We start from the raw sequence: 57671 nt of genomic DNA on the forward strand, positions 1-57671 counted from the left end.
GGATGCGGTTATGCAGGCCGAAGCCGTGCACCAGAATCGCCAGCAGCGCCGACAGCACAAAGCCCAGGGCGGTAGCAACGTGGGTGTTGGCAATGTATTTGTCGCGGGCGACCACGTGGTGCAGGTCGACCATGTAGCGCTTGGGCATGGCCAGCAGGCCGCCGAGCAAGTCGACTTTGGACGCGCGGCCACGGCGCCACATGTTCACCCGGCGCAGGGCGCCGAGGACAGCGAGGCCCAGGGCGGCGAACAAAAGAACAGGAAGCAAGGTGTTCAACATGGTGAAGCTCCCACATTTTTGACCGAGTCCACATTGGTTCGGTGTTGGATCAGAAATCCTTGCACAGGCGCAGGGCGTCATAGATGGCAGCGTGAGTATTACGCTGGGCCACACAGTCACCGATGCGGAACAGCAAGTACCCGTCGCCCGGCTCGCTCAGGCACGGCTGCGGCTTGATCGCGAACAACGCTTCAATGTCCATCTGGCCCTTGTTGCGCGAACCGGCTTTCAACCCGTAATAGAGCTCTTCGTCCGGGCGCACGCCGTTCTCGACCACCACTTGATCGACAACGCGTTCTTCCTTGGCGCCGGTGTATTCGTTCTCCAGCACCGCCACCAGCTTGTCGCCTTCGCGGTAGACCTTTTCCAGCATCATGTCGCCGGTCATGATCACTTCTTTCGGGTACATGCTGCGGTAGTAGGTGGGGAACGACGTGCCGCCCACAGCTACACCCGGCTTGATATCGTCGGTGACGATCTCGACCTGGCTGCCTTTGTCCGCCAAAAAGTCCGCCACCGACATGCCGGTGAACTCGCAGATGGTGTCGTACACCAGCACGTTTTTGCCCGGCGCAACTTTGCCGTCGAGCACGTCCCAACTGCTCACCACCAACCCCTCAGCCGCGCCCCAGTGCTCGTTCTGCTCCAGGAACGGATGCCCGCCGACGGCCAGCACCACCACATCCGGGCGCAGGTCGAGGATCGCTTCGGCATTCGCCGCCACGCCCAGGCGCAGGTCGACGTTCAAGCGTGCCAGTTCCAGCTGGAACCAGCGGGTAATGCCGGCGATCTGGTCGCGTTGCGGGGCTTTTGATGCGGTGGTGATTTGCCCGCCGATAGAGTCTTTCTTCTCGAACAGGGTCACGTCGTGGCCGCGCTCTGCGGCAACCCGCGCGGCTTCCATCCCGGCAGGGCCGGCACCGACCACCACGACTTTGCGTTTGGGCCCGGTAGACTTTTCGATGATGTGCGGCACGCCCATGTATTCACGCGAGGTCGCGGCGTTCTGGATGCACAGCACATCCAGCCCTTGGTACTGGCGGTCGATGCAATAGTTGGCGCCCACGCACTGCTTGATCTGGTCGATCTGGCCCATCTTGATCTTGGCGATCAGGTGCGGGTCGGCGATGTGGGCACGGGTCATGCCGACCATGTCCACATAGCCGCCTTCGAGAATACGAGTCGCCTGGTTCGGGTCCTTGATATTCTGCGCGTGCAGCACCGGGGCCTTGACCACTTCTTTGATACCGGCGGCCAAGTGCAAAAATGGCTCCGGTGGATAGCTCATGTTCGGGATAACGTTGGCCAAGGTGTTGTGGGTGTCACAGCCCGAGCCGACCACACCGATAAAGTCCAACATGCCGGTGTCGTCGTAATACTTGGCGATCTGTTTCATGTCCTCATGGGACAAACCGTCCGGATGGAATTCATCACCGCACAAACGGATGCCGACGCAGAAATCCGGCCCGACTTCCTTGCGCACGGCCTTCAACACTTCCAGGCCGAAACGCATGCGGTTCTCAAAGCTGCCGCCCCATTCGTCGGTGCGCTTGTTAACCCGTGGGCTCCAGAACTGGTCGATCATGTGCTGGTGCACTGCCGACAATTCCACGCCGTCCAGGCCACCGGCTTTGGCCCGCGCGGCGGCGCTGGCGTAGTTGCCGATCACGCGCCAGATTTCTTCCGGCTCGATGGTTTTGCAGGTCGCACGGTGCACCGGCTCACGGATGCCCGACGGCGACAGCAGGGTCGGCCAATGTTCGCCGTCCCAACGCGAGCGGCGGCCCATGTGGGTAATCTGGATCATGATCTTGGCGCCATGCTTGTGCATGGCATCGGCCAGGTTCTGGAAGTGCGGGATAATCCGGTCGTCGGCCAGGTTCACCGATTTCCACCAGCCTTGCGGGCTGTCGATGGCCACACTGGAAGACCCGCCGCAGATCGCCAGGCCGATCCCGCCCTTGGCTTTCTCTTCGTAGTACTTCACATAGCGGTCGGTGGTCATCCCGCCGTCGGTGGCGTACACCTCGGCGTGGGCGGTACTGAGCACGCGGTTGCGGATGGTCAGTTTGCCGATCTGGATCGGCGCAAACATTGCTTCGAAAGCCATGGCAGGGTCCTCGACTTACAACGGCTTGACGGTGAACAGGCCATCGTCGTGGCCTTCTTCGGAGCCGCCGTAGACTTGCTCGGCCACCGTGCGGATCTTGCTGCCACGCGCCTGCAGAATCTGGTCCATGGCGCCGGCAAACCAGCCGGTGAACATGTAGTCGACCTTGCGCCCGACCTTGCCGTACACATAGACAAACGCCGAGTGCTCGAGCTTGACGCTGGCGGTGCCTTTGTCGAGGTCGATGTCCTGGATCTTGAACAGGCCCCAGCCGCGCTGCGACAGGCGCTTCATGTAGTGTTCGAATACCGCAACGCCTTCCAGGCCGTGGCATTCAGCTTCTTTTTCACACCAGTGCCAGGCGGATTTGTAGCCGGCCTTGTAGAGGATTTCGGCATAGGCGTCCGCGCCCAAAACCTCTTCGATACCCATGTGGTTGTTGACGAAGAAATGGCGCGGCACGTACAGCATCGGCAGGGCGTCGGAGGTCCAGACACCGGTTTCGCTGTCGACTTCGATTGGCAATTGCGGGGCGATCTTGGCCATGGAAACTTAACTCCAGAAAATTCGTTTTGATGCCCCCGGCACGGATGGCCGGAGGAAAAGAGAGGTTGGCTTATTCGCCCCAAACGTCCTTGAGGACATTGACCCAGTTTTCACCCATGATCTTGCGTACCACGCGCTCGCTGTGGCCGCGCTTGAGCAAGGTCTCGGTGAGGTTGGGGAACTCGCCCACGGTGCGGATGCCCAGCGGGTTGATGATCTTGCCGAAGCTGGTCAGGCGGCGGGCGTAGCCCTTGTCATGGGTCAGCATTTCAAAGAAATCCTGGCCATGGCCCTGGGTGAAGTCGGTGCCGATGCCGATGGCGTCTTCGCCGACGATGTTCATGGTGTATTCGATGGCTTCGGCGTAGTCGTCGATGGTCGAATCGATGCCCTTGGCCAGGAACGGCGCAAACATGGTCACGCCGACAAAACCGCCGTGATCGGCGATGAACTTCAGTTCTTCATCAGACTTGTTGCGCGGGTGCTCTTTAAGGCCGGACGGCAGGCAGTGGGAATAGCACACCGGCTTTTTCGATTCGAGGATGACTTCTTCGCTGGTTTTGGAGCCGACGTGGGACAGGTCGCACATGATGCCGACGCGGTTCATCTCACCGACAACCTCACGACCAAAGCCCGACAGGCCGCCGTCACGCTCGTAGCAACCGGTGCCGACCAGGTTCTGGGTGTTGTAACACATCTGCACCACGCCCACGCCGAGCTGCTTGAAGATCTCGACATAGCCGAGCTGGTCTTCAAACGCGTGAGCATTCTGGAAGCCGAAGATGATGCCGGTCTTGCCCTGCTCCTTGGCCTTGCGGATGTCGGCGGTGGTTTTCACCGGGATCACCAGGTCGCTGTTCTCACGGATCAGGGTCTGGCTGGCCACGATGTTATTGATAGTGGCCTGGAACCCTTCCCACACCGACACGGTGCAGTTGGCGGCGGTCAGCCCGCCTTTGCGCATGTCCTCGAACAGCTCACGGTTCCACTTGGCAATGATCAGCCCGTCGATAACGATGCTGTCGGCATGCAATTGCGCTGGGCTCATCAGGCGTCCCCTTATTGGCGATTCGTGCGCCGAATCGTCTGCCGGCGCTTTGGGGCCAGCATATGCCCAGGGGCTGAACGAACCGGGTGCAAAAACGACAGGGGAATTGCCGAAAGCGTCAATCCGCGACAAAGGCCTACAGGACACGTCTGACTGACGACTGTTCTTTGTCTTACGCTTGAGCCAGAATTCCACATCACCTGATATGAGACGGCGCAATGAAATCGATTTTCCTGGCTTTGGCACTCATCGCAACCGGCGTTCACGCGGCCGAAGACACTGATAACACGCCGTGCGATGGCATCGAAAACGACAAGCAAACCCTGGAATGCGCCACTTACAACAAAACCACCGCCGAGCAATTGCTCAAGGATAACTACCAAAGCCTGCTGGAACGCATGGGTTCGACCTATGGCAGCAACAAGTCACAACTGGCCGACATTACCGCTCGTCTGAAGGATGCCCAGCAGAAGTGGGAAAAGCTGCGCGATGCCGATTGCGCAGTGGACACCTTCCCGGCGGTGAACGGCAGCAAGGACTATGCGATTCAACAGAATGATTGCTTGGCACGGATGAGTGATGAGCGGTCGGAGTTTTTGGAGTCGATTGGGCAGGAATAAGCCAGCTTCAAGCGTCGAGGTTTATTGAAAAGGAATTCACATGTATTACCCACGCGAGGCGCAGAGGGATTTCCTCTATACGCGCGCCGCTCTGCTGTTCTTGGCCATGCTGATACTGTCGCTGATGCTGAGCTTGTCGGTAAGCCGGGGTGCACCTTTTGCACTGATAAAGGCGGCGCCCATCGAAACCATCGGGCACATCACTCAACTGGAAAGCCTCAGCGCCTGGGTCTCAAGCACCAACGTGCATTACGCTTTTGACCATGAAGGCCAACGCATCGAAGGCATGGTGAACAACAGCAGCTACGTCGACGACCCTGGCTACGAAGTGGGCAGCCCGGTCCCGGTGGTGTACTCAAAATGGTTTCCAACGGTGCATAACATCAAGGCGAACCTTAAATCGAGTTCGCCTAACTTCTACATCATGAGCGTAAGCGTCGGCTTGATGATGGTGTTCTCGATACTGATGTTCTGGACGGCGCATCAGATCTTTCAACATCAAGAAGAAGACCGGCATTACTGATACTCGCCACTCAGCCCCCACTTTAATAGGCTATTGAATGACTATCTGCGGCATCGAAATCAAAGGCAGCGAAGCCATCATCGCCATCGCCTCCCTGGACAACCAGGCGCTGAGCCACGTCGCCCTGGCCACCAAGAAAATCGCCCTGGAAGACGACGATGAGGCGGCCAATGTCAAAGCCTTCGCAGCCCAAGTGAAAGCGTTTGTGCAGGCAAACGCCATTACCCGCATCGCGATCAAGAAGCGCAGCAAGAAAGGCGAGTTCGCCGGCGGCCCGACTACGTTCAAGATTGAAGGTGTGTTTCAGTTGCTGGAGGGGGTTGAGGTGACGTTGTTGTCGCCGCAAACCATCAATGCGCAGAACAAGAAGCACAACTTTGATCTGCCGGCCTCGCTGAACAAGTATCAGCATGAGGCTTTCAAAGCGGCGTGTTCGGCACTGGTAAAGAAATAAGCCACACTGAAGATCAGTGTGGGAGCCGGCTTGCCTGCATCGCAGGCAAGCCAGCTCCCACCTTTGAACCTTGTTGCCTTTAAACCCTTGTACGGCCTTTGTGCTGCAGCCAGTCGCCAAACGTTTTGTCTTCCAGGGCATAGCCGCCCCGGCTCGACTTCCACACCAACTCCTTGTCGCGCAGGGCATCGATGCAGGCCTGAATGGTCTGGGTGCCTGGCACCACGTCGCTGCCCATGTCCTCCAGCGCTTTGCTGACGGCCGTGAGGGTGCTGTCGGTGAACGGCGCGAACGGTTGGTTGTGTTGCGAACGCTCCACCATCACTTCCAACACGGCGCGCTGGGGGATGGTGAGGTTGTTCCAGGCGCTTTCAAATTCGGTCCACACGCCCGCGCGCAGCAGTTCGGCACGGCTGTGCAGCAGTTGGCCCAAATTGCTTGCCTCGCCCAGCTCCAGCGCCACTTCACCGATGATGGTGCGCAGCATCTCGGGACGACGGCCTACCAGCTCGAAGGCTTCGTCGATATCCGCAGCGTTGAACTGATTGGTTTTGGCCAAATGCGCATTGAGGTGCACGGTGTAAGCCTGGGTGAACTCTTTGCCAAGCAAAGGGAACGGCGTGATGCTGGAGCCGAAGAATGGCTGGCTTTTGCCCAGCACCAAGTGAGCCAGCTTGTCGCGGTTGGAGCCGGTAAACACCAGGCGCAAGCCACTGCCTTCCTCGTCACGGCCTTGGTTGAGCTGATCCCGGGCGGCCTTCAACGCGAACATCGCATTGATACCTGACTCGGTGGTTAAGGCGTGCTGCGCTTCGTCAATCACCAGCACGACGGTTTTTTCCGCAGCGCTGTGGAGCAATTCCAAGGCTTGGGTCAGCGTGGCGCCGACGGGCAACTGTGGCTTGGTGAAGTCCCAGGAGAGGGTACGCAGAAAGCTAAGTTTCTCGACTCCAATGTTCTTGGCCAGTTTGCGAATGCCCTTTTCATAAGGCACCAAAGCCGCGGCAATAGCGCTGGCGATCAACTCAGCCGGATCTTTCTCCTTGTCGGCCCAGAGATCCACGTACACCGCCAACCACCCCCGCAGCTGACACTCCGGGATCAGGTCTTCGCGCAAAAAGGTGCTTTTGCCGGTACGACGCGGCGCCGCGAGAAACAGGCCAGAGGTAAAGTCCTGAATACCGGCCCCCACCAAACCATCAGCAATGCTGCTTGCCAGGGCGGGGCGGCGGAATACGAAGCCGCTGTTCTTCGACATGCTTTTATACTCAATTATGGAAAGGACTATAAATTATAGTGTCGAGTATAATTAACTATAATTGCCCGTCACACCACCTCTCGTCGCCGATCCTCCCTCGGACATTTCGCAAACCGCGCCCGATAGCTGCGCGTGAAATACGACGGCGACTCAAACCCGCACGCAATACTGACTTCCAGCACGCTCATGTCGCTCTGGCGCAATAACTGCCGGGCTTTTTCCAGGCGTAAGCCCAAATAGAAGTTGCTCGGCGTTTCGTTCAAGTGCAGGCGAAACAGCCGTTCCAGTTGGCGCCGTGTCACCTTGATCGCATCAGCCAATGCCAAGGTGCTCAGCGGCGGCTCAGTGTGTTGCTCCATTTCGCCGATCACCTGCACCAACTTCTTGTTGTTGATGCCGTAGCGCGTGGCGATCTGCATACGCTGGTGGTCTTTGCGCGGCCGGATGCGGCCGAGCACGAATTGTTCGGAAACCTGAATCGCCAGGTCCGGGCCATGGGCCTGGGCGATCAGGTCGAGCATCAGGTCGATGGACGCCGTGCCGCCAGCGCAGGTGATGCGCCGGCGGTCGATCTCGAACAGCTCCTGGGTCACGCTTAGGTGTGGATAAGATTCCTTAAACGCGTCGATGGCTTCCCAGTGCAAGGTCAGGCGGTGGCCGTCGAGCAGGCCTGCTTCAGCGAGCACGCAGGCGCCAGTGTCGATGGCACCCAACGTCACGCCGTCATGATCGAGACGGCGCAACCAGTGTTCCAGCGCAGGCGTGGCGAACTGCAAGGGTTCGAAACCGGCGACCACCATCAGCGTCGCGCCTTTTTTCAGCGGCTCCAATGCGGCGTCAGCGTTGACCGACATCCCGTTGCTCGCCAGCACCGCACCACCATCGGCGCTGAGTACATGCCAGCGGTACAGCTCGCCGCGAAAGCGGTTGGCCACGCGCAGCGGTTCCAACGCGGAGATAAAGCCGATGGCCGAGAAGCCCGGCATTAGCAGAAAGTAGAAATCCTGGGACATGGTGGCGCTCTCGTAGGACGGGCAGCGTGGTCACTGTGATACGCCAGTTCAACCGGCCATTCAAGAGCACAGGTCGCTGCAGTGCAAGAGCGGGTCGCCGCCGTGCGCTTTGCCGCCGTTCAAGCTGCGTACCTTGATCCCACGGCGCACAAAGACGCCGGCCCCCACAATAACGACCTGCCGAGGGATCCACCATGAACCGACTGATTAGCCGCTGCGTGCTTGCACTCAGCGCCAGCGCCATTTTGAGCACCCACGTGATGGCAGCCGATGCGGCTTCTTGCCAAAACGTGCGCATGGGCGTGGTGAACTGGACCGACGTGATCGCCACCAGCGCCATGACCCAAGTGTTGCTCGATGGCCTCGGCTACAAAACCAAACAAACCAGCGCCTCCCAGCAAATCATCTTCGCCGGCATCCGTGACCACCGCCTGGACCTGTTCCTGGGGTACTGGAACCCGCTGATGACCCAGACCATTACCCCCTTTGTTGACGCAAAACAGGTGAAGGTCCTTGAAAAACCGAGCCTGGAAGACGCGCGCGCGACCCTCGCCGTGCCGACTTACCTGGCGGACAAGGGCCTGAAAACCTTTGCTGACATCGCCAAGTTCGAGAAAGAGCTGGGCGGCAAGATCTACGGCATCGAGCCAGGTTCAGGCGCCAACACCCAGATCAAGGCGATGATCGCCAAGAACCAGTTCGGCCTGGGCAAATTCCAACTGGTGGAATCCAGCGAAGCTGGCATGCTCGCCGCCGTGGACCGCGCGGTACGCCGCAAGGAAGCCGTGGTGTTCTTTGGCTGGGCGCCGCACCCGATGAACGTCAACGTGGCGATGACTTACCTGACCGGCAGCGACGACGCCTTGGGCCCGAACGAAGGCATGGCCACGGTGTGGAGCGTCACTGCGCCGACCTACGCCGAGCAGTGCCCGAACGTGTACAAGCTGCTGACCAACCTGACCTTCACCGCCGCTGACGAGAGCCGAATGATGCAGCCGTTGCTGGATCACAAAGACGCGCTCGAATCCGCCAAGCAGTGGCTCAAGGACCACCCGCAAGACCAGCAGCGCTGGCTTGAAGGCGTGACCACCTTCGACGGCAAACCGGCCGCGGCCAACCTGCAACTGACCCGCAAGTAACCTGACTCGAATCACCGTGTCGCAGCCGTTTTTGGCTGCGAGCGGCATCACTACGTCCGCCTGTAAGGAACCGACTCATGAATCACGACGTCATCATCACCTGCGCACTCACCGGTGCTGGCGACACGACCGCCAGAAGCCCACACGTGCCGGTCACTCCCAAACAAATCGCCGCTGCCGCCGTGGAAGCCGCCAAGGCTGGCGCGACCGTGGTGCACTGCCACGTGCGTGACCCCGAAACCGGCAAGTTCAGCCGCGATGTTGCGTTGTACCGCGAAGTGATGGAGCGCATCCGCGAGGCCGATATCGACATCATCGTCAACCTCACCGCCGGCATGGGCGGCGACCTGGAAATCGGCGGCGGCGAGAATCCGATGGAGTTCGGCCCCAACACCGACCTGGTCGGCCCACTGACGCGCCTGGCTCACGTCGAGGAGCTGCTGCCGGAAATCTGTACCCTGGACTGCGGCACGCTGAACTTCGGTGACGGCGACACCATTTACGTGTCCACCCCGGCGCAACTACGTGCTGGCGCCAAGCGTATTCAAGAGCTGGGCGTTAAGGCCGAGCTGGAAATTTTCGACACCGGCCACCTGTGGTTCGCCAAGCAGATGATCAAAGAGGGCCTGCTCGACAACCCGCTGTTCCAACTGTGCCTGGGCATTCCGTGGGGCGCACCGGCCGACACCACCACCATGAAAGCCATGGTCGACAACCTGCCCGCCGATGCGGTGTGGGCCGGCTTCGGTATTGGTCGCATGCAAATGCCGATGGCAGCCCAAGCGGTGCTGCTGGGCGGCAACGTGCGGGTCGGCCTGGAAGACAACCTGTGGCTGGACAAAGGCGTGCTCGCCACCAACGGCCAACTGGTGGAACGGGCGGGTGAAATCCTCAGCCGCCTCGGCGCGCGGGTCATGACCCCGGCGGAAGGCCGAATCAAGATGGGCCTGACCAAGCGCGGCTAACTCCCTGCCGAAACCGAATTAAAAATGTGGGAGCGGGCTTGCTCGCTCCCACATTTTGCACCGGTTGCCAACACAGAATTTGCGAATACTTTAGGAACTTGCCATGAGTTTTATCACTGAAATCAAAACCTTCGCCGCCCTCGGCAGCGGCGTCATCGGCAGCGGCTGGGTGTCTCGCGCGCTGGCCCACGGCCTGGATGTCATCGCCTGGGACCCGGCGCCCGGCGCCGAAGCGGCCCTGCGCAAGCGCGTCGCCAACGCCTGGGGCGCCCTGGAAAAACAAGGCTTGGCACCGGGAGCCTCCCAGGACCGCCTGCGCTTTGTCGCCACGATCGAAGAGTGCGTAAAAGACGCCGACTTCATCCAGGAAAGCGCTCCGGAACGCCTGGAGCTGAAACTGGAATTGCACAGTAAGATCAGCGCGGCGGCCAAGCCGAATGCGCTGATTGGTTCGAGTACCTCGGGCCTGTTGCCAAGCGAGTTCTACGAGGGTTCCACCCACCCGGAACGCTGCGTGGTCGGCCACCCGTTTAACCCGGTTTACCTGTTGCCGCTGGTGGAAGTGGTGGGCGGCAAACATACCGCGCCGGAGGCTGTTCAGGCGGCGATCAAGGTGTATGAATCACTCGGCATGCGCCCGTTGCATGTGCGTAAGGAAGTGCCGGGGTTTATCGCTGACCGCCTGCTTGAAGCGCTGTGGCGTGAGGCGCTGCACTTGGTTAACGACGGCGTGGCGACCACCGGTGAGATCGACGATGCCATCCGTTTTGGCGCCGGCTTGCGTTGGTCGTTCATGGGCACCTTTCTGACTTACACCCTGGCCGGCGGTGATGCCGGGATGCGGCATTTCATGGCGCAGTTCGGCCCGGCATTGCAGTTGCCGTGGACGTACCTGCCGGCACCGGAGCTGACCGACAAGTTGATTGATGATGTGGTCGAGGGCACCAGCGATCAGTTGGGTAAACACAGCATTTCGGCGCTGGAGCGCTATCGTGATGATTGCCTGCTGGCGGTGCTGGAAGCGGTGAAGACCACCAAAGCCAAGCACGGGATGAGCTTCGCTGAGTGACCGTTGTTGATCTCTGTGGGAGCTGGCTTGCCTGCTCCTACATTTAAGCAAGTACATAGCCGGAATTTATGTGATGCCTGCACTGACCACCTACACCACCAGCATCCTCCCCGAGTGGGTGGACTACAACGGCCACCTGCGCGATGCGTTCTACCTGCTGATCTTCAGCTACGCCACCGACGCACTGATGGACACCCTTGGCCTGGACAGCGAAAACCGCGAAGCCAGCGGCCACTCGTTGTTCACCCTGGAGCTGCACCTCAACTACCTGCACGAAGTGAAACTCGGTGCCGAGGTGCAAGTGCACACGCAACTGATCGGCCATGACGCCAAGCGCCTGCACCTCTATCACAGCCTGCATTTAGTCGGCGACGAGAAGGAACTGGCCGGCAACGAACAAATGCTGCTGCACGTCGATCTCGCGGGGCCGCATTCAGCGCCGTTTACCGAGGCCACACTCGCAAAACTCGCGGCCATCGGTGCGCACCAAGCCGACCTGCCCCGCCCCCCGCTCCTCGGCCGGGTCATTGGCCTGCCACCCAAAAAGCCATAAGGAATCACCATGCAAACCGCCGCCGCTGTTGCCGATTTCCGTACCTACCCAACGATCAGCGACCTCGCCGATGCGCAGGTGCTGAAGGATCTGATTCGCGTGCGGTGGGCCGATGGCCGAGTCAGCCCGTTCCATCATCAGTGGTTGCGCGATAACTGCCCATGCACCGAATGCGTGTACAGCGTGACTCGCGAGCAAGTGCTGGAAATTGTCGACGTGGATGAAAACCTCAGCGCCGTCAGTGTACGTATCGACCACGGGTTTCTAAGCGTGGAGTGGCGTGGCGGCCATCGCAGCCAATACGACCCTGGCTGGCTGCGAGCACATGCCTACGACGATGAATCACGCGCCGAGCGTCGGGCGGCCAAACCAAAATCGCGGCTGTGGGACCACACGTTTGAACTGCCCGTATTCGACTACGCCGCCGTGATGGAAGACCCGAATATTCTGCTGCAATGGTTGCTGGCCTTGCGTGACGGCGGCCTCACGCAAATCCGTGGCGTACCCACTGAACCTGGCTCGCTGGCACTGATCGCCAAGCGCATTTCGTTTATCCGCGAGAGCAACTTCGGTGTGCTGTTCAACGTGCAATCCAAGGCCGATGCCGACAGCAATGCCTACACCGCTTTCAACCTGCCGCTGCACAGCGATTTGCCGACGCGTGAGTTGCAGCCGGGGCTGCAATTTCTGCACTGCCTGGTGAACGATGCCACCGGCGGCGAGAGTATTTTTGTCGATGGGTTTGCCATCGCCCATGCGCTGCGCAGCGAAGACCCCGAGGCATTTCACGCGCTGTGTGAAATCCCCGTGGAATTTCGCAATAAGGACCGTCACAGCGACTACCGCCGCCTCGCGCCGATCATTGCGCTGGATGCGTTAGGTGAAGTGGCGGAGATCCGCATGGCCAACTTTCTGCGCGGGCCATTCGAGGCAAGCGTGGAGCAAATGCCATTGCTGTATCGGGCTTATCGGCGCTTGATCACGATGACGCGCGAAGATCGTTTCCGTTGGGTCAAACGCCTGAATCCGGGCGAGCTGTGGTGCTTTGATAACCGCCGCACCTTACATGCGCGCAATGCGTTTGACCCCGCCTCCGGGGCGCGGCATTTCCAGGGTTGTTATATCGACCGGGATGAGTTGCTCTCTAGAATTCTGGTGTTGCAGCGGTAGACCGAGTCGCGGCCATCGCAGTCACTGCAAAACCCCAGGCAAAAAAAGCCCCGATCCAGCCGTGACCGGATCGGGGCAGAGTGCTTGGTGTGAGCGTGACATCCCGAGGGTGACCAAACCTTCAAGGTGCGTGCCTGGGAATCAGTGTGCCTATTACTTGTTTGGGCAAATGACCCGAAAACGACCTGCTCATAGCCATCTGAGCCATTCGTCAATTCTGCCCTTGCCGACGGGCCGGGGGCCTACCAGAATCCAAGTCAGTCCCCGCTCCCTACACCAGGATGAACGTCATGATGCACGCGGATTTGATTGACCAGGATGACCTGCTGGGCCAGCTGCGCTCGCTGGGTTTTGAAGTGTCCAGCGGTGCTACCGCCGAGCAGGCTTGCGAGTGTGCGGTGCGCGGTTTGAGTGCCGCGCGGGCCAAGGCGCTCAAGGGCATGGTGGAACAGATGTACACCGGCAGCGCGACGATCTTGCCGGCAGTGCGCCAGGCGATCGACAAGCAGTTGTTGCCGGCTTTGGGGCAGTTCAAGCAGAACTCTGGCGCCTGATAGATCGCTATCGCAGGCAAGCCAGCTTTCACATTTGAATTGTGAACACAGTCAAATGTGAAAGCTGGCTTGCCTGCGATGAAGTCCCTTCGGTCTAGAGCCTTACACTCGCGAAAGTCGACTCATTCCTGGCCTGACTCAACGCCGACATCGGCCCCGCCAACGGTGACAACACCAGCGCCTGCGGAATCGGCATCATCGCCACTTGCTGGGTGGTGTTGGAGCCTACACGCTCATCGCGAGGCGGAATGCCGAAGTATTCGCGGTAGCACTTGGAGAAGTGCGGCGTGGACACAAACCCGCACACCGAGGCCACTTCGATGATCGACATCGGCGTTTGCTTGAGCAATTGCCGCGCACGAATCAGGCGCAGCTTCAGGTAATAACGCGATGGCGAGCAGTGCAGGTATTTCTGGAATAGCCGCTCCAACTGGCGGCGCGACACGGCGACGTACACCGCCAGTTCGTCCAGGTCGATGGGCTCTTCGAGGTTGGCTTCCATCAGCGCGACGATTTCCTGCAGCTTCGGCTGGTTGGTGCCGAGCATGTGCTTGAGCGGCACGCGCTGGTGATCCTGTTCGTTACGGATACGTTCGTAGACAAACATTTCGGAGATGGCGGCTGACAACTCGCGCCCGTGGTCACGGCTGATCAGGTGCAACATCATGTCCAGCGGCGCAGTGCCGCCCGAACTGGTGAAGCGGTTGCGGTCGAGGGTGAACAGGCGTGTGCTCATGGCCACGCGCGGGAACGCTTCCTGCATCGACGCCAGGCACTCCCAGTGCACACTGCAGTCAAAACCGTCGAGCAAACCAGCGCAGGCCAGGGCCCAACTGCCGGTGCACACGGCGCCAAGGCGACGCGACTGGCGTGCCTGGCTTTGCAGCCACGACACATGTTCACGGGTAACAGTGCGCTGGATGCCCACGCCGCCGCACACCATCACAGTGTCCAGGGCCGGGGCTTTGTGCATGGAGGCATCGGGGGTGATTTGCAGACCATCGCTGGCCCAGACCTGGTTGCCGTCGACACTCAGGGTTGTCCAGCGATACAGCTCGCGGCCGGACAGCTGGTTGGCCATGCGCAGAGGCTCCACTGCAGACGCCAGGGAAATCAGCGTGAAATTGTCCAGCAGCAAAAAGCCGATGGATTGAGGCGCACGGTTCTGGGCTTGAGCCCCTGAGTTGAACGACGTCATCGCGGTATCTCCTCACACAAAGCGGGTGATGGCCTCAGGCGAGGCTCTTGTTATTGCGCTCTGCTCTTGTGCAGAGAGAGGCTTTGAATTGATAGAGCAAATGCCATGCCTAAAATTGAATGGCCATTCAATAACTCCTGAAAACGACCTGATGACGTGGCTATATAAGCCCGCGCAAGGAGTGCGGGATATGCCCCAAAAAGGACGTTGGGATAAGCCTGCTCACGGGGTGTGAGCAGATCGGTAGCACTTGTGGGAAGGCGCTTTGAGGGCATGGGAAAAGTCTGTCACCGCACGCACGGGTGACGGGTGGTCGAGCAGGAAATCGTTCGCAGACTACTTATCTGTTTGCGACGCGCTAAAAGGTGGCGCGTTTGGGTTCGGGTGTTCACTTTATGAGCAGTTTGTCTGAGCTACCGACATCGCGGGCAAGCCCACATTTTGACCTGCGAATACATTCAAAGGTGGCTTGCCTGCGATGCAGGCGACTGGGTCTCAGCACTCGACCGCACTCACCGCCAACCCGCCCCGCGATGTTTCCTTGTACTTGTCATGCATGTCCGCGCCGGTATCGCGCATGGTGCGGATCACCCGGTCCAGGGAGATAAAATGCTGCCCATCGCCACGCAGGGCCATTTGCGCGGCGTTGATCGCCTTGACCGCTGCAATCGCATTGCGTTCGATACAGGGCACTTGCACCAACCCGCCCACCGGGTCGCAGGTCAGGCCGAGGTTGTGTTCCAATCCGATTTCCGCGGCATTGCACACTTGCTCCGGCGTCGCACCGAGAATCTCTGCCAGCCCCGCCGCAGCCATGGCGCAGGCTGAACCCACTTCGCCCTGGCAGCCGACTTCGGCCCCTGAGATCGAGGCGTTTTTCTTGCACAGAATCCCCACCGCCGCCGCGCCGAGCAGGTAATCAACAACGTTGGCTTCAGTGACCTCTTCGCTGAACTTCATAAAGTAGTGCAGCACCGCCGGGATGATCCCCGCCGCGCCATTAGTCGGTGCGGTGACCATGCGCCCGCCGGCGGCGTTTTCCTCATTCACCGCCAGGGCGAACAGGTTGACCCACTCCATCGCGCTCAAGGTCGAGCCGATCACATTCGGCTTGCCCAGCTCCTGCAAGCTGCGGTGCAACTTGGCAGCGCGGCGACGCACGTTCAAGCCGCCAGGCAGGATGCCCTCATGCTTGAGACCCTGCTCCACACAATCCTGCATGGCCCGCCAAAGTTTCATCAGCCCCGTGCGGATTTCTTCTTCGGAACGCCAGACCTTTTCGTTAGCCAGCATCAACTCGGCCACGCGCAGGTTGTGGGTTTTGCACAGCTGCAACAGCTCCACCGCGCTGGAAAAGTCATACGGCAGTTCGGTGCGGTCCATATCGGCCACACCGCTTTGCGCCTGGGCTTGATCCACCACAAAACCGCCACCGACTGAATAGTAAGTATCGCGGTGCAGCTCGCCGTCTGCGCCGAACACCACCAGCGTCATGCCGTTGGGATGGAACGGCAGGTTTTCGTCGAGCAGGCGCATGTCGCGCGCCCACATGAAAGGCACCGGCACATACCCGTCGAGCAAGAGCGTATCGGTCTCGCGCAGGGTGTGAATACGTGGGCCAATTTGCGCCGGGTCGATTGCGTCCGGCCACTCGCCCATCAGGCCCATGATGGTGGCTGTGTCGCTGCCGTGGCCGATGCCGGTAGCCGACAATGAGCCATACAGCTGAACTTCGACGCGCATGACTTGTTCCAACAGTTCACGTTCACGCAATGCTTGGACGAACAACGCCGCGGCGCGCATGGGGCCGACGGTGTGAGAACTCGAAGGCCCGATGCCGATCTTGAACAGGTCGAAAACGCTGATAGCCATTGCCGTGAAACTCCTCGGTGAGCAGGCTAGGCATGAACAAGCTGCTACGCTCAGATCGCCCAGATGGCGGCATCATCAAGCTTTTATCCGCCCTCACGGCGTCTCACACCGACGTAACCATGCTCACCAACGCCGCCCTCGTGCGATCAGGCGTTTTGGCCGTTTTTAGCGGTGCAGATCAGTAAAAACTGCAGTTTTGACACTGGAAAAATCTGTAAGCGACGTTACCGACACTGGATGCGACCATCCCTGTACTGGATACGACGCCCCCTGTAGGCGGCAGATTTTCACTGGTACATGATCAGTCTCGACTCGTTTGCAAGGCACCGTGCCTGCGCTTCATCGCACGCCCCAACCGCAACACTTATAAAGCGCGGCGAAAGCCGCCAGAAAAAAGACACAGGAGTCTACCCCGATGAAAGGTTCACCCTCGTTGTTGTTGGCCGCCATGCTGAGTCTGCCAGTTGTGGCACACGCTGCAGAACCGGAACAGTGCAAGACCGTTAACTTCTCCGATGTCGGCTGGACCGACATCACCGTCACTACCGCGACCACCAGCGAAATCCTCAAGGGCCTGGGCTACAAGCCGCGCACCACGATGATTTCGGTACCTGTGACCTACAAGTCACTGGCCGACGGCAAGAACATGGACATCTTCCTCGGCAACTGGATGCCGACCATGGAAAACGACATCAAGCAGTACCGTGATGCCGGCACCGTGGAAACCGTGCGCGCCAACCTGGAAAACGCCAAGTACACCCTGGCGGTGCCCGAAGCGCTGTACAACAAAGGCCTTAAAGATTTCGCCGACATCGTCAAATTCAAGGATGAACTGGGCGGCAAGATCTACGGTATCGAGCCGGGTAACGATGGCAACCGCACCATCCAGACGCTCATCGACAAAGACGCCTTCGGCCTGAAAACCGCGGGTTTCAAAGTGGTTGAGTCCAGTGAAGCCGGGATGCTCTCGCAAGTAGAACGCGCCGCCAGACGGGACCAGGCCATCGTGTTCCTCGGCTGGGAACCGCACCCGATGAACACCCGCTTCAAGATGAAGTACCTGACTGGCGGTGACGATTCGTTCGGCCCCAACTACGGCCAGGCCACCATTTATACCAACGTCCGCAAGGGCTACACCCAGGAATGCAGCAACGTTGGCCAATTGCTGAAAAACCTGTCGTTCACCTTGAACATGGAAAGCACCCTGATGGGTAACGTGCTGGACGACAAGATGAAGCCTGACGCCGCGGCCAAAGCCTGGCTGCAGAAGAACCCGCAAGTGCTCGACACCTGGCTCGCCGGTGTGACCACGGTTGATGGCAAACCAGGTCTGGAGGCCGTCAAGGAATACCTCGCCAAGTAAGTGCTGACCCCGGGGCGGTACGCTGCCCCGGGATGTTTTCCCCTTCGCATGTGGACATTCACTACCATGCTGACTGAACATAAAATCCCACTAGGCCAGTACATCGCTGCCTTCGTCGAATGGTTGACCCAACACGGTGCCAACTACTTCGACGCAATCGCATCGACCCTGGAAACGATGATCCACGGCGTGACGTTTGCGCTAACCTGGTTCAATCCACTGGCATTGATCGGTCTGGTTGCGCTACTCGCTCACTTTATTCAACGCAAATGGGGCCTGACAGTGTTTGTCATTGCCGCCTTCCTGCTGATCCTGAACCTGGGGTACTGGCAGGAAACCATGGAAACCCTCGCACAGGTGTTGTTCGCCACCCTGGTCTGCGTGGTTATTGGTGTGCCGCTGGGCATTGTTGCCGCGCACAAACCCATGTTCTACACCCTGATGCGACCGGTGCTCGATCTGATGCAGACCGTACCGACCTTCGTCTACCTCATCCCTACCCTGACCCTCTTCGGGCTCGGTGTTGTGCCTGGTCTGATCTCCACGGTGGTGTTCGCGATCGCTGCGCCTATCCGTCTGACCTACCTGGGCATCCGTGATGTGCCGCAAGAGTTGATGGACGCCGGCAAGGCCTTTGGCTGCTCGCGTCGCCAGTTGCTCTCGCGCATTGAACTGCCCCACGCCATGCCGAGCATTGCCGCCGGCATTACCCAATGCATCATGCTGTCGTTGTCGATGGTGGTGATTGCGGCCCTGGTGGGTGCCGACGGCCTCGGCAAACCGGTGGTCAACGCACTCAACACCGCCGACATCGCCCTGGGCTTTGAAGCTGGCCTGGCAATCGTATTGCTGGCGATCATGCTCGACCGCATCTGCAAACAACCCGACGCTAAAGTAGGGGGTGATGCATGAGCATTATCCGATTCGACAATGTCGACGTGATCTTCTCCAAAGACCCGCGCGAAGCACTCAAGCTGCTCGACCAAGGCATGCATCGCAACGAGATCCTGAAAAAGACAGGGCAGATTGTCGGCGTTGAAAAAGCCAGCCTGGATATTGAGAAAGGTGAAATCTGCGTGCTGATGGGCTTGTCGGGCTCCGGCAAGTCGAGCTTGCTGCGCTGCATCAACGGCCTTAACACCGTGAGCCGTGGTCAGCTGTTTGTGGAGCATGAAGGACGCCAGATCGACATCGCTTCGTGCACCCCGGCCGAGCTGAAAATGATGCGCACCAAGCGCATCGCCATGGTGTTCCAGAAGTTCGCCCTGATGCCCTGGCTGACGGTGCGCGAGAACATCAGCTTTGGTCTTGAAATGCAGGGCCGCCCAGAAAAAGAACGGCGCGCGCTGGTGGATGAAAAACTCGAGCTGGTGGGCCTGGCCCAATGGCGCAACAAGAAGCCCGATGAGCTGTCGGGCGGCATGCAGCAGCGCGTCGGCCTGGCCCGCGCACTGGCGATGGACGCCGATATCCTACTGATGGACGAACCCTTCTCCGCCCTCGACCCGCTGATCCGTCAAGGCTTGCAAGATGAACTGCTGGAGCTGCAACGCAAGCTGAACAAGACCATCGTATTCGTTAGCCACGACCTGGACGAGGCACTCAAGCTCGGCAGCCGTATCGCGATCATGAAAGATGGAAAGATCGTCCAGTACAGCGTGCCGGAAGAGATCGTGCTGAACCCGGCGGACGACTATGTGCGCACCTTCGTCGCCCACACCAACCCGCTGAACGTACTGTGCGGTCGCAGCCTGATGCGCACCCTGGACGACTGCAAACGCATCAACGGTTCTGTGTGTTTAGATCCGGGCGACGATTCGTGGCTGGACCTGGCTGAAGGCAACACCATCCAGGGCGCCCGCCAGAATGGCGCGGTGATGAACCTGCAGAATTGGGCACCAGGGCAACCGGTTGAAGGTTTGGGCCGTGTACCGACGCTGGTGGACTCCAATATCGGCATGCGCGATGCGCTACAAATTCGTTATCACACCGGGAATAAGTTGGTGTTGCATGACAGCAACCACCAGGTGGTGGGGATCTTGGGGGACAGCGAGCTTTACCATGCCCTGCTGGGCAAGAACCTGGGCTGAGGCAGCAACGGAAGGAATGCGGTCAATGTGGGAGCTGGCTGGCCTGCGATAGCAATGGTGAATCCAACATAGCTATCGCAGGCCAGCCAGCTCCCACATTTGATCTTTATTTCGGCATAAAAAAAACGGCGCCAGTGACGGCGCCGCTCCTTTCACACATCAGCTATAGACACGGCCAAGGAGCTGCCGATGGCTTTCAAACTGATCGAGCACGTCCCGGGTAATCTGCTCCTGGGTAAAGCCCATCAGGTCGTATTCCTGAGGTCCGTTATGCAGATAGACCTCAGCCCGATAGTAACGCGTGCGCTCTTCCTCGGGCACGTCGCTCGGTGCCGACGAATAAGCATCCAGGCTCACTTCATAGACGAACGGGTTACCCTCTTCCATCTCGATGCGCACACCAATACAGCGCTTGGATTTGCCCAGCAAAGTCTGCACTTCCAGCCCCTGATCACGCAACGCAACCGCCGCTTCTTCCAGCGCAGGCGTGACGTGCTTGTCCATAAAGCGTTGCACAGTGCCCTGGCTTGGTTGCAGGTCCAGCGCGGTCAAGCGCTCGCTGAATCCACGGCGGCCACGCTCGGCCAATTGCGCCTGCTCCTGTTCGACGGCCACGTCCTGGCGCATCGCCTTGTGCAAACCAAACATGAACAGAATCAGCACCACCGAGAACGGCAGCCCCGCCAGCACCACCATGGTTTGCATGGCTTCAAAGTTGCCAGCAAACAGCAGGCCGATGGTCACCAGGGTGATCACGACCGACCAGAAGATTCGCAGCCAATGCGGCGCATCTTCGTCCACGTTGCCCCCTTTGCACGACAGGTTGGCCATCATCACCGCGCCGGAATCCGCCGGGGTCAAGAACAGCACAAAGCCGACAAAGATCGACACACCGATGACGATTTTCGACGCAGGGTAGTGCTCCAGCAATTGGTAGATGGCCATCGACGGTTGTTCCAGCGCCGTCTTGCCCAACTCCACCGCACCGTGGTTCAGCACCAGGTCCAAGGCCGAGTTGCCGAAGATCGACAACCACGCCAAGGTGAAGCCCAGCGGGATCAGCAGCACGCCGGCCACCAGTTCACGCACCGTGCGACCACGGGAAATACGCGCGATGAACATGCCTACGAATGGTGCCCAGGAAATCCACCAAGCCCAGTAGAACAGAGTCCACAGGCCCATCCAGCGCTCGGTCTTGTTGGCGTCGCCTTCGTACACATACAGGTCGAAAGTCTTCAGCACGATGCCGTTAAGATAATCACCGGTGTTTTGCACCAAGCCATTGAGCAGGTGCAGAGTCGGGCCGAACAGCAGCACGAAAATCAGCAAGCCGCTGAACAGCACGATGTTGAGGTTGGACAGGCGGCGAATGCCGTTTTCCACACCCGACACGGCGGCGATGGTCGCTACGGTGCTCATCACGATGATCACGATCAGCAGGTTAGTGTTGCTGTGCTGCATACCGAACAGGTTTTCCAACCCGGACGACACTTGCATCGAACCAATCCCCAGGTTCGTCACCAGGCCCAGCAAGGTCACGAACATGCCGAAACCGTCCACCGCGTGGCCGGCCGCGCCCTTCACCCAGCGCTCGCCCACCAGCGGGTACAACGCCGAACGCAAGGCCAGCGGTTGGTTATGACGGTAGGCGAAATACGCCACAGCCAGGCCAACCAAGGCGTAGATCGCCCAGCCATGCAGACCCCAGTGCAGGAACGTCAGTTGCAGCGCCTGGCGTGCCGCGCCATTGCTGGCGGCCGCGCCTTCGGGCGGGTTGAAGTAGTGGTCCAGCGGCTCCGAGGCGCCGAAGTACAGCAGCGAGATGCCGATGCCCGACGAGAACAACATGCCGGCCCAGGCGCCGTAGCTGAAGTCTGGGGTGTCGTCCTTGCTACCCAGTTTCAACTTGCCGTAGGACGAAAACGCCAGGCCGACCACAAACACCAGGTAAGCGGCGATGACCACCATGTAGTACCAGCCGAAGCTTTTCGACAGCCAGGCCTGGGCTACGCCGAGCATGCGCCCGGCCTCCTGCGGGGCGATGATCAGAATGACGGTCAACAACAGAATGAGCGCGGTGGAGGTGTAAAACACCCAACCGTTGACCCGTACCTTTTCCGGTGGGGTCTTTATAAGAGAGGCAGAACTCATGGCGCAGATGCTCCGGGCAGTGCGAGAGAGAAACACAAGGCAACGGTTATCCCGGGACATCGATTTTTCGGCAGTCGACGGACGGGTGTTATAAAGACACCCCGAAAATTCTTGAGCCGCGCCGAAGCAGTGGCCAGGCCCTGAGATGGCCTGTTTCAAGGGTTTTTGCAGGTGTCAGAGGCAGCGGCCTACAGGTAGGAAATATCTGTAGGTAGCGACCATTTGTCGCAGATCTTATTCTTTGTTGATTGAACGTTCAATCAAAACAAAATAGACTGGCCTCCAAGCCGACGGACGTTTATCGCCCCTCGGCAGGCCTAAGGAGAGGTGCTACATGCCCAAGGTCGGTATGCAACCCATACGCCGCCAGCAATTGATCGAAGCCACCTTGACGGCCATTGATCAGGTCGGAATGGGAGATGCCAGCATTGCGCTGATCGCCCGTTTGGCCGGCGTCTCGAACGGCATCATCAGTCACTACTTCAAGGACAAGAACGGCCTTATTGCAGCGACGATGCGCTATTTGATGAACGCGCTGATCGAGAACGTCCATGAACGCAGGCTTGCGCTGAAGGACGACAGCCCACGGGCGCACCTTCGGGTGATTATCGAGGGCAACTTCGACGCCAGCCAGGTCAACGGACCGGCAATGAAAACCTGGCTGGCCTTCTGGGCCTCCAGCATGCATCACCCGTCATTGCACAGGTTGCAGCGGATCAACGATCAACGTCTGTATTCCAACCTGTGCTGCCAGTTCCGCCGAGTGCTGCCGCTGCCGCACGCACGCAAAGCAGCCAGAGGCCTGGCAGCCCTGATCGACGGTTTGTGGTTGCGCGGCGCCCTGTCGGGAGACGCTTTCGACACGGAGCAGGCGCAACGGATCGCTTACGAATACATGGATTTCCAATTGGCCAAGCAGGTGAGTTAGAGCACACATAACCGCTCAACCCCTGAACTGTTGCCGCTCAGTGTTGCCACACCCTTATGGCTCACTTTTCGGCGGTTAACGCCAACCACTTATGCACTTGCGAGGACTTTATGGCCCGTTTCGAACTGCAAAAACTCTACATTGACGGCGGCTACAGCGACGCTGGCAGCGATGCCACCTTCGAAGCCATCAACCCGGCTAACGGTGAAGTTCTCGCCCAAGTGCAACGTGCTACCAAAGACGACGTTGAACGTGCCGTGGTCAGCGCCGAAAAAGGCCAGAAAATCTGGGCCGCGATGACCGCCATGGAGCGTTCGCGTATCCTGCGTCGCGCCGTCGATATCTTGCGCGAGCGCAACGACGAGCTGGCCGCCCTGGAAACCCTGGACACCGGCAAAGCCTTCTCCGAAACCCAATACGTCGACATCGTCACCGGTGCCGATGTGCTGGAATACTATGCAGGCCTGGTGCCGGCCATCGAAGGCGAGCAGATCCCACTGCGCGACACTTCGTTCGTCTACACCCGCCGCGAGCCGCTGGGCGTGGTTGCTGGTATCGGCGCGTGGAACTACCCGATCCAGATCGCCCTGTGGAAATCCGCACCCGCCCTGGCTGCCGGTAACGCGATGATCTTCAAACCAAGCGAAGTCACCTCGCTGACCACCTTGAAACTGGCCGAGATCTACACCGAAGCCGGCGTTCCAGCGGGCGTGTTCAACGTATTGACCGGCAGCGGCCGTGAAGTCGGCACCTGGCTGACCGAGCACCCACGCATCGAGAAAGTCTCGTTCACCGGCGGCACCGACACCGGCAAGAAAGTCATGGCCAGCGCGTCGAGCTCTTCGCTCAAAGAAGTGACCATGGAACTGGGCGGCAAGTCGCCGCTGATCGTGTTCGAAGACGCCGACCTGGATCGCGCGGCCGACATCGCGATGATGGCCAACTTCTACAGCTCCGGTCAGGTTTGCACCAACGGTACTCGCGTGTTCGTACCCAAGCACCTGCAGGCGGCCTTCGAAGCCAAGATCGTTGAGCGTGTTGCGCGCATCCGCGTTGGCGACCCGCAAGACGAGAACACCAACTTCGGCCCGCTGGTCAGCTTCGCCCACATGGAAAGCGTGCTCGGCTACATCGCCAAAGGTAAGGAAGAAGGCGCCCGCGTTCTGTGCGGCGGCGACCGCCTGACCGACGGTGTATTCGCCAAAGGCGCCTACGTGGCCCCGACCGTGTTCACCGATTGCACCGACGAGATGACCATCGTCCGTGAAGAAATCTTCGGCCCAGTGATGAGCATCCTCACTTACGAGACCGAAGAAGAAGTGATCCGCCGCGCCAACGACACCGATTTCGGCTTGGCCGCAGGTTTGGTGACCAAGGACCTGAACCGCGCCCACCGCGTGATTCATCAACTGGAAGCGGGTATCTGCTGGATCAACGCCTGGGGCGAGTCCGACGCCAAGATGCCGGTCGGTGGCTACAAGCAATCCGGTGTGGGCCGTGAGAACGGCATCAGCTCGCTGAACAACTTCACCCGCATCAAATCGGTACAGGTTGAGCTGGGCGACTACGCCTCGGTGTTCTAAAGCCGAGCCTTGCGTTGCCTTTGAGGCCGCCATCGGGGGCAAGCCCCCTCCCACCTTTGACTGTGTAAACCCGATCAAATGTGGGCGGGGGCTTGCCCCCGATGAGGCCCGACCTGACCACACTTCAAAGAGGGTGCATCCAATGTCCCAAGAATACGACTACATCATTGTGGGTGCCGGCTCCGCCGGTAACACCCTGGCGACCCGTCTGACCGAAGACGAAGGCGTCACCGTTTTGCTGCTGGAAGCAGGCGGCCCTGACTACCGCTTCGACTTCCGCACCCAAATGCCGGCCGCGCTGGCGTTCCCGCTGCAAGGCCGTCGCTATAACTGGGCCTACGAAACCGACCCAGAGCCACACATGGACGGTCGCCGGATGGAATGCGGTCGCGGCAAAGGCCTCGGCGGTTCCTCGCTGATCAACGGCATGTGCTACATCCGTGGCAACGCGATGGACTACGACAACTGGTCGAAACTGCCGGGCCTGGAAGACTGGTCCTACCTCGACTGCCTGCCGTATTTCCGTAAAGCCGAAACCCGCGACATCGGCCCTAACGATTACCACGGTGGCGACGGCCCGGTCAGCGTGACCACGCCGAAAGCCGGTAACAACCCGCTGTTCCACGCGATGGTTGAAGCAGGTGTACAAGCTGGCTACCCGCGCACCGACGACTTGAACGGCTACCAACAAGAAGGCTTCGGCCCGATGGACCGTACCGTCACGCCTAAAGGCCGTCGCGCCAGCACCGCACGCGGCTACCTGGACACGGCTAAAAAGCGTTCCACCCTGACCATCGTCACCCACGCCCTGACCGACAAAGTGTTGTTCGAAGGCAAGCGTGCCGTGGGCGTGCGTTACCTGATCGGCGCCGCCGAAGAGCGCGTTGAAGCCCGTGCGCGTAAAGAAGTACTGGTGTGCAGCGGCGCAATTGCTTCGCCGCAACTGCTGCAACGCTCCGGTGTCGGCCCGGCCAAGCTGCTGGAAAGTCTCGACATCCCGGTGGTCCACGACCTGCCAGGCGTCGGCGAAAACCTGCAGGACCACCTTGAGCTGTACCTGCAATACGCCTGTACCCAACCGGTCTCGCTGTACCCGTCGCTGCTCTGGTACAACCAGCCGGCGATTGGTGCCGAATGGCTGTTCAACGGCACCGGTATCGGCGCCAGCAACCAGTTCGAAGCGGGCGGTTTTATCCGCACCCGTGAAGAGTTCGATTGGCCGAACATCCAGTACCACTTCCTGCCGGTGGCGATTAACTACAACGGCAGCAACGGTGTGAAAGAGCACGGTTTCCAGGCGCACATGGGTTCCATGCGTTCGCCTAGCCGTGGCCGCGTGCAATTGAAGTCGAAGAACCCACGGGACTACCCGAGCATCCTCTTCAACTACATGGCTACCGAGCAGGACTGGCAGGAATTTCGCGACGGCATCCGCCTGACCCGTGAAATCATGCAGCAGCCGGCACTGGACCAATACCGCGGCCGCGAAATCAGCCCAGGTATTGACGTGCAAACCGATGAGCAGTTGGACAAGTTCATCCGCGAGCACGCCGAAACCGCGTTCCACCCGTCCTGCTCGTGCAAGATGGGCGACGACGAGATGGCTGTAGTGGATGGCGAAGGCCGCGTGCATGGCATGCAGGGTTTGCGTGTAGTTGATGCGTCGATCATGCCGATCATCACCACCGGCAACCTCAACGCGCCGACGATCATGATCGCCGAGAAAATCGCCGACAAGATCCGTGGTCGCAAGCCACTGCCGCGCAGCACTGCCGACTACTACGTAGCAGGCGACGCGCCAGTGCGTGGCAAGCCACTGCGTGAAGTGGGCCCGATGGCGCAGTAACTGATACACCGCGGTGCCCCATTCGCGAGCAAGCCCGCTCCCACATTTTGACCGTGTTAACCCGATCAAGTGTGGGAGGGGGCTTGCCCGCGATGAGGCCCGTCCCAACACTGCAAATCCCCCGCCTACACTGTCCTTGATCAGTTCACCGCCCCAGGCCTACTCTGTTGCCTGCCCGCGATGAGCCGCCCACAAGGAAGGCCCCATGTTCGACCACCACGCCACACTCAAAAAACACTTCAGTGCCCTGCGCACCACTGCTGAATTTTTCTCGCTGCGTTACGTGCGCGAATCCGGCCAATACCTGTCGGTACGCAAGAACGTCGCCGAGCCGCCATACCTGAATCACGACCAGGGTGCCATGCTCACCGTGCGTCTCAATGGCGTGGAAGCCTACGCCGCCACCCATGACATTTCCCTTACCGGCCTGCAAGCCGCCCTTGAGCGTGCCGAACAGCAAGCCCGGCGCATCCTGCCCCACGCCCTGCTCGACCTGCACACGCAGCAGGTCTCCAGCGACGTCGCCGACTACCTGTCACCTGACCTTGACCAGCCCTTCCCGTCCTTAAGCGACTGCTACCAACTGTTAGGCGATGAGTCGGCCAGCGTGCCCAAGGACGAACGCCTGGCCAGTTGGGAAGTCAGCCTGGGCACCACACAGGTTGAACAGATCTACCTCAACAATGCCGGTGCCGAACTGCGCCAAGCCCAGCGTTTTGTCTACCCAGGACTGAGCGTCACGGCGTTTGACGGCAACGACAGCCAGACCCGCACCCTGGGCGGCACCAACTTCGGCCAACAAGGCAGTGCGAACGTGATTCGCCGCTTCGGCCTGGTCGGCGCCGCCCGCCAAGTCGCCGATGAAGCCCTGCAACTGCTGCTCGCGCCAAACACGCCAAACGGCCCGCGCGACCTGCTGCTGATGCCCGAGCAGATGATTCTGCAGATCCACGAGTCCATCGGCCACCCACTGGAACTGGACCGCATCCTCGGCGATGAGCGCAATTACGCTGGCACCAGCTTTGTGAAGTCCAGCGACTTCGGCCACCTGCAATACGGCTCGCCCTTGCTCAACGTGACCTTCGACCCGGACATCCCTGAGCAGCTCGCCAGCTACAGCCATGACGACGACGGCACCCGCGCCACCAAGCAGTTCCTGATCCGCGATGGCCTGCTGCTAAAGCCGTTGGGCGGTGCGTTGTCGCAATTTCGCTCGGGGCTGGGCGGCGTCGCCAACAGCCGCGCGTGCAGCTGGAACCGCGCGCCGATTGACCGCATGGCCAACCTGAACATCGAGGCAGGCGACAAAACCCAGGCCGAGCTGATCAGCGGCATTGAGCATGGCATCCTGATGAACACCAACCGCTCCTGGTCCATCGACGATGCGCGCAATAAATTCCAGTTCGGCTGCGAGTGGGGCCAACTGATCGAAAACGGCGAACTCAAAGGCGTGGTCAAAAACCCCAACTACCGCGCCATTTCCGCGCAGTTCTGGCGCAAGCTCAGCGCTGTCGGCGATGCCAGCACCTTCAAGGTCTTGGGCACGCCGAACTGCGGCAAAGGCGAACCCAACCAGGTGATCCGCGTGGGCCATGCGTCACCTGCGTGCGTGTTCAGTGATGTCGACGTTTTTGGGGGAGATGCCTGATGAACAACTTCAAAGCACTGGTGGAGTGGCTCAAGCAGGCCGTCACCGACAAGGAACAGTTTCACTTGGGTTATGCGGACGAATCCTCCGAGTTCGTGCGCTTCAATCACGCGCAAGTGCGCCAGGCGGGGCAAGTGCAACAGGCCAGCCTGAACCTCAAGCTGATCAACAACGGCCGCCATGCGGATCTGAGCATTACCCTCGCAGGTGAGCCTGAGCTAGATCGCGAGCGCCTCGCCGATGGCCTGCAACAATTGCGCGAAACCTTGCCCTTGCTGCCGCAAGATCCGTATTTACTGCTTAATCACAACGCCTGGCAAAGCCACAACGAACAACTTCGACCCTTGCCGGAACTGGCCCAGGTGCTGGAAGACATCAGCCAGGCAGCTGTAGGCGTGGACTTGGTCGGCTTCTATGCCGCAGGCCCGATCAGCCGTGGCTTCGCCAGTTCGGACAGCGCGTTTGGCTGGCATCAGGCCAACAGCTTCAACTTCGACTTCAGCCTGTTCCACGCCAATGGCGAAGCGGTTAAAGCCAGCTACGCCGGGCACACCTGGAACAGCGCCGAGTTCGCCGCACGCTTCCAGCAAGCGCGCGAGCAGTTGGAGTTTCTCGGCCGCCCGCTGCACAAGCTCGCGCCTGGGCAATACCGCGCCTACCTCGCGCCAGCAGCGCTGGAAGAAATCATCGGCATCATCACGTGGGGTGGGTTTTCCGCCCAGGCGATTGCCAGCAAAAGCAGTTCGCTGCAAAAGCTTTATGCCGGTGAACAGTCGTTGAGCCCGTTGGTGAAGGTCGATGAGCAGATCAGCGGCTCCTTGAGCCAGGCGTTTTCCACTGAAGGCTACCCACGCGGCGACGTCACGCTGATCAACGCGGGCAGCGCCTGCGGCCAGTTGATCAACTCGCGCAGCGCCGCCGAATACGGCTTGAGTACCAACGGCGCCAGCAGCGACGAGTCACCCAGTGCCTTGCAGATGGCGGCGGGCAGCCTGGCCCAGGCCGATATCCTCAAGCAATTGGGCACCGGGCTGTACATCAGCAACCTGTGGTACCTGAACTACTCCGACCTGCCAGCCGCACGCCTGACCGGTATGACGCGCTTCGCCACATTCTGGGTGGAGGACGGCGAGATAAAGGCGCCGGTGAGCACCATGCGTTTTGATGACAGCGTTTACAACTTGCTCGGCTCACAGCTTGAGGCACTGACCGCTGAGCGCGAGCTGTTGTTGTCCGCCAGTACCTACAGCCAGCGCAATACCGCGTCCAATCTGTTGCCGGGCGCGTTGGTAAAACGCCTGACCCTCACCCTGTAAACACAAAACCCAATGTGGCAACTGGCTTTTGTGGGAGCTGACTTATGTGGGAGCCAGCTCCCACACTGTTCTGTGTTCGTTTCTGCCCGCCATCTTCGTCCCTTCCTACCGCAAAATCCCATCTCACACTTCTCCCCGTACGGCCGGTTGTCGCCCGCGAAAAACCTCGTTATAACGGTTAGTGGCATCCCGCCACCAACCCCACGTGCCCGCACGTGATGCATGACCTTGCCTGGATTGGGCAAGCTGGAGCGTTGACATGGACCATGGAAGTTTTGTCATTGAAAAGCTTTATAAGCACTACAACGTGCACGTAGAGCAGCTAGGTAAGCATTCACAAGAGCATCCGAAAAAAAAAACAGTGCTGATGGTCAACGGCGCGCTGTCCACGACGCGATCCTTCGCCCGCACCAGCAAATGCTTGGCGGAACACTTCAATGTGCTGCTGTTCGACCTGCCGTTCTCGGGCTATTCGCGCGAGCACAACACCGACCTTGACCTGGTCACCAAGGACGACGAGGTGCAAATCCTGCGCGCCCTGGTGGAGCGCTTCCAGGTCAACCATCTGGTGTCGGCCTCTTGGGGAGGCATCTCCACACTGCTGACCCTGGCCCACAACCCGCCCTCCATCGAAAGCTCGGTGGTGATGGCGCTGGCGCCCAACCTCAACCAGGCCATGCTCGAATACGTGGAGCGCGTACGTGTGCTGATTGAGGCCGATGACAAGTCCGCGGTCGGCCATTTGCTCAACGAGACGGTTGGCAAGTACCTGTCACCACGCCTCAAGCGCAATAACCATCGGCACCTGTCGAGCATGGCCACCACCGAGTACCGCCAGGCACGCTTTCATATCCACCAAGTGCTGGGCCTGGGCGATGGCAACTACCTGCCGGCGCTCACTCAGATTGAAACGCCAGTGCATTTCCTCAACGGCGCGTTGGATGAATACACTCCGGCAGGCGAGGCCCAACTGTTCAAGAAGTACGTAGGCCGTAGCAGCTTCGCCGTCGCGGCACACACCGGTCACTTGCTTGACCTTGAGTCCCGCGAGGCGGCGTTGGCGGTGCACCGTGCGCTGTTAGATTTTCTCGTCGGAGAGCACGCGGCATTGTCAGATTTAGACGAACCGCCAGTGGGAAAAGGAGCGATGGATGGCGCATAATCCCCGACACATAGCCTGCTAACAAAAGGTAGCTCATGCCCAATCGTGCCCCTCTCGATGCCAAGACCGCTCGCTGGCTGCCCTGGGTGGTGGCGATTGCCTTCTTCATGCAGTCGCTGGATGGGACGATTCTCAACACAGCACTGCCGGCCATGGCCCGGGACCTCGCGGAAAACCCGCTGCGTATGCAAGGGGTGGTAATTGCCTACATGCTCACCGTCGCCTTGCTGATCCCTGCCTCGGGCTGGATCGCCGACCGCTTCGGCACCAAGAAAATCTTCTTTGGCGCAATCATGCTGTTCAGCATCGGTTCGTTGCTCTGCGCACTGTCGAGCAGCTTGACCATGCTGGTGGGCGCGCGGGTGATCCAGGGCTTGGGCGGCGCGCTGATGCTGCCGGTCGGGCGGCTCGTCGTGCTACGCGCGTATCCGCGCTCCGAACTGGTGCGGATCATGGGCTTCATTACCATCCCCGGCCTGCTTGGCCCGTTGCTCGGCCCGACCATGGGCGGCTGGATGGTGCAATACCTGACCTGGCACTGGATTTTCCTGATCAACCTGCCGGTGGGCATGGTCGGTTGCTACGCCGTGTGGAAACTGATTCCCGACCTGCGCGGCAGCGAGCGCACGCGTTTCGACAGCCTGGGTTTTTTACTGTTCGGCGCGGCGATGGTGCTGATCACCATCGCTATGGAAGGCCTGGGCGAACTGCACCTGCCGCATTTGCGCGTGATGTTGCTGCTATTCGGCGGGCTGGCGTGCCTGGCGGCGTATTGGCTGCGCGCCGGGAATATCGATAACCCGCTGTTCTCGCCGGTGCTGTTCAAGACCCGCACCTTTGCCGTGGGCATCCTCGGCAACCTGTTTGCGCGACTGGGCAGCGGCGCCCTGCCGTTCCTGGTACCGCTGCTGTTGCAAGTGGCATTGGGTTACTCGCCGTCAGAAGCCGGGATGAGCATGCTACCGCTGGCGGCGGCAGCGATGTTTGCCAAGTCCATCGCCCGGCCGTTGATCGAGCGTTTGGGATACCGCATCGTGCTGACCGGCAACACGTTGGCCCTGGGCATGATGCTGGCGAGCATGGGCCTGGTCAGCGAACAGACACCTTATCCCCTTCTACTGGGGATGCTGGCGGTGCTGGGGGCGATCAACTCCTTGCAGTTCACCGCGATGAACACCGTCACCCTGATCGACCTGGACGACGCGCAAGCCAGCAGCGGCAACAGTTTGCTTTCGGTGGTGGCGCAATTGTCCCTGAGCCTGGGCGTAGCCTGCGCCGGTGCGTTGCTCGGCGGCTTTACCGCTGAAACCGGCAATGACGGCGTGGAAAGCGTGCTCGGCGCGTTCCAACTGACCTTCCTCACCGTGGGCATCATGGCCATGCTGGCGGCGGCGATCTTCTTGCAACTGTCGCCTACCGACGGCAAACGCGTGGTCAGCCGCGAGCACGACATCGAGCATTAACAGGCTTCTCGTCTAGAACTTGCAGGGAAATTCTCACGAGGCTGGTACACTGCGCGACATTTTGTTTTGCAGAGCCAGTCCCGTGACTACCATCGCCACCGCTTTTAATACTTTGCCGCTCTCCGCCGCCATGCTGGCTAACCTCGACTCGCTGGGTTATGTCGAGATGACGCAGATCCAGGCGCAAAGCTTGCCGGTGATCCTCAAGGGGCTGGACCTGATTGCCCAGGCCAAGACCGGCAGCGGTAAGACTGCCGCCTTCGGCATCGGCCTGTTGAACCCGATCAACCCGCGCTACTTCGGCTGCCAGGCCCTGGTAATGTGCCCGACGCGCGAGTTGGCCGACCAGGTCGCCAAAGAAATCCGTCGCCTGGCGCGTGCCGAAGACAACATCAAGGTGCTGACCCTGTGCGGCGGCGTGTCCCTCGGCCCGCAGATCGCCTCGCTGGAGCACGGCGCCCACGTCATCGTCGGCACCCCGGGCCGCATCCAGCAACACCTGCGCAAAGGTTCGCTGGTGCTGGACGGTTTGAACACGCTGATTCTCGACGAAGCCGACCGCATGCTCGACATGGGCTTCTACGACGCCATCGAAGACATCATCAGCAAAACTCCGGCACGCCGCCAAACCCTGCTGTTTTCGGCCACCTACCCGGTGAGCATCAAGCAGCTGGCCTCCAAGTTCATGCGTGCGCCGCAGCAAGTGAAGGCCGAAGCCTTCCACTCCGACGACCAGATCGAGCAGCGCTTCTACGAGATCTCGCCGGAAGAGCGCATGGACGCCGTGACCAAGGTACTGGCGCACTTCCGCCCGGCCTCTTGCGTGGCGTTCTGTTTCACTAAGCAGCAAGTGCAGGAAACCGTGGATCACCTGACGTCCAAGGGCATCTCCGCCGTCGGCCTGCATGGCGACCTGGAACAGCGCGACCGCGACCAGGTACTGGCGATGTTCGCCAACCGCAGTACCTCGGTACTGGTTGCCACCGACGTAGCCGCCCGTGGTCTGGACATTGACTCACTGGACATGGTGATCAACGTCGAACTGGCCCGCGACTCGGAAATCCACATCCACCGCGTAGGCCGTACTGGCCGCGCCGGTGAGACCGGCCTCGCAATCAGCCTGGTGGCACCGTCCGAAGCGCACCGCGCCCAGGCCATCGAGCAGTTGCAAAAGTCGCCGTTGAACTGGGATCAGTTGGACAACCTCAAGCCTCAGAGCGGCGGCCCATTGCTGCCGGTGATGAGCACCCTGTGCATTGCGGCCGGCCGTAAAGACAAAGTTCGCCCGGGCGACATCCTCGGCGCGTTGACCGGTGACGCTGGCATCCCCGGTGCCCAGGTCGGCAAGATCGCGATCTTTGACTTCCAGGCCTTCGTGGCCGTGGAGCGCGGGATCGCCAAGCAGGCGCTGCAGCGTTTGAATGACGGCAAGATCAAAGGCCGTTCGTTGCGCGTGCGGATCCTGTAAAGATCTCAAGCTATACAGAGATCTAAATGTGGGAGCGGGCTTGCTCGCGAATGCGATGGATCAGTCAGCCTATTCGGTGGCAGACAGACCGCATTCGCGAGCAAGCCCGCTCCCACATTTGACTGTATTCCAATTCAGAATTTGTATGAGGACACCGTTTTGCGCTCGACCGAAGTTGTGATCATTGGCGCCGGCGCCGCAGGTTTGATGTGCGCGCTGACCGCCGCCGGGCGTGGGCGCAAGGTGATGTTGATCGACCACGCGAACAAGGCCGGCAAAAAGATCCTGATGTCCGGCGGTGGCCGCTGCAATTTCACCAATATGTACACCGAGCCTGCCAACTTCCTCTCGCACAACGCACACTTCTGCAAGTCCGCCTTGGCGCGCTACACCCAGTGGGACTTCATCGGGCTGGTGGCCAAGCACGGCGTGCCGTACCACGAGAAGAAGCTCGGCCAGCTGTTCTGCGATAACAAGGCCAGCGACATCCTCGGCATGCTGCTGGATGAATGCATTCAAGTCGGCGTGAGCATGCACCTGGACACGTCGGTCCAGGAGATTGCCAAGCTGGAAGCCGGTTATCAGTTGCAAACCACCTTGGGTGAGCTGCGCTGCGAATCCCTGGTAATCGCCACGGGCGGCCTGTCGATTCCGACCTTGGGCGCTACCGGGTTTGGTTATCAAGTGGCCAAGCAGTTCGGCCATGAACTGCTGCCGACCCGCGCAGGATTGGTGCCGTTCACCATCACCGACCAGCTCAAGGACTTGTGTGGCGAGCTGTCCGGCACCTCGGTGGACTGCCTGGTCAGCTGCAACGACCAGAGCTTTCGCGAGAACATCCTGTTTACCCACCGCGGCCTGAGCGGCCCGGCGATTCTGCAGATCTCCTCGTACTGGGAAACCGGCGACACCGTGGAAATCAACCTGCTGCCCGACCACGACGCCCACGCCTGGCTGCAACAGCAACAGGTCGAGCGCCCCAACAGCGAATTGAAAACCCTGTTGGGTGAGATCTTCACCAAGAAGATGGCCAACCTGCTGGCGGAAACCTGGTTTGTATCCAAGCCGATGAAGCAATACACCCACGCCGAAATCGCCGATATCGCGCAAAAACTCGGCAGCTGGCAACTGGTGCCGGCAGGTACCGAGGGCTATCGTACGGCCGAGGTGACGCTGGGGGGTGTGGACACGCGGGAAGTGTCGTCCAAGACCATGGAATCACTGAAAAGCCCGGGGTTGTACTTTATCGGCGAAGTGTTGGATGTGACCGGTCACTTGGGCGGGTTCAATTTCCAGTGGGCCTGGGCGTCGGGCTACGCCGCAGCGCAATACGCCTGACGCTACGCGGTAAAAAATGTGGGAGGGGGCTTGTTCCCGATGGCGGTGTATCCGTCAATTCATGAGTGACTGTTACACCACTATCGGGGGCAAGCCCCTCCCACATTGATTGCATTCCACATTTGGAATGCAATGGCTGGAATATATTTTGCTGTTGGATGTGATCGCCACGCTTGCCGTGGCGTCCTTGATAGCTCAATTTAGCGGCATCGTCCCGGAAGACACCAGACTTCATGTCATCGACCTCGTTCAAGCAGTCCATGCGACGCCTGTGGGCGCTGGATAAATTCAGTTACAGCGTACGGGTATTCATCGCCCTCACCGGCAGCATGGCGCTGTGCTGGTATCAGGATGAAATGGCGCTGCTGATCCCGCTGTTCCTGGGCATTATCGCCAGTGCCCTGGCCGAGACCGACGACAGTTGGCAAGGCCGACTCAATGCCTTGGCTGTAACGCTGGTGTGTTTCAGCATCGCCGCGCTGTCGGTGGAACTGCTGTTTCCCTATCCGTGGATCTTCGCGATCGCCCTGGCCCTGGCCAGTTTCTGCCTGACGATGCTCGGGGCCCTGGGCGAACGCTATGGCGCGATTGCTTCGGCGACGCTAATTCTGTCGGTCTACACCATGATTGGCGTGGACCAGCGCGGCGGCGCCGTCTCTGACTTCTGGCACGAACCGCTGCTACTGGTGGCGGGGGCCGCCTGGTATGGCGTGCTCTCGGTGCTGTGGCAAGCGCTGTTTTCCAACCAACCGGTGCAGCAAAGCCTGGCACGACTGTTTCGTGAGTTGGGGCGCTACCTCAAGCTCAAGTCGTCATTGTTTGAGCCGATTCGCCAACTGGATGTAGAGGCGCGCCGCCTGGAACTGGCCCAGCAAAACGGGCGCGTCGTTGCGGCGCTCAATGCCGCGAAGGAAATAATCCTGCACCGGGTGGGCAATGGTCGACCGGGCTCGAAAGTCAGCCGTTACTTGAAGCTCTACTTCCTGGCCCAGGACATCCACGAGCGCGCCAGCTCCTCCCACTACCCGTATAACGCCCTGGCCGACGCCTTCTTCCACAGCGACGTGCTGTTTCGCTGTCAGCGCCTGCTACGCCAGCAAGGCAAAGCCTGCCAGACGCTGGGCGAGTCGATCCAACTGCGTCAGCCCTTCATTTATGACGACAGTTTCGCCGAAGCGCTGGGTGACTTGAATGCCTCGCTGGAGCACCTGCGTATCCAGAGCAACCCAGCGTGGCGTGGCCTGTTACGCTCGTTGCGGGCCTTGGCGGCCAACTTGTCCACGCTCGACCGCCTGTTGGGCGACGCCAGCAACCCAGACTCTCTCGCGGATGCCACCGACAGCAACCTGCTGGACCGTGCCCCGCGCAACCTGAAAGAGATGTGGACGCGCCTGCGCACGCAACTGACGCCGACGTCGTTGCTGTTCCGCCATGCCCTGCGCCTCGCCCTGGCATTGACCATCGGCTACGGCACTCTGCATGCGATTCACGCCTCCCAGGGCTACTGGATCATCCTCACCACCCTGTTCGTCTGCCAGCCTAACTACGGCGCTACCCGGCGCAAGCTCGGCCAGCGGATTATCGGCACCGCCATTGGCCTGACCGTGGCCTGGGCGCTGTTTGACCTGTTCCCGAGTCCGCTGGTGCAATCACTGTTCGCCATTGCTGCAGGCCTGGTGTTCTTTATCAACCGCACCACGCGCTACACCCTGGCCACGGCGGCAATCACACTGATGGTGCTGTTCTGCTTCAACCAAGTGGGCGATGGCTACGGGCTGTTCCTGCCACGGCTGTTCGATACGCTGATTGGCAGCCTGATCGCGGGCCTGGCCGTGTTCCTGTTCCTGCCGGACTGGCAAGGCCGGCGCCTGAACAAGGTGCTGGCCAACACCCTGACCTGCAACAGCATCTACCTGCGTCAGATCATGCAGCAATACGCCGCGGGCAAAAGCGACGACCTGGCCTACCGACTGGCCCGGCGCAACGCGCACAACGCCGATGCGGCGCTGTCGACCACGCTGGCGAACATGCTGATGGAGCCGGGGCACTTTCGCAAAGAGGCCGACGTAGGCTTCCGTTTCTTGGTGCTGTCGCACACCTTGCTCAGCTACCTCTCGGGGCTCGGTGCCCACCGCGAGACGCAACTACCGGCCGAAGTGCGTGAACACTTGATCGACGGTGCCGGTAACAGCCTGGCGGCGAGCATCGACGAAATCGCCACGGGGCTGGCCAACAAGCAGCCGGTTGCGATTCAGAGCGATGCCGAAGAAGCGTTGGCAGCAGAGCTGGAGCAGATGCCGGATGAGATCGACGAAGGCCAGCGGTTGGTGCAGACGCAGTTGGCGTTGATCTGTCGGCAGTTGGGGCCGTTGCGCACCCTAGCCGCGCACCTGATCAAAGATACCCACGTGGCTTAAATCGCTATCGCAGGCAGGCCAGCTCCCACATTGGCATGCGGTTACCTGTGGGAGCCGGGCTTACCCGCGATGGGGCCCTCAAGCACCCTACATCCCATGCGCCTTCATCAACCGCGCATAACTGCCATCAACCTTCATCTTGGCAATCTCCCGATCAAAACTGGCGACGATCTGCTCATGCTCAGGGTTCTTCAGGCTGACCAGAATATGCAGGCTATTTTCACTCAGCGGCTTGGGTAAAAACTCCACCGCATTGCGCACCCGGGGCGATTCGCGCGCCAAGTAATAGCGCGCAACATATTCATCCTCCAGCGTCAGGTTTACGCGCTGCGCAGCGAGCATGCGCACGGCCATGGCGAAGTTGTGCACCGGCACTTTCTGCAGCTGTGCATCCTGATCGAAGGCCGTCGAATAGGCATAACCGCGCACGACAGCGATAGGCTGATCGTGCAGTTGTTCCAGGCTTTGATAATCAACGGGGTCGTCGCGGCGCTTGATAAAACGCACACGGTTGAGCAGGTATTCAGCGGAAAACTGCCCCAGTTGCGTCCGCGCATCGTCGTACCAAGCATTGACCAGCACGTCATAGCGGCCATCACCTACGCCCATCAATGCCCGCGCCCAAGGCACTTGTTCAAAATCACTCGCGTAGCCAGCGCGAGCCAAGGCGGTGCTGACGATATCGGTAGCCAACCCGCCATTGATCAAGGTGGCATCGGTGAACGGTGGCCAGGCATCCGCTACCAAGCGTAGACGTTGTGCGGCCGCAGGCTGGGCCAGCAGCAACACTCCTATCAAAGCAACGGCACGAGAAAATCGCGGCATGCTTAAAGTCCTTGGCGGGCAGGCAGTAGCCTGATAACAGTAGCTCATCAATAAGCCTGTATTGCAGATTACACAAAGAACTCAGCAGCGATCGCACTGAATGATGGCAAATTGACGCCATTCACAAAAATGACGAATTTAGACAGGGTGGCCTGTCGCGCTTACTATCGGCCACAGCCATTAATTAAGAGAGCACGCCATGACGGTTGATTGGGTCTGCAAACACCACGATGACTTGGGCAAGCAGCAGCTGTACGCCATTTTGCGTCTGCGCAGCGAGGTCTTTGTCGTCGAACAGCAGTGCGTTTACCCGGACCTCGACGGGCAGGATCTTGCGGGTGACACGCACCATCTGATGGCCTGGAAAGATGACGAGTTGGTGGCTTACCTGCGCCTGCTGGACCCGCAGACCCAGGGCGGTGATGTGGTGATCGGCCGGGTGATCGTCGCGCCAGTGGCACGCGGCACCGGGCTGGGCCATCAGATGATGGAAGAGGCCCTCAAGCGCATTGAAGATATCTGGCCTGAGACGCCGATCTTTCTGTCAGCCCAGGCGCATTTGCAGGGGTATTACGCGCGGTATGGGTTTGTGATGGAGGGTGAGGAATACCTGGAAGATGATATTCCCCATATTGGTATGCGGCGCGCCTGATGGCCCTTTCGCGAGCAAGCCCGCTCCCACATTCGACCGCGTTTCAACGGTCGGACGCGGTCAACTGTGGGAGCGGGCTTGATCGCGAAAGCGTCAGCCCAATCACCACCACACTCAGGGATAACCCAAGACCTGCTTGATCCTCACCAGGTTAGCCTCGATCCACCCGCGATCGATCGCCCCCCAGCTACGAATCCGATAGTGCCCGGCATGGTTGCGCGCGCCGTCTTCCTGCTCGAACTCACACACGATATCCAGGTCGGCCAGCGCTGCAATCGTGTCCTGCGCCGTACGCCGCGGCATGCCGGTGGCGTCGGTCAACGCTGGGACGCTGCTGGCCTGCCCGCTGTCGATCAGGTACGCCACATAAAGGCGGCGGTAGAAACTGCTTTTGGTCTTGCTCACGTCCATGCTTGATCGCCTGCTGAGGTTAGGGCTTGCCCTGCAAGTCGCGATACGTGAGGTACACCCGCAGGTCGAATTCCACCTGATGGTAGCCGGGCATCATGTAGTCGCAGAGTTTGTAGAACGCCTTGTTGTGGTCTGACTCTTTGAAGTGCGCCAGCTCGTGCACCACGATCATGCGCAAAAACTCCGGCGCGGCCTCTTTGAACAGCGAGGCAATGCGAATCTCTTTCTTGGATTTGAGGTTGCCACCCTGCACCCGTGAAATCGTGGTGTGCAGGCCCAAGGCGCGGTGGGTCAGGTCCAGGCGGTTGTCGAACAACACCTTGTCGATGGCCGGCGCGTTACGCAGGTGTTCCTGCTTCAAGGCCAGGGCATAGCTGTACAGCGCCTTGTCACTCTGCACCGCATGACGTTCGGGGTAGCGCTGCTCCAGGTAGGCGCCCAATTGGTCCTTGGCAATCAATTGGCGCACTTGCTCCTGGAGAGCTGCGGGGTAAGCCTGGAGGTATTTCAGCGCGGTCATGGAGTCTGCAACAGGGTTCGAATGGGCGCCAGTGTAGCGAATTCAAAGCGGCCAGGGGTGGGACCAGATCGCCAGTTCCTCGGCCACCAGTGGCTGCGCCGCCCACGGCCCTTGAATACATGAGCAGCCATTGGCCCTGAGCCACTGGGATTGCTCCGGAGTTTCCACACCCTCGGCGATCACCAACACGTCAAAGTGCCCGCACAACTGGATAATACTGCGGGCCATCGCTGCATCGCGCACCGAGCCTGGCAGACGTGCCACCAGTTGCGGGTCCAGCTTGAGCGTGTCGAACTCAAGATCACGCAAATGGGCCAGTGAACATTGGCCCAAACCGAAGTCATCCAAGGCAATACGCACGCCGATCTGACGCAATAGTTTGAGCTGCTTGTGGGTTTCTTCAAGGTTGCTCATCAGGCTGTCTTCGCTGATCTCCACCTCCAACTGGCGCCCCTGCAACCCATATCGCTCAAGGACCTGCTGCAGTTGGCTCGCCAGATTTGGCATGTTGAACTGGCTGCTGCTCAGGCTCACGCTCAGCACCAACTCATCATCGAAGGTAGCTTGCCAGGCCCGGCGCTGGGCGGCGACTTGCTGGTAGATCCAGGCGCTCAACTGGCTGATCAGCCGCGCTTCTTCCAGCAACGGTAAAAACAAGCCCGGCGGCACATCGCCGACGCTTGGGTGCTGCCAGCGCAATAGCGCCTCGACGCCGCGCAAACGCCCGTCTTCCAGCGACACCTGGGGCTGGTACACCAAGGTGAAGTCTTTGTTCTGGATGGCGGTACGCACGCTGTCTTCGAGCATCAGGCGCGAGCGAGCCCGGCCGTTCATTTCCTGATCGTAATAGCGATATTGCTGACGCCCCGCGCGCTTGGCTTCGTACATGGCGATGTCTGCCGCGCGCAGCAGGCCGTTCAGGTCCGAGCCACAGTCCGGGAAAGTCGCAATGCCAATGCTGACGCCAAGCATCACATCCAAACCATCGACCTGTTGGCACACAGACACCCGTTCGATCAATTTTTCCGAAATCTTTGCCGCATGCTCCGGGAGTTCCAGCTCCAGCAACGCGGTGAACTCGTCCCCTCCCATGCGCCCGAGAATGTCATAAGGCCGCAAACACGCCTGCATCTGCTCCGAAACCCAACGCAGCACACGGTCCCCCGCGTCATGGCCCAACGAGTCGTTGACACGTTTGAAGCCGTCGAGGTCCAGGTACAGCAACACCAGCGACAGCTCGTTACGTTCGTTGCGCAGCAACGTGTTTTCCACCGCCTGGTAAAAACCTCGCCGGTTCAGCAACCCGGTCAAGGGGTCGGTAACAGCCTGAAACTCCAGTTGCTGATGCAGATGGCGCACCTCGGACATGTCCAGCACCGTCACCACCATGGCCTTCTGCTCGGCGGGCAACGGCGCGCAGGACAAAGCCACCGGCACCTGCTGCCCGCGACCAGTGCGCAAAATGGCGTCGTGAAGACGCCAGGTCTCGCCTTTGCGATACGCCTCGTACATCGCAAAGCCCAGCCAGGCGGGCACGTGGGGTTTTTGCAGAAAGCTCAAGAAGCTCTCGCCCTGCAACTCGGCCATCGTGGCATTCAGCAGCCTCGAAATGGCCGGGTTGGCGTACTGGATTACACTGCCCTCGCCCACCACCAGGATGCCTTCGGCAGCGTTGTCGAGTACCGAGGCATTAAAGGCGCGCGCGGACTCCAAGTCATGACTCAGGCGCTGCAACGCCCGGCGGTTGCGCTGGTGCTCCAGCAAGGCCTGCACCTTGGGCTTGAGAATATGCGGGTCAAACGGCTTGAACAAATAATCGATGGCGCCGCTGGCATAGCCTTCCAGGACAGAAGCAGGTGACTGGGCGTGGGCGCTCAGAAAGATGATCGGCGTCATGCGCGTACGCTGGCTGCCACGCATCAGACGCGCAACTTCAAAGCCATCCATGCCAGGCATGCGCACATCCAGCAACACCAAGTCGACTTCGTGCGCGAGCAGTAACTCCAAGGCTTCCAGACCAGACGCGGCGGTCATCACGTGCCAGTCTTCACGCTGCAAAAGCGCATGCATGCTGACGAGGTTCTCCGGGTAGTCATCGACCACCAAGAGTACCGAACTGCCATCGCCTGGGTGTGGAGCGCAATCCATTCTACGTCTCTTCCTTGAGGAGCTGCACCGGTCACTTCTGATATAAAAACCGGACAAACACTGAGGTCTCACTCTAGCCCCGGTTCTAAAAAAGCAGAAGTGACGTGGGTGCCATCATTGCGCCAAAGCCCAGGAAGCCGACTAACGGTCAAGCCCTACAGGCCACGGCTCATGGGAAACATGGCTTTTTGGCATTCATCTGACGCCAATAAATTGCCAGCAATTGTTTAACAACCAGACGATCACCGCCTATAAAGAACCTGCAAGGCCCCCGGGCCAAAGCCTTCACCCTCTGTAAAAGGCCAACACCATGATCGACCTTTCCACCTGGAACCTGAGCATTCCAGTCGGCTCGCCGCCCGCGACCATCGACACGCCGAAACTGCTTAGCGGCTTCAAGGACCAATATTTCCAAGCCGAAGGCAGCAACGTGCAATTCTGGACACCGGTGACCGGCACTCGCACCGAAAATGCCGTTTACCCGCGCAGCGAATTGCGTGAAACCTACGCCGACGGTCGCTTGCGCAACTGGACCTACTCCGACGCCGACAACTTCCTGCGTGCCACCTTGGCGGTCAATCAGGTGCCCTCGTCCGGCAAAGTCGTCATCGGTCAGATCCACGCCTATGACAGCCAAAAACCGCTGATCAAACTCGAATACCAATTCAAGGAAAAGACCCAGACCGGCAACATCGTCGCCAAAGTGCGAATGCGCCCGAATGAAGATGAAGGCCGCGTGATTACCGTGGCCTCCAATGTGCCGCTGGAGAAGAGCTTTACCTATGTGATCAACCTCAATAAGGCCGGTTTGTTGAGTGTCGAGGCTGCTGATGGGCAATGGAATGAGCGGATTGGGGCGGCGTGGGGCGCCAAGCCGTTGTACTTCAAGGCGGGGGCGTATGTGCAAGACAACAGTGGGGACAGCAAAGAAGGCGCACGGGTGACGTTTGCGAAGTTGGATATTGATCACGAGTGACACTTCAATGAGGCCCCGCTAACAAACGGGGCTCCTTAGTCACATTATTTTATTCAACACACATCAACATGAAGCCCATCGACGAATCACCTGCGGGTTTGTCATCACCGACCTTGAGCGTCAAGACGTTAACGTAATTGATCGCCGGAACACTGCCCAACTTGGCATGCCCATAGAAAATGTGTTCATTGGAACTGACATCCGTGACCGAGACCGTACAGAAACGTGGCATTTTTTTAAACACGCCTGGGACGAATCGGACCTTGTACTCTGAAAAGTAATCGGGCTGCGCGGTCAGCTTTACCTCTTTCACCCAGGTGGGCGACTGCGCCGTGACCTGCCCCTTATCATCAATAGAGGCGGTAAATATCCGGCTATCGGCACAAGCAATCGAGCCTGTCGCGGCCAACGCTAGAACAACACCAGCGGCTTTAATAAAACCCATCATCCATTCTCCATCATTGAATATCATCAAAGCCCAACCTTAAATGATCCAAGACCGATAAAAGCGCACTTTCAATGACCTACCAATAAAACAGAAAAGCTGTAGCGCCGCCGGAACATCAACTTATTAGTATTCAGGACAGTTCCGACTGCAAACAACTCAGGAGCGTTTCGGTTCGTAGCTAATATCTGATAAACCTAAGGACAATTCATGGAGTAGTCCAACCCCTTAAACACACCGCCAGTCCCTGAGGCCTGCGTCGGCTGAAGGTTAAGTGCTCGTCCTAAACGACCGTTGCGGCAAACCAGATCTGCGCTTATCGCTCGCCCAGTTGCTGGCATTGACCGGCGATAGGGTTTCGCAGCCCTAACGATACGTGTCTAACCAAGCATCATGAATGCCTCAACGCCGCCTTTGACACCTCAACCTGATGGCCTGCTCCAGCCTGCCGGACTTCGCCGAACGCGACCTGAACAACGTGGCCAACACTGCGCGCATTCTGGTTCAGGACGTGAGCGATGTGTTCAGGGTCATCGAGCACCGCGGTCTCGATACGCCACCCGCTGACTAATCAACTCCTGTAATAAAAAACCGTACTCCTCTGGGATTGGAGAACCCAGCCCGACCTATGCGGTTTTTACCAAAGATATGAATAAGATTGCCCCCTCGTTAGGCCATGCTTTTACTTTAAAGATCTCCATTCCGACTTCCCCTTAAAGCCAAACGACCTAACCATCATTCACAATCAATATTAAACACTGTCATTCCTCACAGGTTAAGCGCACTTGAACCTCCTTCAGCATTAAACATAAGCGGACAGAACACAACTCGCGTCGCTTACAAGTCGGGGTTAATTCAAACACATGGAGATAATTAACATGGCACAAAAGGCAACTATCGCCCCTCTTCAATATGCACCGCCCCTTGGCCCACACCCCGCACTTTACGGAACAGGAGAAGCTAATTATTTTGTTGACGTCGCTGAATCCAACACCGGCATAGTGTTCGGAACAGGTCGTGTCGAGCAGGGTGGACAATGGAGAGTCGAGTTAACAATCGATACAGGCAGGTGGATTCAGGTTCAAGCCCGATGCTACGCCGATCCGAACGCTCCGATCTCAAATGCAGACTGGAGCATGCCGATATCTGTATACGGTTAGGGGCTAAAAAACTGCGAAAAGAACAGATCTATTTCTAGCGACTTAACATCAAAAAAAGCCCGCATCACTGCGGGCTTCTTTTAAACGCTAAAGGCTCAGTTCACCTTAGCGTTCAACTCACCTTTCAGGTAACGCTGATACATCGCTTCCAACGAGATCGGCTTGATCTTCGAAGCATTACCGGCAGTGCCGAACGCTTCGTAACGCGCGATACACACATCACGCATGGCGGTCACGGTGGCGAGGGTAAACGCCAGATACAGGTCAATATCAACGTGGGCATTCCATACGCCGCATTGGGTGTCCTCGACTAAACGCTTCTAGCGTTGAGCACCCGCGAAGAAAAATATGTGTACCACACCGACAACGTAATCCTCGGCTTATATGCAACAGGACATTACAGCCTTGTATATGAGTCAGTATTCTTATAAATCAACAGTAGAGCGAAATGTAGGAAATGCCAATCAGAACGATCCGATAAACTTCTGTAGAAACACACGAAGACTCAACTGAAAAACAATACAATTCAAGAAACTGAAATTGACAATCACACTAGGCCCACATACGGTTTAAGTGCATCACAAATCTGCGAAGGTAATACCCTGAAGAACTATATATGAAACGTGCAATTATAGAACTGACGCCTAACAACCAGTCAATAAATCGCAGAATCTTCGCACGCATCAATTACTGAGTGCCTACCGTGACATTTCAGGAGTCGGAGTACTTTGCAACACCTCTCTAAACTTAACGGTCGCGGCTTTATAAATAGATTGAGCGACCTGTATCGATTCGCCAGTGAACATAAACTCGACGGCTTCGTATTTGAAGACAACCTTTTTCTCAATTCAGATCGGCATGATGAAAACGTCAAGTAAGCTTATTTACGTGCAAGCGCTATCCAGTCTCTCGCTGTGGCTTGATATTTTCTTGATTTTCACGGTTCCCGTTTATCTATGGCATGCCTCTCCTACATCGATAGCGTTCCTGGCTTTTTGCCTGGGTGCTCCAATATTGTTTCTTGGTCCTATCGTTGGAACGCTGATAGATCGACATGACGTAAGGAAAACACTCGTATTTGGCGCCTTACTCCGCACGCTATCTACCGTAGCGCTAGCCGTGTCTCCAGACCTTCAGAGTTTTTTGTTTTTCGTTATCGTCAAAGGCGTGTCAAACTTATTTTACTTCCCTTCAATAACCATCATGGTTCGGCAATTGATACGTGCTGAAGAGCGCAGATCTTTTTTCAGCCAAGTCAGTGTACTTGATCAATTTTCTAAAATTTTTGCGCCGTTACTTGCAGGCGTGTTAACAGCAGTATTATCGCCTAAAGGTTTATTCTTTTTGTCGGCTGCCGCCGTTTTATTAACCTTCCCACTCCTAAGGTCTATTTGCTTGGCATTTCGACCGCAAATGAATGATTCCTCCACGAAAACCCTTCCACTCTATCGCGACATAACAAGAGGACTTTCTATATTCAATGCCTTGCCCTTTCAACTACGCATAGGCTTTTTGTACTCCCTGCTTACATCGCTGGCGTTAGGAATTTACGACCCGCATTTGGCGTCCTTTTTAGCGTATGAAGGCCTACCTCCAGTTAACTTTTCAGTAATTGTCTCGGCAACAGCCGGAGGCGCAATATGTGCAGCACTGCTGGTGAAGTTCAAGCTGGGCAATATTGATGAGATTCTACTTCGGTCACATGCATTAGTTGTTTTCTCTGCCGCATTGATCCTGACCGCAATCTTAGTACTTTTCCAAGTACCGGGAAGAGCCTATCTCTATCCGTTGGTTTGGTTTGTGAATGGCTTCGGCTATGAGATACTGATAATATCTTCAAATATAATCCTTCAACAATTATGCCCTTCTGACAACATTGGAAGAGTCTCCATGTCTTTCAGGAGTATCCAAATACTCTGCGTTATAACAGGACCTTCTTTAGGAACAGTGCTCATCATCGCTGGCGGCCGCCCAGCGCCTTTTGTCGCGGCTGCAGGCATGGCATTTTTAACTGCATCAGTTTCAATTGCGGTCTATTTATATTGGAATAGAAAACAAGCGCACACACCTGTCAGTTAGTGCAGAATCAAACGATCATTTCGGGAATCTCGTGTCACTCAAACTTACCTAATCAGATCCCATCCACAAAAAAAGCCCGCATCACTGCGGGCTTCTTTTAAACGCTAAAGGCTCAGTTCACCTTAGCGTTCAACTCACCTTTCAAATACCGCTGATACATCGCTTCCAACGAGATCGGCTTGATCTTCGAAGCATTACCGGCAGTGCCGAACGCTTCGTAACGCGCGATACACACATCACGCATGGCGGTCACGGTGGCGCCGAAAAATTTACGTGGGTCAAATTCGCTCGGGTTGGTGGCCATCAGGCGACGCATTGCGCCGGTAGACGCCAGGCGCAGGTCGGTGTCGATGTTGACCTTGCGCACGCCGTACTTGATGCCTTCGACGATTTCTTCAACCGGTACGCCGTAGGTTTCTTTGATGTCGCCGCCGTACTGGTTGATGATCGCCAGCCACTCTTGCGGTACCGAGGAAGAACCGTGCATCACCAGGTGGGTGTTAGGGATGCGTTTGTGGATTTCCTTGATGCGGTCGATGGCTAGCACGTCACCGGTAGGTGGCTTGGTGAATTTGTAAGCGCCGTGGCTGGTGCCGATGGCGATGGCCAGGGCGTCCACTTGGGTCTTCTTGACGAAGTCGGCCGCTTCTTCTGGGTCGGTCAGCATTTGGCTGTGGTCCAGCACGCCTTCGGCGCCGATGCCGTCTTCTTCGCCGGCCATACCGGTTTCCAGGGAACCCAGGCAGCCCAGCTCACCTTCAACCGACACGCCACAGGCGTGAGCCATGGCCACGGTTTGTTGGGTGACGCGTACGTTGTACTCGTAGTCGGTCGGGGTCTTGCCGTCTTCGCCGAGGGAGCCGTCCATCATCACCGAGCTGAAGCCCAGTTGGATGGAGCGCTGGCACACGTCAGGGCTGGTGCCGTGGTCCTGGTGCATGCACACCGGGATGTGTGGGAATTCTTCGATCGCGGCGAGGATCAGGTGACGCAGGAATGGGGCACCGGCGTATTTGCGCGCACCGGCCGAAGCCTGGACGATCACGGGGGAGTCAGTCTTGTCAGCGGCTTCCATGATGGCGCGCATCTGCTCAAGGTTGTTGACGTTAAAGGCTGGGACGCCGTAGCCGAACTCGGCTGCGTGGTCCAGCATTTGACGCATGCTGATAAGTGCCATTGTGTTGTCTCTCCCGATCGAGGGTCGTTAATCGTGCAAGCCTGCCGTAGCGGCGGCTGCTATTCAAGTTATTGCAGGTCAAGGGGTTAAGGCTTGGCCTGCTGAATCGTTATTGCAGTGTCCGATTCAAAATTCATGTCACGTTGGAACCGGATCTACTGTGGGAGCGGGCTTGCTCGCGAAAGCGGTGTATCAGCTACCTGATGCATGACTGGCCCACCGCATTCGCGAGCAAGTCGAACCGTCGCACCGCCGCTCCCACATTTGGATCTCGTTAAATTTGAGATCGTGTTCTCACTGAGCCTTGCAGCCACGCCCAATCAAATCGTCGGTGGCGACCCAGTAAATCAAGCCTTCTTCACCTTTTGTGTGAAACGCCAACTGGTCGTTGCTGTACAACGCGCCCGAGGCGGCAACGTCTTGTTTAAGACGGTAAACCTGATCCGAACCGCCGAGGCGCACATCCACTTCGGAACGGGCCTGGTTGGCAAAGCGCCAGTTGACCTCGGCCTTGCTGTCGCAGGTCCAGGTGGTCCACTTGTCGGCAGGCTCTGCCTTGTTGAACATGTTCATGCTGCTGCAACCGGCCAATAAGGCCAGGGCTGCCAGGGCGAAAACGCCTTTCATTGCCATTCCTCGAACGACGGCCCAAGGGCCGCCACTGCTGTCGGTTAGTTGATCAGACCCGTCAGGGGCAACCCTGTTCCTGACCGTTGGGCGCGGCGTCGTATTTCTCCAGCCGTTCGTTGCCTATACGCTTGTTGATCACCGGCATGCTTTCGGCTTGCCAGTCAGCCTGGTAGCAGCTCTTTTTCTGCACCGGCGCAGGCTCAGCGCCAGCAGGCTTAGCGTTTGGCGTGCTGCCGCAGCCAGCCAACAGGCCCGCTGCGATCACCAGTGCCAACGACTTGATCATGGAAATACTCCTGTTCCGGATCACGAACCTCAGCCTTTGGCTCGGGTTTCCAGCACTTCAACGGCCGGCAGGACTTTGCCCTCAACGAACTCGAGGAAAGCACCGCCACCGGTAGAAATGTAGGAGATTTGGTCAGCAACGCCATATTTATCGATGGCCGCCAGGGTATCGCCCCCCCCGGCGATGGAGAACGCCGAGCTTTCAGCGATGGCGTGGGCCAGAACTTTAGTACCATTACCAAATTGATCGAACTCGAACACGCCAACCGGGCCGTTCCACAAAATGGTCTTGGACGACTTCAGCAGTTCAGCGAAATTGGCTGCGGTTTGCGGGCCGATGTCCAGGATCATGTCGTCGGCTGCCACGTCAGCAATAAGCTTGACGGTGGCTTCAGCGCTCTCGGCAAATTCCTTGGCGACAACCACGTCCACCGGCAGCGGCACGCTGACTTTTGCAGCGATGGCGCGGGCGGTGTCAAGCAGGTCCGGTTCGTACAGCGATTTGCCCACCGGATGGCCGGCTGCGGCCAGGAAGGTGTTGGCAATGCCGCCGCCGACGATCAGTTGATTGCAGATCTGGCTGAGGCTGTTAAGCACGTCGAGCTTGGTGGAGACTTTGGAGCCAGCAACGATGGCGGCCATTGGCTGGGCCGGAGCACCCAGGGCTTTGCCCAGTGCATCCAGTTCAGCGGCCAGCAGTGGGCCAGCAGCGGCGACTTTGGCGAACTTGGCCACGCCGTGGGTCGAACCTTCCGCGCGGTGAGCGGTGCCAAACGCGTCCATCACGAACACGTCGCACAGGGCCGCGTATTGCTGGGCCAGTTCGTCGCTGTTCTTCTTCTCGCCTTTGTTGAAGCGCACGTTTTCGAACAACACGATGTCGCCAGGCTTGACGTCGACGCCACCCAGGTAGTCAACCACCAACGGCACGTCACGGCCCAGGGCCTTGCTCAGGTAGTCGGCGACAGGCTTAAGGCTGTTTTCGGCGGAGAACTCACCTTCGGTCGGGCGACCCAAGTGGGAGCAGACCATCACGGCCGCACCTTTTTCCAGAGCCAGCTTGATGGTCGGCAGCGAGGCCAGGATTCGCGCATCGCTGGTGACAACACCGTCCTTGACTGGGACGTTGAGGTCTTCGCGAATCAGTACGCGCTTACCTTGCAGATCGAGGTCGGTCATCTTCAACACGGTCATGGGTCGCAGTTCCTGAGTTACTGTTGAGGTTGTTTAGAGGCGATGTGCAGATAATGTTCCGCAACATCCAGCATTCGGTTGGCAAACCCCCATTCGTTGTCAAACCAGGCGAGGATGTTCACCAGCCTCGGGCCGGAGACGCGGGTCTGGCTGGCATCGACAATCGCCGAATGCGGGTCATGGTTGAAATCACAACTGGCGTGCGGCAACTCGGTATAGGCCAAAAGGCCCTTGAGCGGGCCGCTGCTGGCGGCGTCGCGCAAAATCCGGTTGACCTCAGTGGCATCGGTATCGCTGACGGTTTGCATGGTGATGTCCAGGCAGGACACGTTCACCGTCGGCACCCGTACGGCTTTGGCCTGGATTCGTCCGGCAAGTTCCGGCAGCAGTCGTTCGATGCCGCGGGCCAGGCCGGTGGACACCGGAATCACTGACTGAAAGGCCGAACGTGTGCGACGCAGGTCTTCATGGTGGTAGGCGTCAATCACTGGCTGGTCGTTCATCGCTGAGTGAATCGTGGTAATCGACACGTAGTCCAGGCCGATCGCCTGATCCAGCAGGCGCAACAACGGCACGCTGCAGTTGGTGGTGCAGGAGGCGTTGGACACCAGCCGTTCATTGCCGCTCAGGCAATCCTGGTTGATGCCGTAGACGATGGTGGCGTCGACATCCGCCTCGCTGGCCATCGGCTGGGAAAACAGCACACGTGGTGCGCCGGCGTCGAGAAACCGCTGGCCATCGGCACGGGTGTTATAGGCACCGGAGCATTCCAACACTAGGTCGACGCCAAGCGCCGCCCAGTCGATGCCTTCGGGCGTGGCACTGCGCAGAACCTTCACGCAGTTGCCATTAATATGCAGACAATCGTCCTCAACCCGCACTTCGCCGGGGAAACGGCCGTGGGTGGAGTCAAAGCGTGTCAGGTATTCGATGCTGGCCATGTCGGCCAAATCGTTGATCGCAACAATTTCAAACCCGGCAGCCGTCCCTCGCTCGAACAGAGCACGCAAGACGCAACGACCAATGCGGCCGTAGCCGTTGAGTGCAACTTTGTAGGGACGCGGTTGGGGCATGGGGTTCTCGATTACCTTGGGTAATAGGGTGGTTGTTAGATCGCTTTCGCGAGCAAGCCCGCTCCCACACTTGAATGGGTTCACAATTGCAACGGTGTGAACCCGATCAAATGTGCGAGCGGGCTTGCTCGCGAAGGCGTCAGTACAGCCACCTCAATCTACAGCCTTAGTCTTCCAGCAGCTCTTCAGCCTGACCCAAGATGTTTTCCAGGGTGAAACCGAACTCTTCGAACAACGCTGGCGCCGGCGCGGACTCACCGTAGGTGGTCATGCCGATCACGCGGCCTTCCAGGCCCACGTACTTGTACCAGTAGTCGGCGTGAGCCGCTTCGATGGCGATACGCGCGCTGACCTGCAACGGCAGAACCGATTGCTTGTAGTCGGCATCCTGGGCTTCGAACAGGCTGGTGCACGGCATGGACACAACGCGCACGTTACGGCCTTGGGCAGTCAACTTGTCGTACGCCTGAACAGTCAGGCCCACTTCGGAACCGGTGGAGATCAGGATCAGCTCCGGCTCGCCAACGCAGTCCTTGAGCACGTAGCCACCACGGCTGATCGCCGCGATCTGCGCGTCGGTGCGCACTTGGTGCTGCAGGTTCTGGCGCGAGAAGATCAGCGCCGAAGGGCCGTCCTTACGCTCGATGGCGTGCTTCCAGGCCACGGCAGATTCCACCGCGTCGGCTGGGCGCCAGCAATCCAGGTTCGGCGTGGTACGCAGGCTGGTCAGTTGCTCGACCGGCTGGTGCGTCGGGCCGTCTTCGCCCAGGCCGATGGAGTCGTGGGTATACACATGGATCACACGCTTCTTCATCAGCGCGGCCATACGGACGGCGTTGCGCGCGTATTCCATGAACATCAGGAAGGTTGCGCCGTAAGGCACCAGGCCGCCGTGCAGGGACACGCCGTTCATGATGGCGCTCATGCCGAACTCGCGCACGCCGTAGTACATGTAGTTGCCGCTGGCGTCTTCAGCCGAGACACCTTTGCAACCTTTCCATAGGGTCAGGTTGGAACCGGCCAGGTCAGCCGAACCGCCAAGAATTTCCGGCAGCAGCGGGCCAAAGGCGTTCAGGGTGTTCTGGCTAGCTTTACGGCTGGCGATGGTCTCGCCTTTGGCCGCGACTTCGGCGATGTAGGCCGAGGCTTTTTCCGAGAAGTCGGCAGGCAGGTCACCGGCCAGGCGGCGCACCAGTTCGTTGGCCAGTTCCGGGAATTCGGCGGAGTAAGCCGCAAAACGCTGGTCCCACTCGGCTTCGGTCGCCAGGCCTTTTTCCTTGGCGCTCCACTCGGCGTAGATGTCGGCCGGGATTTCGAAAGGGCCGTGGTTCCACTTCAGTGCTTCGCGGGTCAGGGCGATTTCCGCGTCACCCAGTGGGGCGCCGTGGCAGTCTTCTTTACCTTGCTTGTTCGGCGAACCGAAGCCGATGGTGGTCTTGCAGCAGATCAGGGTCGGCTGCTCGCTCTTGCGCGCGGTGTCGATGGCGGTCTTGATTTCTTCCGGATCGTGGCCGTCGACGTTGCGGATCACCTGCCAGTTGTAGGCTTCGAAACGCTTCGGGGTATCGTCGGTGAACCAGCCTTCGACTTCGCCATCGATGGAGATGCCGTTGTCATCGTAGAAAGCAATCAGCTTGCCCAGGCCCAGTGTGCCGGCCAGGGACGCGACTTCGTGGGAAATGCCTTCCATCATGCAGCCATCGCCCAGGAACACGTAGGTGTGGTGGTCGACGATGTTGTGGCCAGGGCGATTGAATTGCGCGCCCAGCACTTTTTCTGCCAGCGCGAAGCCCACAGCGTTAGCCAGGCCTTGGCCCAGGGGACCAGTGGTGGTCTCGACGCCTGGGGTGTAGCCGAATTCCGGGTGGCCCGGGGTGCGGCTGTGCAACTGGCGGAAGCTCTTGAGGTCATCGATGGTGACGTCGTAGCCGGTCAGGTGCAGCAGCGAATAGATCAGCATCGAGCCATGGCCGTTGGACAGCACAAAGCGGTCACGGTCGGCGAACGACGGATTGCTCGGGTTGTGTTTCAGGTAGTCACGCCAAAGTACCTCGGCGATATCCGCCATGCCCATCGGGGCACCGGGATGGCCGCTGTTGGCTTTTTGCACGGCATCCATGCTGAGGGCACGAATGGCGTTGGCACGCTCACGACGGCTGGGCATCGCTGATCTCCTAGGAGTTGAATAAAAGAAACGGAAAAAAGGACCGGCATTTTCCCTCAGCCACCGCCTGCGGGCAATGACAGATAGTCACTTGAAGGTGTTTTTCCTGTGGTTTGCCCGGCAATCGCTTGCAGAAAAGCGCGACTGCTTCGTTTAAAGGTTATAGCAGCCGCTTATAACCACCGATCATCGACCAATATCAAAACTTTTTGATATTGGTCTTGCGAGGACTTCCACCCGTCACTAGACTGCTGGCCTTATGAATCTATCCGTGCCCTCCCTGCGTCCTGACGACGGCGATGAACTGGCAGCCTTGTGTAAGGCCGCTGGTGATCCGTTACGCCTGAACGTATTGCGTGCGCTGTCCAACGATTCCTTCGGCGTACTGGAGCTGGCGCAGATCTTCGCCATCGGCCAATCCGGCATGAGCCACCACCTCAAGGTATTGGCCCAGGCTGACCTGGTAGCCACTCGCCGTGAAGGCAATGCGATATTTTACCGACGCGCTCTGCCCCACACTGAGCTGCTCGGCGGCAAGCTGCACACCGCCCTGCTCGAAGAAGTGGACAACTTGAGCCTGCCGACTGACGTGCAGTCGCGCATCAGCACAGTCCACGGGCAACGCGCCGCCGCCAGCCAAGACTTTTTCGCACGGGTTGCCGAGAAGTTTCGCGCCCAGCAGGACCTGATCGCCGGGTTGCCACAGTACCGCGAAAGCGTACTGGCGTTGTTGGACAAGCTGAGCTTCAGTGATGAGGCAACGGCGTTGGAAGTTGGCCCTGGCGACGGCGGTTTCCTACCGGAACTGGCGCACCGTTTTACGCAGGTGACAGCGCTCGACAACAGCCCGGCGATGCTTGAATTGGCGCGCCAGCTCTGTGAGCGTGAAGCATTGAGTAACGTCAACCTGCAGTTGGCGGACGCGTTGAATGACACCAGCCTGCGGGCCGATTGCGTGGTGCTGAACATGGTCTTGCACCATTTCGCCGCCCCTGCCGACGCCCTCAAGCAGATGGCGAATTTGCTGCAACCCGGCGGTAGCCTACTGGTGACAGATTTATGCAGCCATAACCAGAGTTGGGCCAAGGAGGCCTGCGGTGATCTCTGGTTGGGTTTTGAACAGGACGATCTGGCCCGTTGGGCCACCGCTGCGGGACTCGTTCCCGGGGAAAGCCTCTATGTAGGTTTACGTAATGGTTTCCAGATTCAGGTCCGCCATTTTCAGCGGCCGGCTGGCGACACTCACCATCGGTAAATATCAGGAAACATCGAGATGAGCGAATACTCCCTTTTCACCTCCGAGTCCGTGTCTGAAGGGCATCCGGACAAAATCGCCGACCAGATTTCTGACGCGGTGCTGGACGCCATCATTGCTGAAGACAAGTTCGCCCGTGTGGCGTGCGAGACTCTGGTGAAAACGGGCGTGGCGATCATCGCCGGCGAAGTCACCACCACCGCCTGGGTCGACTTGGAACAGATCGTCCGTGACGTGATCACTGACATCGGCTACAACAGCTCGGACGTCGGCTTCGACGGCGCGACCTGCGGCGTGATGAACATCATCGGCAAGCAGTCGCCCGACATCAACCAAGGCGTGGACCGTGCTAAGCCTGAAGATCAGGGTGCTGGCGACCAGGGCCTGATGTTCGGCTACGCCAGCAACGAAACCGACGTGCTGATGCCAGCACCGATCACCTTCTCGCACCAGTTGGTGCAGCGCCAGGCCGAAGCGCGTAAATCCGGTGTGCTGCCATGGCTGCGCCCGGACGCCAAGTCCCAAGTAACCTGCCGTTACGAAGGCGGCAAAGTTGTGGGTATCGACGCGGTTGTGCTGTCGACCCAGCACAACCCGGACGTGTCCTACGCCGACCTTCGCGAAGGCGTCATGGAGCTGATCGTCAAGCACGTACTGCCTGCCGAACTGCTGACCAAAGACACCCAGTTCCACATCAACCCAACCGGCCAGTTCATCATTGGCGGCCCAGTGGGCGACTGCGGCTTGACCGGTCGCAAAATCATCGTCGACAGCTACGGTGGCATGGCCCGTCACGGCGGTGGCGCGTTCTCGGGTAAAGACCCCTCCAAGGTTGACCGTTCCGCTGCCTATGCCGGCCGTTACGTGGCCAAGAACATCGTCGCTGCCGGCCTGGCCGAGCGCTGCGAAATCCAGGTTTCCTACGCCATCGGTGTGGCTCAGCCGACGTCGATCTCGCTGAATACCTTCGGTACAGGCAAGATCAGCGATGACAAGATCGTCAAACTTGTGCGTGAGATCTTCGACCTGCGCCCTTACGCGATCACCACCATGCTCGACTTGCTGCACCCGATGTACCAGGAAACTGCAGCCTACGGCCACTTCGGCCGTACCCCTGCGCAGAAGACTGTCGGCGACGACACCTTCACCACGTTCACCTGGGAAAAAACCGACCGTGCCAATGACCTGCGCATAGCTGCCGGTTTGTAATCGCTCGCGGTACACAGCGCCCCGCCGGGTTTCCCGGCGGGGCTTTTTATTGCCGGGTGATTAACCGACGATGCTCATATTTTTGGATCCAATGCTTGCAGGCCAAATGATGGCCCTCTAGAATCCGCGCCCTCTCGGGCCCTTCACCTTACTTGGATAGTGCCCTGCGCCAGCCCGGGACAGATAAACGCGCAGGCAATCGAACATTGAGGTTTTCATGCGCATTTCCACGCTCGCCCCTGCCGCCCTTCTACTCAGCCTGTTCACCCTGCCAGCGTATGCCGCCGACCTGAGCGCACTGAGTGGCGCCCTGGGCGCCCAACTGAGCGGCAAATCCGGCGACTGCCAGCAACAAGCCAAAGACCTGCAGACCAAGATTGATGCCGCAGAGGCCGCGAACGAAACCTTAAAAGTGAAGGCTTTTAAAGCCGCGCAGGATCAAGTCAACAAAGGTTGCAACAAACTGGCTGAATCCCAAGCCAAAGTTGACGCCAAGCAGCAAACACAGGAAGCCAAGGCGGATAAGAACGATCCAGTCAAAGCCTTGGGCGGTCTGTTCAAGTAAGCAGAAACACCCGGTAAAAAGCCCCGCACTGTCGGGGCTTTTTCGTGCTGGTGTGGATCATTTAGGCTGGGCACCCTTTCCGAGCAAGGATGCTCATGATGCACTTACTGATTGCTCTTCTACTCAGCGCCTTGCCTTTTCTGGCGCGGGCTGAAAATTGCCCCGAGAACGCTCGATCACAGGTCCGCACCCTGGCTGAACAGATCAAGCTGTGGGATGACAGTTATCATCGCCTCGGGCAATCCCCTGTCAGCGATGAGCTCTACGATCAGGCCCGCCTGCGCCTGGCTCACTGGCGACAGTGCTTAGCTCCCACCGCGCGAACGGTCGACAACCCACTGGCGACCTCAAGGGGTACGCAAGCTCACCCGGTGGCTCATACCGGCCTGGAGAAGCTGCCGGATGAGCGGGCTGTCGATGGCTGGCTCAAGACCCGACAAGACGTGTGGGTTCAACCCAAGGTCGACGGCGTTGCGGTGACGTTGGTGTACCGCAAGGGTCGGTTGAGTCAACTCATCAGTCGCGGCAACGGCCTGCTCGGCCAGGACTGGTCAGTTGCCGCGCGCCAGATCCCCGGCATCATCCAGCAACTGCCCGACCCCATCGACCTGGTGCTGCAAGGCGAACTCTATTGGCGCCTCGACGATCATGTGCAGTCAGCCCATGGCGGGCTGAATGCACGCAGCAAAGTGGCCGGGCTGATGAATCGCCGACAGTTGAACGACACCGAGGCCGCAGGCATCGGCTTATTCGTCTGGGCTTGGCCTGACGGCCCACCCGATTTTACCAAGCGCCTGGCTCACCTGGCGCAGTGGGGTTTTACCGACAGCAGCCGCTATAGCCAACCCGTTCAAGGCCTCAGTGAGGCCGCACACTGGCGCACTTACTGGTACAACCATCCATTGCCCTTCGCCAGCGATGGCGTGGTGTTGCACCAGGCCGCGCGCCCGCCCGCCAAACGCTGGCAAGCCAGCGCGCCTTACTGGGCGATTGCATGGAAGTATCCAGCGGCCAAGGCACTGGCGCTGGTACGCAAAGTTCGGTTCAAGATCGGTCGCACCGGGCGCATTACTCCCATCCTGGAGCTGGAGCCGGTGCGACTGGATGACCGGCAAATCAACCGCGTCAGCGTCGGCTCCCTGAAACGCTGGCAAGCACTGGACATCCGGCCCGGTGATCAGGTGTCCATCAGCCTTGCCGGCCAAGTGATTCCTCGGCTGGACCAAGTGATTCTACGCAACGAGACACGGGTGCCGGTGCAAGCACCCAACCCGCGTGACTTTCACGCCCTAAGCTGCTGGCAACTGGACACGGGGTGCGAAGAGCAGATGCTCGCGCGCCTGACCTGGCTGAGCGGCAACCAAGGTTTGTCCTTGCCACACCTGGGGCGCGAAACCTGGAACGTATTGATACAAGCCGGTCTAATCGCAGGCATTCTCGATTGGTTAACCCTAGATGCGACAGAGCTTGCTAACATTGATGGCTTCGGTGATCGCCGCCGTACGCGCTTGCTCGACAGCATTCAAAGCGCGCGGCAACGACCCTTTGCACAATGGCTCAAAGCCTTAGGCCTACCGCCGTCGGCACGCAACGACCTGGAAGGCGGCTGGCAGACTCTGGCCGCCAGAGACACCCAGGCCTGGCTGGCTACCGAGGGCATCGGCCCGGGCCGCGCGGCGCAACTGAGCGCTTTTTTTCGCGACCCGCAGGTACAAGCGCTGGCTGAAACATTACGTGTGGCCGGGATTGACGGGTTTT

Annotated in this window: 49 protein-coding genes and 3 pseudogenes (2 of these 52 cut by a window edge); 31 read left to right on the plus strand and 21 right to left on the minus strand. The window is 59.0% G+C overall.

From position 1 onward, the window contains the following. The 4 genes from dgcB to FW764_RS21635 all read right to left on the minus strand — a co-directional run. Positions 1–280 carry the start of a dimethylglycine demethylation protein DgcB gene (dgcB, locus tag FW764_RS21620; RefSeq protein ID WP_446435625.1) on the minus strand. The gene continues 1667 nt to the left of window position 1, outside the view, so the window shows 280 of its 1947 coding nt (coding positions 1–280); it begins with the start codon at positions 278–280; the stop codon falls past the left edge of the window. Between the two features lie 49 nt (positions 281–329). Continuing rightward, entirely contained in the window at positions 330–2390 is a 2061-nt protein-coding gene (dgcA, locus tag FW764_RS21625; RefSeq protein ID WP_446435626.1) for a dimethylglycine demethylation protein DgcA, read from the minus strand. A gap of 15 nt (positions 2391–2405) precedes the next feature. Beyond that, on the minus strand, positions 2406–2936 hold the full coding sequence (locus FW764_RS21630; protein ID WP_008033249.1) for a DUF5943 domain-containing protein: 531 nt from the start codon (positions 2934–2936) through the stop codon (positions 2406–2408). 70 nt (positions 2937–3006) lie between these two features. Continuing rightward, positions 3007–3984, minus strand: a complete 978-nt coding sequence (locus FW764_RS21635) for a dipeptidase (RefSeq protein ID WP_083356393.1) — start codon at positions 3982–3984, stop codon at positions 3007–3009. Between the two features lie 218 nt (positions 3985–4202). Here FW764_RS21635 and FW764_RS21640 point away from each other — a divergent pair, with 218 nt between their 5' ends. Genes FW764_RS21640 through FW764_RS21650 form a run of 3 tightly spaced genes read left to right on the plus strand, consistent with a single transcriptional unit; the run spans position 4203 to position 5581 of the window. Next, positions 4203–4604 (plus strand): lysozyme inhibitor LprI family protein, encoded by a 402-nt coding sequence (locus tag FW764_RS21640; RefSeq protein ID WP_446435627.1) that lies wholly within the window; start codon positions 4203–4205, stop codon positions 4602–4604. A gap of 40 nt (positions 4605–4644) precedes the next feature. Beyond that, entirely contained in the window at positions 4645–5127 is a 483-nt protein-coding gene (locus FW764_RS21645) for a hypothetical protein (RefSeq protein ID WP_446435628.1), read from the plus strand. 37 nt (positions 5128–5164) lie between these two features. After that, positions 5165–5581 carry a DUF3010 family protein gene (locus FW764_RS21650; RefSeq protein ID WP_446435629.1) on the plus strand — a complete coding sequence of 139 codons (417 nt, stop codon included), beginning with the start codon at positions 5165–5167 and terminating at the stop codon, positions 5579–5581. 79 nt (positions 5582–5660) lie between these two features. On the opposite strand, the gene FW764_RS21655 is transcribed toward FW764_RS21650, so the two are convergent. Continuing rightward, positions 5661–6839, minus strand: coding sequence for an AAA family ATPase (locus FW764_RS21655; RefSeq protein ID WP_446435630.1), 1179 nt, complete (start codon positions 6837–6839; stop codon positions 5661–5663). Between the two features lie 68 nt (positions 6840–6907). Continuing rightward, the gene (locus FW764_RS21660; protein ID WP_446435631.1) at positions 6908–7852 is read right to left on the minus strand and encodes a GlxA family transcriptional regulator; all 945 of its coding nucleotides are present in this window, start codon (positions 7850–7852) and stop codon (positions 6908–6910) included. Positions 7853–8046: 194 nt separating this feature from the next. On the opposite strand from FW764_RS21660, the gene FW764_RS21665 reads away from it, so the two are divergent. The 6 genes from FW764_RS21665 (at position 8047) to FW764_RS21690 (ending at position 13302) form a co-directional block, all read left to right on the plus strand. After that, complete coding sequence (locus FW764_RS21665; RefSeq protein ID WP_446435632.1) at positions 8047–8991, plus strand: choline ABC transporter substrate-binding protein; 945 nt, start codon at positions 8047–8049, stop codon at positions 8989–8991. A gap of 77 nt (positions 8992–9068) precedes the next feature. After that, entirely contained in the window at positions 9069–9956 is an 888-nt protein-coding gene (locus tag FW764_RS21670; protein WP_446435633.1) for a 3-keto-5-aminohexanoate cleavage protein, read from the plus strand. Positions 9957–10059: 103 nt separating this feature from the next. Next, a complete protein-coding gene (locus FW764_RS21675; RefSeq protein WP_446435634.1) occupies positions 10060–11025 on the plus strand; it encodes an L-carnitine dehydrogenase in 966 nt (321 codons plus the stop codon). Between the two features lie 73 nt (positions 11026–11098). Next, positions 11099–11578 carry a thioesterase family protein gene (locus FW764_RS21680; protein WP_446435635.1) on the plus strand — a complete coding sequence of 160 codons (480 nt, stop codon included), beginning with the start codon at positions 11099–11101 and terminating at the stop codon, positions 11576–11578. Positions 11579–11587: 9 nt separating this feature from the next. Further along, entirely contained in the window at positions 11588–12748 is a 1161-nt protein-coding gene (locus FW764_RS21685; protein WP_446435636.1) for a gamma-butyrobetaine dioxygenase, read from the plus strand. Positions 12749–13038: 290 nt separating this feature from the next. Further along, a complete protein-coding gene (locus FW764_RS21690) occupies positions 13039–13302 on the plus strand; it encodes a hypothetical protein (RefSeq protein ID WP_446435637.1) in 264 nt (87 codons plus the stop codon). 94 nt (positions 13303–13396) lie between these two features. On the opposite strand, the gene gbdR is transcribed toward FW764_RS21690, so the two are convergent. Next, the gene (gbdR, locus tag FW764_RS21695) at positions 13397–14500 is read right to left on the minus strand and encodes a choline metabolism transcriptional regulator GbdR (protein ID WP_446435638.1); all 1104 of its coding nucleotides are present in this window, start codon (positions 14498–14500) and stop codon (positions 13397–13399) included. Positions 14501–14995: 495 nt separating this feature from the next. Further along, on the minus strand, positions 14996–16372 hold the full coding sequence (locus FW764_RS21700) for an L-serine ammonia-lyase (RefSeq protein WP_446435639.1): 1377 nt from the start codon (positions 16370–16372) through the stop codon (positions 14996–14998). Between the two features lie 415 nt (positions 16373–16787). Between FW764_RS21700 and FW764_RS21705 the strand changes: the two genes are divergently transcribed. The 3 genes from FW764_RS21705 (at position 16788) to choV (ending at position 19825) form a co-directional block, all read left to right on the plus strand. After that, a complete protein-coding gene (locus FW764_RS21705; protein ID WP_446435640.1) occupies positions 16788–17735 on the plus strand; it encodes a choline ABC transporter substrate-binding protein in 948 nt (315 codons plus the stop codon). A 66-nt stretch (positions 17736–17801) separates the two neighbouring features. Continuing rightward, positions 17802–18647: a choline ABC transporter permease subunit gene (choW, locus tag FW764_RS21710; protein ID WP_446435641.1), complete on the plus strand. Its 846-nt coding sequence runs from the start codon at positions 17802–17804 to the stop codon at positions 18645–18647. Beyond that, positions 18644–19825, plus strand: coding sequence for a choline ABC transporter ATP-binding protein (choV, locus tag FW764_RS21715; RefSeq protein WP_446435642.1), 1182 nt, complete (start codon positions 18644–18646; stop codon positions 19823–19825). Before choW ends, choV begins: the two co-directional genes overlap by 4 nt. A gap of 159 nt (positions 19826–19984) precedes the next feature. Here choV and FW764_RS21720 read toward each other — a convergent pair whose 3' ends face one another. Continuing rightward, complete coding sequence (locus tag FW764_RS21720; RefSeq protein ID WP_446435737.1) at positions 19985–21919, minus strand: BCCT family transporter; 1935 nt, start codon at positions 21917–21919, stop codon at positions 19985–19987. Between the two features lie 391 nt (positions 21920–22310). On the opposite strand from FW764_RS21720, the gene betI reads away from it, so the two are divergent. From betI to yccS, 10 genes are all read left to right on the plus strand, one after another. Beyond that, complete coding sequence (gene betI, locus FW764_RS21725; protein WP_446435643.1) at positions 22311–22904, plus strand: transcriptional regulator BetI; 594 nt, start codon at positions 22311–22313, stop codon at positions 22902–22904. A 110-nt stretch (positions 22905–23014) separates the two neighbouring features. Beyond that, positions 23015–24487, plus strand: a complete 1473-nt coding sequence (gene betB / locus FW764_RS21730) for a betaine-aldehyde dehydrogenase (protein ID WP_446435644.1) — start codon at positions 23015–23017, stop codon at positions 24485–24487. Between the two features lie 142 nt (positions 24488–24629). After that, positions 24630–26333, plus strand: a complete 1704-nt coding sequence (gene betA, locus FW764_RS21735) for a choline dehydrogenase (RefSeq protein ID WP_446435645.1) — start codon at positions 24630–24632, stop codon at positions 26331–26333. Between the two features lie 205 nt (positions 26334–26538). Further along, positions 26539–27981: a TldD/PmbA family protein gene (locus tag FW764_RS21740; protein WP_446435646.1), complete on the plus strand. Its 1443-nt coding sequence runs from the start codon at positions 26539–26541 to the stop codon at positions 27979–27981. Beyond that, on the plus strand, positions 27981–29297 hold the full coding sequence (locus FW764_RS21745) for a TldD/PmbA family protein (RefSeq protein ID WP_446435647.1): 1317 nt from the start codon (positions 27981–27983) through the stop codon (positions 29295–29297). The genes FW764_RS21740 and FW764_RS21745 overlap by 1 nt, the downstream gene beginning before the upstream one ends. A 259-nt stretch (positions 29298–29556) precedes the next feature. Beyond that, entirely contained in the window at positions 29557–30459 is a 903-nt protein-coding gene (locus FW764_RS21750; protein ID WP_446435648.1) for an alpha/beta fold hydrolase, read from the plus strand. Positions 30460–30494: 35 nt separating this feature from the next. Beyond that, positions 30495–31922, plus strand: coding sequence for a multidrug transporter subunit MdtD (mdtD, locus tag FW764_RS21755; RefSeq protein WP_446435649.1), 1428 nt, complete (start codon positions 30495–30497; stop codon positions 31920–31922). A gap of 130 nt (positions 31923–32052) precedes the next feature. Further along, entirely contained in the window at positions 32053–33390 is a 1338-nt protein-coding gene (gene dbpA / locus FW764_RS21760) for an ATP-dependent RNA helicase DbpA (RefSeq protein WP_240995367.1), read from the plus strand. A gap of 159 nt (positions 33391–33549) precedes the next feature. Continuing rightward, complete coding sequence (locus FW764_RS21765) at positions 33550–34728, plus strand: NAD(P)/FAD-dependent oxidoreductase (protein ID WP_446435650.1); 1179 nt, start codon at positions 33550–33552, stop codon at positions 34726–34728. A gap of 233 nt (positions 34729–34961) precedes the next feature. Continuing rightward, a complete protein-coding gene (yccS, locus tag FW764_RS21770) occupies positions 34962–37145 on the plus strand; it encodes a YccS family putative transporter (RefSeq protein WP_446435651.1) in 2184 nt (727 codons plus the stop codon). A gap of 87 nt (positions 37146–37232) precedes the next feature. Here the strand turns inward: yccS and FW764_RS21775 are convergent, their stop codons facing one another. Then, positions 37233–37970, minus strand: coding sequence for a substrate-binding periplasmic protein (locus tag FW764_RS21775; RefSeq protein WP_446435652.1), 738 nt, complete (start codon positions 37968–37970; stop codon positions 37233–37235). Between the two features lie 199 nt (positions 37971–38169). Between FW764_RS21775 and FW764_RS21780 the strand changes: the two genes are divergently transcribed. Beyond that, entirely contained in the window at positions 38170–38622 is a 453-nt protein-coding gene (locus tag FW764_RS21780) for a GNAT family N-acetyltransferase (RefSeq protein WP_446435653.1), read from the plus strand. Between the two features lie 114 nt (positions 38623–38736). Here the strand turns inward: FW764_RS21780 and FW764_RS21785 are convergent, their stop codons facing one another. Genes FW764_RS21785 through FW764_RS21795 form a run of 3 tightly spaced genes read right to left on the minus strand, consistent with a single transcriptional unit; the run spans position 38737 to position 41701 of the window. Further along, positions 38737–39033, minus strand: a complete 297-nt coding sequence (locus FW764_RS21785) for a winged helix-turn-helix domain-containing protein (RefSeq protein ID WP_446435654.1) — start codon at positions 39031–39033, stop codon at positions 38737–38739. Between the two features lie 19 nt (positions 39034–39052). Beyond that, positions 39053–39553 (minus strand): M48 metallopeptidase family protein, encoded by a 501-nt coding sequence (locus FW764_RS21790; RefSeq protein WP_446435655.1) that lies wholly within the window; start codon positions 39551–39553, stop codon positions 39053–39055. A 42-nt stretch (positions 39554–39595) separates the two neighbouring features. Next, on the minus strand, positions 39596–41701 hold the full coding sequence (locus FW764_RS21795; protein ID WP_446435656.1) for a putative bifunctional diguanylate cyclase/phosphodiesterase: 2106 nt from the start codon (positions 41699–41701) through the stop codon (positions 39596–39598). Positions 41702–42011: 310 nt separating this feature from the next. On the opposite strand from FW764_RS21795, the gene FW764_RS21800 reads away from it, so the two are divergent. Beyond that, positions 42012–42677, plus strand: coding sequence for a polysaccharide lyase family 7 protein (locus tag FW764_RS21800; protein ID WP_446435657.1), 666 nt, complete (start codon positions 42012–42014; stop codon positions 42675–42677). Between the two features lie 49 nt (positions 42678–42726). Here FW764_RS21800 and FW764_RS21805 read toward each other — a convergent pair whose 3' ends face one another. Further along, positions 42727–43149, minus strand: coding sequence for a hypothetical protein (locus FW764_RS21805; RefSeq protein WP_446435658.1), 423 nt, complete (start codon positions 43147–43149; stop codon positions 42727–42729). A 323-nt stretch (positions 43150–43472) separates the two neighbouring features. On the opposite strand from FW764_RS21805, the pseudogene FW764_RS21810 reads away from it, so the two are divergent. Then, positions 43473–43693, plus strand: a pseudogene (locus FW764_RS21810) (fructose-bisphosphate aldolase). A 684-nt stretch (positions 43694–44377) separates the two neighbouring features. Here the strand turns inward: FW764_RS21810 and FW764_RS21815 are convergent. Continuing rightward, positions 44378–44602, minus strand: a pseudogene (locus tag FW764_RS21815) (fructose-1,6-bisphosphate aldolase); the annotation flags it as partial. Between the two features lie 340 nt (positions 44603–44942). Here FW764_RS21815 and FW764_RS21820 point away from each other — a divergent pair. Then, a pseudogene (locus FW764_RS21820) lies at positions 44943–45050 on the plus strand (hypothetical protein); the annotation flags it as partial. A 57-nt stretch (positions 45051–45107) separates the two neighbouring features. Beyond that, entirely contained in the window at positions 45108–46361 is a 1254-nt protein-coding gene (locus FW764_RS21825) for an MFS transporter (protein ID WP_446435659.1), read from the plus strand. A 112-nt stretch (positions 46362–46473) separates the two neighbouring features. On the opposite strand, the gene fba is transcribed toward FW764_RS21825, so the two are convergent. The 6 genes from fba to tkt all read right to left on the minus strand — a co-directional run bounded on the left by fba (position 46474) and on the right by tkt (position 52884). Further along, a complete protein-coding gene (fba, locus tag FW764_RS21830; protein WP_003177554.1) occupies positions 46474–47538 on the minus strand; it encodes a class II fructose-bisphosphate aldolase in 1065 nt (354 codons plus the stop codon). Positions 47539–47832: 294 nt separating this feature from the next. Continuing rightward, positions 47833–48165 carry an MliC family protein gene (locus FW764_RS21835; protein WP_446435660.1) on the minus strand — a complete coding sequence of 111 codons (333 nt, stop codon included), beginning with the start codon at positions 48163–48165 and terminating at the stop codon, positions 47833–47835. A 61-nt stretch (positions 48166–48226) separates the two neighbouring features. Beyond that, positions 48227–48454 carry a hypothetical protein gene (locus FW764_RS21840; RefSeq protein WP_446435661.1) on the minus strand — a complete coding sequence of 76 codons (228 nt, stop codon included), beginning with the start codon at positions 48452–48454 and terminating at the stop codon, positions 48227–48229. A 29-nt stretch (positions 48455–48483) separates the two neighbouring features. After that, positions 48484–49647: a phosphoglycerate kinase gene (locus tag FW764_RS21845; RefSeq protein ID WP_446435662.1), complete on the minus strand. Its 1164-nt coding sequence runs from the start codon at positions 49645–49647 to the stop codon at positions 48484–48486. Positions 49648–49664: 17 nt separating this feature from the next. Then, positions 49665–50720, minus strand: a complete 1056-nt coding sequence (gene epd, locus FW764_RS21850) for an erythrose-4-phosphate dehydrogenase (RefSeq protein WP_446435663.1) — start codon at positions 50718–50720, stop codon at positions 49665–49667. Between the two features lie 166 nt (positions 50721–50886). Further along, a complete protein-coding gene (gene tkt, locus FW764_RS21855; protein ID WP_094949112.1) occupies positions 50887–52884 on the minus strand; it encodes a transketolase in 1998 nt (665 codons plus the stop codon). 259 nt (positions 52885–53143) lie between these two features. Here tkt and FW764_RS21860 point away from each other — a divergent pair, with 259 nt between their 5' ends. The 4 genes from FW764_RS21860 to ligB form a co-directional block, all read left to right on the plus strand. Further along, a complete protein-coding gene (locus FW764_RS21860) occupies positions 53144–54139 on the plus strand; it encodes an ArsR/SmtB family transcription factor (protein ID WP_446435664.1) in 996 nt (331 codons plus the stop codon). Between the two features lie 18 nt (positions 54140–54157). Beyond that, positions 54158–55348, plus strand: coding sequence for a methionine adenosyltransferase (gene metK, locus FW764_RS21865; protein WP_446435665.1), 1191 nt, complete (start codon positions 54158–54160; stop codon positions 55346–55348). Positions 55349–55565: 217 nt separating this feature from the next. Beyond that, the gene (locus FW764_RS21870) at positions 55566–55913 is read left to right on the plus strand and encodes a hypothetical protein (protein WP_446435666.1); all 348 of its coding nucleotides are present in this window, start codon (positions 55566–55568) and stop codon (positions 55911–55913) included. 95 nt (positions 55914–56008) lie between these two features. After that, positions 56009–57671 carry the 5' portion of an NAD-dependent DNA ligase LigB gene (ligB, locus tag FW764_RS21875; protein ID WP_446435667.1) on the plus strand. It continues 2 nt past the right edge of the window, so 1663 of the gene's 1665 nt are visible here — the first part of the coding sequence; the start codon lies at positions 56009–56011; only part of the stop codon is in view: it crosses the right edge, with 1 base visible at position 57671.

The sequence above is a fragment of the Pseudomonas sp. 1152_12 genome, assembly GCF_052850675.1.

Excerpts from the sequence above, each read along its gene's own strand:
- dgcA (WP_446435626.1), bottom strand. The coding sequence starts at position 2,390 with ATGGCTTTCGAAGCAATGTTTGCGCCGATCCAGATCGGCAAACTGACC.
- FW764_RS21630 (WP_008033249.1), bottom strand. The coding sequence starts at position 2,936 with ATGGCCAAGATCGCCCCGCAATTGCCAATCGAAGTCGACAGCGAAACC.
- FW764_RS21635 (WP_083356393.1), bottom strand. The coding sequence starts at position 3,984 with ATGAGCCCAGCGCAATTGCATGCCGACAGCATCGTTATCGACGGGCTG.
- FW764_RS21640 (WP_446435627.1), top strand. The coding sequence starts at position 4,203 with ATGAAATCGATTTTCCTGGCTTTGGCACTCATCGCAACCGGCGTTCAC.
- FW764_RS21645 (WP_446435628.1), top strand. The coding sequence starts at position 4,645 with ATGTATTACCCACGCGAGGCGCAGAGGGATTTCCTCTATACGCGCGCC.
- FW764_RS21650 (WP_446435629.1), top strand. The coding sequence starts at position 5,165 with ATGACTATCTGCGGCATCGAAATCAAAGGCAGCGAAGCCATCATCGCC.
- FW764_RS21655 (WP_446435630.1), bottom strand. The coding sequence starts at position 6,839 with ATGTCGAAGAACAGCGGCTTCGTATTCCGCCGCCCCGCCCTGGCAAGC.
- FW764_RS21660 (WP_446435631.1), bottom strand. The coding sequence starts at position 7,852 with ATGTCCCAGGATTTCTACTTTCTGCTAATGCCGGGCTTCTCGGCCATC.
- FW764_RS21665 (WP_446435632.1), top strand. The coding sequence starts at position 8,047 with ATGAACCGACTGATTAGCCGCTGCGTGCTTGCACTCAGCGCCAGCGCC.
- FW764_RS21670 (WP_446435633.1), top strand. The coding sequence starts at position 9,069 with ATGAATCACGACGTCATCATCACCTGCGCACTCACCGGTGCTGGCGAC.
- FW764_RS21675 (WP_446435634.1), top strand. The coding sequence starts at position 10,060 with ATGAGTTTTATCACTGAAATCAAAACCTTCGCCGCCCTCGGCAGCGGC.
- FW764_RS21680 (WP_446435635.1), top strand. The coding sequence starts at position 11,099 with ATGCCTGCACTGACCACCTACACCACCAGCATCCTCCCCGAGTGGGTG.
- FW764_RS21685 (WP_446435636.1), top strand. The coding sequence starts at position 11,588 with ATGCAAACCGCCGCCGCTGTTGCCGATTTCCGTACCTACCCAACGATC.
- FW764_RS21690 (WP_446435637.1), top strand. The coding sequence starts at position 13,039 with ATGATGCACGCGGATTTGATTGACCAGGATGACCTGCTGGGCCAGCTG.
- gbdR (WP_446435638.1), bottom strand. The coding sequence starts at position 14,500 with ATGACGTCGTTCAACTCAGGGGCTCAAGCCCAGAACCGTGCGCCTCAA.
- FW764_RS21700 (WP_446435639.1), bottom strand. The coding sequence starts at position 16,372 with ATGGCTATCAGCGTTTTCGACCTGTTCAAGATCGGCATCGGGCCTTCG.
- FW764_RS21705 (WP_446435640.1), top strand. The coding sequence starts at position 16,788 with ATGAAAGGTTCACCCTCGTTGTTGTTGGCCGCCATGCTGAGTCTGCCA.
- choW (WP_446435641.1), top strand. The coding sequence starts at position 17,802 with ATGCTGACTGAACATAAAATCCCACTAGGCCAGTACATCGCTGCCTTC.
- choV (WP_446435642.1), top strand. The coding sequence starts at position 18,644 with ATGAGCATTATCCGATTCGACAATGTCGACGTGATCTTCTCCAAAGAC.
- betI (WP_446435643.1), top strand. The coding sequence starts at position 22,311 with ATGCCCAAGGTCGGTATGCAACCCATACGCCGCCAGCAATTGATCGAA.
- betB (WP_446435644.1), top strand. The coding sequence starts at position 23,015 with ATGGCCCGTTTCGAACTGCAAAAACTCTACATTGACGGCGGCTACAGC.
- betA (WP_446435645.1), top strand. The coding sequence starts at position 24,630 with ATGTCCCAAGAATACGACTACATCATTGTGGGTGCCGGCTCCGCCGGT.
- FW764_RS21740 (WP_446435646.1), top strand. The coding sequence starts at position 26,539 with ATGTTCGACCACCACGCCACACTCAAAAAACACTTCAGTGCCCTGCGC.
- FW764_RS21745 (WP_446435647.1), top strand. The coding sequence starts at position 27,981 with ATGAACAACTTCAAAGCACTGGTGGAGTGGCTCAAGCAGGCCGTCACC.
- FW764_RS21750 (WP_446435648.1), top strand. The coding sequence starts at position 29,557 with ATGGACCATGGAAGTTTTGTCATTGAAAAGCTTTATAAGCACTACAAC.
- mdtD (WP_446435649.1), top strand. The coding sequence starts at position 30,495 with ATGCCCAATCGTGCCCCTCTCGATGCCAAGACCGCTCGCTGGCTGCCC.
- dbpA (WP_240995367.1), top strand. The coding sequence starts at position 32,053 with ATGCTGGCTAACCTCGACTCGCTGGGTTATGTCGAGATGACGCAGATC.
- yccS (WP_446435651.1), top strand. The coding sequence starts at position 34,962 with ATGTCATCGACCTCGTTCAAGCAGTCCATGCGACGCCTGTGGGCGCTG.
- FW764_RS21775 (WP_446435652.1), bottom strand. The coding sequence starts at position 37,970 with ATGCCGCGATTTTCTCGTGCCGTTGCTTTGATAGGAGTGTTGCTGCTG.
- FW764_RS21780 (WP_446435653.1), top strand. The coding sequence starts at position 38,170 with ATGACGGTTGATTGGGTCTGCAAACACCACGATGACTTGGGCAAGCAG.
- FW764_RS21785 (WP_446435654.1), bottom strand. The coding sequence starts at position 39,033 with ATGGACGTGAGCAAGACCAAAAGCAGTTTCTACCGCCGCCTTTATGTG.
- FW764_RS21790 (WP_446435655.1), bottom strand. The coding sequence starts at position 39,553 with ATGACCGCGCTGAAATACCTCCAGGCTTACCCCGCAGCTCTCCAGGAG.
- FW764_RS21795 (WP_446435656.1), bottom strand. The coding sequence starts at position 41,701 with ATGGATTGCGCTCCACACCCAGGCGATGGCAGTTCGGTACTCTTGGTG.
- FW764_RS21800 (WP_446435657.1), top strand. The coding sequence starts at position 42,012 with ATGATCGACCTTTCCACCTGGAACCTGAGCATTCCAGTCGGCTCGCCG.
- FW764_RS21805 (WP_446435658.1), bottom strand. The coding sequence starts at position 43,149 with ATGATATTCAATGATGGAGAATGGATGATGGGTTTTATTAAAGCCGCT.
- fba (WP_003177554.1), bottom strand. The coding sequence starts at position 47,538 with ATGGCACTTATCAGCATGCGTCAAATGCTGGACCACGCAGCCGAGTTC.
- FW764_RS21835 (WP_446435660.1), bottom strand. The coding sequence starts at position 48,165 with ATGAAAGGCGTTTTCGCCCTGGCAGCCCTGGCCTTATTGGCCGGTTGC.
- FW764_RS21840 (WP_446435661.1), bottom strand. The coding sequence starts at position 48,454 with ATGATCAAGTCGTTGGCACTGGTGATCGCAGCGGGCCTGTTGGCTGGC.
- FW764_RS21845 (WP_446435662.1), bottom strand. The coding sequence starts at position 49,647 with ATGACCGTGTTGAAGATGACCGACCTCGATCTGCAAGGTAAGCGCGTA.
- epd (WP_446435663.1), bottom strand. The coding sequence starts at position 50,720 with ATGCCCCAACCGCGTCCCTACAAAGTTGCACTCAACGGCTACGGCCGC.
- tkt (WP_094949112.1), bottom strand. The coding sequence starts at position 52,884 with ATGCCCAGCCGTCGTGAGCGTGCCAACGCCATTCGTGCCCTCAGCATG.
- FW764_RS21860 (WP_446435664.1), top strand. The coding sequence starts at position 53,144 with ATGAATCTATCCGTGCCCTCCCTGCGTCCTGACGACGGCGATGAACTG.
- metK (WP_446435665.1), top strand. The coding sequence starts at position 54,158 with ATGAGCGAATACTCCCTTTTCACCTCCGAGTCCGTGTCTGAAGGGCAT.
- FW764_RS21870 (WP_446435666.1), top strand. The coding sequence starts at position 55,566 with ATGCGCATTTCCACGCTCGCCCCTGCCGCCCTTCTACTCAGCCTGTTC.